This window comes from Acetobacter sp. KSO5 (assembly GCF_044094635.1).
GTDB classification, from domain to species: Bacteria; Pseudomonadota; Alphaproteobacteria; order Acetobacterales; family Acetobacteraceae; genus Acetobacter; species Acetobacter cerevisiae.
In genome coordinates, this window is sequence record NZ_CP172014.1 from 1,353,747 (window position 1) to 1,410,432 (window position 56,686).

Annotated in this window: 49 protein-coding genes (2 of these 49 only partly in view); 18 read left to right on the forward strand and 31 right to left on the reverse strand. The window is 59.5% G+C overall.

The genetic code is table 11. From position 1 onward, the window contains the following. On the forward strand, window positions 1-1,463 hold the 3' portion of the coding sequence (gene pheT, locus ACHQGU_RS06140; protein ID WP_395496181.1) for a phenylalanine--tRNA ligase subunit beta. 997 nt of this gene lie to the left of the window's left edge; only the last 1,463 of its 2,460 coding nucleotides appear in the window; its start codon lies off the left edge, out of view; the stop codon is at window positions 1,461-1,463. A 42-nt stretch (window positions 1,464-1,505) separates the two neighbouring features. Further along, the gene (pstS, locus tag ACHQGU_RS06145) at window positions 1,506-2,558 is read left to right on the forward strand and encodes a phosphate ABC transporter substrate-binding protein PstS (protein WP_395496182.1); all 1,053 of its coding nucleotides are present in this window, start codon (window positions 1,506-1,508) and stop codon (window positions 2,556-2,558) included. A gap of 125 nt (window positions 2,559-2,683) precedes the next feature. Here pstS and ACHQGU_RS06150 read toward each other — a convergent pair whose 3' ends face one another. From ACHQGU_RS06150 to fumC, 5 genes are all read right to left on the reverse strand, one after another. Next, window positions 2,684-5,317, reverse strand: a complete 2,634-nt coding sequence (locus ACHQGU_RS06150; protein WP_395496183.1) for a Hint domain-containing protein — start codon at window positions 5,315-5,317, stop codon at window positions 2,684-2,686. Window positions 5,318-5,576: 259 nt separating this feature from the next. Beyond that, a complete protein-coding gene (locus tag ACHQGU_RS06155) occupies window positions 5,577-7,310 on the reverse strand; it encodes an ABC transporter substrate-binding protein (protein WP_395496185.1) in 1,734 nt (577 codons plus the stop codon). A gap of 13 nt (window positions 7,311-7,323) precedes the next feature. After that, entirely contained in the window at window positions 7,324-7,485 is a 162-nt protein-coding gene (locus ACHQGU_RS06160) for a hypothetical protein (RefSeq protein ID WP_156470204.1), read from the reverse strand. Window positions 7,486-7,499: 14 nt separating this feature from the next. Beyond that, window positions 7,500-7,679 carry a hypothetical protein gene (locus ACHQGU_RS06165; RefSeq protein ID WP_156470205.1) on the reverse strand — a complete coding sequence of 60 codons (180 nt, stop codon included), beginning with the start codon at window positions 7,677-7,679 and terminating at the stop codon, window positions 7,500-7,502. A 45-nt stretch (window positions 7,680-7,724) separates the two neighbouring features. Then, on the reverse strand, window positions 7,725-9,173 hold the full coding sequence (fumC, locus tag ACHQGU_RS06170; RefSeq protein WP_395496187.1) for a class II fumarate hydratase: 1,449 nt from the start codon (window positions 9,171-9,173) through the stop codon (window positions 7,725-7,727). Window positions 9,174-9,473: 300 nt separating this feature from the next. Between fumC and ACHQGU_RS06175 the strand changes: the two genes are divergently transcribed. Further along, window positions 9,474-12,140 carry a cation:proton antiporter gene (locus ACHQGU_RS06175; RefSeq protein ID WP_395496188.1) on the forward strand — a complete coding sequence of 889 codons (2,667 nt, stop codon included), beginning with the start codon at window positions 9,474-9,476 and terminating at the stop codon, window positions 12,138-12,140. Between the two features lie 38 nt (window positions 12,141-12,178). Here the strand turns inward: ACHQGU_RS06175 and ACHQGU_RS06180 are convergent, their stop codons facing one another. Beyond that, window positions 12,179-13,600 carry a coniferyl aldehyde dehydrogenase gene (locus ACHQGU_RS06180; RefSeq protein WP_395496189.1) on the reverse strand — a complete coding sequence of 474 codons (1,422 nt, stop codon included), beginning with the start codon at window positions 13,598-13,600 and terminating at the stop codon, window positions 12,179-12,181. 99 nt (window positions 13,601-13,699) lie between these two features. Between ACHQGU_RS06180 and ACHQGU_RS06185 the strand changes: the two genes are divergently transcribed. Further along, entirely contained in the window at window positions 13,700-14,320 is a 621-nt protein-coding gene (locus ACHQGU_RS06185) for a TetR/AcrR family transcriptional regulator (RefSeq protein WP_395496190.1), read from the forward strand. Between the two features lie 200 nt (window positions 14,321-14,520). On the opposite strand, the gene ACHQGU_RS06190 is transcribed toward ACHQGU_RS06185, so the two are convergent. Next, complete coding sequence (locus tag ACHQGU_RS06190) at window positions 14,521-15,069, reverse strand: HdeD family acid-resistance protein (RefSeq protein ID WP_062251033.1); 549 nt, start codon at window positions 15,067-15,069, stop codon at window positions 14,521-14,523. A 358-nt stretch (window positions 15,070-15,427) separates the two neighbouring features. Here ACHQGU_RS06190 and rpsD point away from each other — a divergent pair, with 358 nt between their 5' ends. Next, window positions 15,428-16,045: a 30S ribosomal protein S4 gene (gene rpsD, locus ACHQGU_RS06195; RefSeq protein WP_043552390.1), complete on the forward strand. Its 618-nt coding sequence runs from the start codon at window positions 15,428-15,430 to the stop codon at window positions 16,043-16,045. 102 nt (window positions 16,046-16,147) lie between these two features. Beyond that, window positions 16,148-17,695: a peptide chain release factor 3 gene (locus ACHQGU_RS06200; protein ID WP_062272655.1), complete on the forward strand. Its 1,548-nt coding sequence runs from the start codon at window positions 16,148-16,150 to the stop codon at window positions 17,693-17,695. 6 nt (window positions 17,696-17,701) lie between these two features. Here the strand turns inward: ACHQGU_RS06200 and ACHQGU_RS06205 are convergent, their stop codons facing one another. The 6 genes from ACHQGU_RS06205 to ACHQGU_RS06230 form a co-directional block, all read right to left on the reverse strand. After that, window positions 17,702-18,907 carry an MFS transporter gene (locus ACHQGU_RS06205; protein WP_395496191.1) on the reverse strand — a complete coding sequence of 402 codons (1,206 nt, stop codon included), beginning with the start codon at window positions 18,905-18,907 and terminating at the stop codon, window positions 17,702-17,704. Further along, window positions 18,904-19,620 carry an NUDIX hydrolase gene (locus tag ACHQGU_RS06210; protein WP_395496192.1) on the reverse strand — a complete coding sequence of 239 codons (717 nt, stop codon included), beginning with the start codon at window positions 19,618-19,620 and terminating at the stop codon, window positions 18,904-18,906. Before ACHQGU_RS06210 ends, ACHQGU_RS06205 begins: the two co-directional genes overlap by 4 nt. A 115-nt stretch (window positions 19,621-19,735) precedes the next feature. Then, a complete protein-coding gene (locus tag ACHQGU_RS06215) occupies window positions 19,736-20,767 on the reverse strand; it encodes an isocitrate/isopropylmalate dehydrogenase family protein (RefSeq protein WP_061507048.1) in 1,032 nt (343 codons plus the stop codon). A gap of 94 nt (window positions 20,768-20,861) precedes the next feature. Continuing rightward, on the reverse strand, window positions 20,862-22,640 hold the full coding sequence (locus tag ACHQGU_RS06220; protein WP_395496193.1) for an aminopeptidase P family protein: 1,779 nt from the start codon (window positions 22,638-22,640) through the stop codon (window positions 20,862-20,864). A gap of 78 nt (window positions 22,641-22,718) precedes the next feature. After that, window positions 22,719-23,630, reverse strand: coding sequence for a 50S ribosomal protein L11 methyltransferase (locus ACHQGU_RS06225; protein ID WP_062140003.1), 912 nt, complete (start codon window positions 23,628-23,630; stop codon window positions 22,719-22,721). Continuing rightward, window positions 23,630-25,852: an ATP-dependent helicase gene (locus ACHQGU_RS06230; protein ID WP_395496196.1), complete on the reverse strand. Its 2,223-nt coding sequence runs from the start codon at window positions 25,850-25,852 to the stop codon at window positions 23,630-23,632. Before ACHQGU_RS06230 ends, ACHQGU_RS06225 begins: the two co-directional genes overlap by 1 nt. 153 nt (window positions 25,853-26,005) lie before the next feature. Between ACHQGU_RS06230 and ACHQGU_RS06235 the strand changes: the two genes are divergently transcribed. Then, entirely contained in the window at window positions 26,006-26,683 is a 678-nt protein-coding gene (locus ACHQGU_RS06235) for a JAB domain-containing protein (RefSeq protein ID WP_395496197.1), read from the forward strand. Further along, window positions 26,677-27,447 (forward strand): RadC family protein, encoded by a 771-nt coding sequence (locus ACHQGU_RS06240; RefSeq protein WP_395496199.1) that lies wholly within the window; start codon window positions 26,677-26,679, stop codon window positions 27,445-27,447. Before ACHQGU_RS06235 ends, ACHQGU_RS06240 begins: the two co-directional genes overlap by 7 nt. Window positions 27,448-27,451: 4 nt before the next feature. On the opposite strand, the gene ACHQGU_RS06245 is transcribed toward ACHQGU_RS06240, so the two are convergent. Genes ACHQGU_RS06245 through ACHQGU_RS06255 form a run of 3 tightly spaced genes read right to left on the reverse strand, consistent with a single transcriptional unit; the run spans window position 27,452 to window position 29,411 of the window. Next, entirely contained in the window at window positions 27,452-28,633 is a 1,182-nt protein-coding gene (locus ACHQGU_RS06245) for a 5-(carboxyamino)imidazole ribonucleotide synthase (RefSeq protein ID WP_395496201.1), read from the reverse strand. Beyond that, the gene (gene purE / locus ACHQGU_RS06250) at window positions 28,633-29,172 is read right to left on the reverse strand and encodes a 5-(carboxyamino)imidazole ribonucleotide mutase (RefSeq protein ID WP_082779469.1); all 540 of its coding nucleotides are present in this window, start codon (window positions 29,170-29,172) and stop codon (window positions 28,633-28,635) included. The genes ACHQGU_RS06245 and purE overlap by 1 nt, the downstream gene beginning before the upstream one ends. Before the next feature lie 32 nt (window positions 29,173-29,204). Beyond that, window positions 29,205-29,411, reverse strand: coding sequence for a DUF465 domain-containing protein (locus ACHQGU_RS06255; RefSeq protein ID WP_043552417.1), 207 nt, complete (start codon window positions 29,409-29,411; stop codon window positions 29,205-29,207). A 235-nt stretch (window positions 29,412-29,646) separates the two neighbouring features. Between ACHQGU_RS06255 and ACHQGU_RS06260 the strand changes: the two genes are divergently transcribed. Next, window positions 29,647-29,811: a YdcH family protein gene (locus ACHQGU_RS06260; RefSeq protein ID WP_082779900.1), complete on the forward strand. Its 165-nt coding sequence runs from the start codon at window positions 29,647-29,649 to the stop codon at window positions 29,809-29,811. 151 nt (window positions 29,812-29,962) lie between these two features. Here the strand turns inward: ACHQGU_RS06260 and ACHQGU_RS06265 are convergent, their stop codons facing one another. The 3 genes from ACHQGU_RS06265 to rpmE all read right to left on the reverse strand — a co-directional run bounded on the left by ACHQGU_RS06265 (window position 29,963) and on the right by rpmE (window position 31,713). Then, the gene (locus tag ACHQGU_RS06265; RefSeq protein WP_043552418.1) at window positions 29,963-30,556 is read right to left on the reverse strand and encodes a DUF1013 domain-containing protein; all 594 of its coding nucleotides are present in this window, start codon (window positions 30,554-30,556) and stop codon (window positions 29,963-29,965) included. Between the two features lie 210 nt (window positions 30,557-30,766). Beyond that, a complete protein-coding gene (locus tag ACHQGU_RS06270; protein ID WP_395496202.1) occupies window positions 30,767-31,282 on the reverse strand; it encodes an Hsp20 family protein in 516 nt (171 codons plus the stop codon). 200 nt (window positions 31,283-31,482) lie between these two features. Further along, entirely contained in the window at window positions 31,483-31,713 is a 231-nt protein-coding gene (gene rpmE, locus ACHQGU_RS06275) for a 50S ribosomal protein L31 (protein ID WP_043552419.1), read from the reverse strand. A gap of 273 nt (window positions 31,714-31,986) precedes the next feature. On the opposite strand from rpmE, the gene mscL reads away from it, so the two are divergent. Both mscL and ACHQGU_RS06285 read left to right on the forward strand, forming a co-directional pair. Then, window positions 31,987-32,445: a large conductance mechanosensitive channel protein MscL gene (mscL, locus tag ACHQGU_RS06280; protein ID WP_062140014.1), complete on the forward strand. Its 459-nt coding sequence runs from the start codon at window positions 31,987-31,989 to the stop codon at window positions 32,443-32,445. Window positions 32,446-32,526: 81 nt separating this feature from the next. Next, on the forward strand, window positions 32,527-32,892 hold the full coding sequence (locus tag ACHQGU_RS06285; RefSeq protein ID WP_395496203.1) for a hypothetical protein: 366 nt from the start codon (window positions 32,527-32,529) through the stop codon (window positions 32,890-32,892). A gap of 98 nt (window positions 32,893-32,990) precedes the next feature. Here ACHQGU_RS06285 and secF read toward each other — a convergent pair whose 3' ends face one another. Together secF and secD are read right to left on the reverse strand one after the other, a co-directional pair. After that, entirely contained in the window at window positions 32,991-33,935 is a 945-nt protein-coding gene (secF, locus tag ACHQGU_RS06290) for a protein translocase subunit SecF (RefSeq protein ID WP_062140018.1), read from the reverse strand. Between the two features lie 12 nt (window positions 33,936-33,947). Next, window positions 33,948-35,513: a protein translocase subunit SecD gene (secD, locus tag ACHQGU_RS06295; protein ID WP_395496392.1), complete on the reverse strand. Its 1,566-nt coding sequence runs from the start codon at window positions 35,511-35,513 to the stop codon at window positions 33,948-33,950. Between the two features lie 364 nt (window positions 35,514-35,877). On the opposite strand from secD, the gene ACHQGU_RS06300 reads away from it, so the two are divergent. The 3 genes from ACHQGU_RS06300 (at window position 35,878) to ACHQGU_RS06310 (ending at window position 40,100) form a co-directional block, all read left to right on the forward strand. Further along, window positions 35,878-36,858, forward strand: a complete 981-nt coding sequence (locus ACHQGU_RS06300; protein ID WP_062140022.1) for a Gfo/Idh/MocA family protein — start codon at window positions 35,878-35,880, stop codon at window positions 36,856-36,858. A 228-nt stretch (window positions 36,859-37,086) separates the two neighbouring features. Then, on the forward strand, window positions 37,087-39,024 hold the full coding sequence (locus ACHQGU_RS06305; protein ID WP_395496205.1) for a ribonucleoside-diphosphate reductase subunit alpha: 1,938 nt from the start codon (window positions 37,087-37,089) through the stop codon (window positions 39,022-39,024). A 59-nt stretch (window positions 39,025-39,083) separates the two neighbouring features. After that, window positions 39,084-40,100 (forward strand): ribonucleotide-diphosphate reductase subunit beta, encoded by a 1,017-nt coding sequence (locus tag ACHQGU_RS06310; protein WP_062140026.1) that lies wholly within the window; start codon window positions 39,084-39,086, stop codon window positions 40,098-40,100. 96 nt (window positions 40,101-40,196) lie between these two features. On the opposite strand, the gene ACHQGU_RS06315 is transcribed toward ACHQGU_RS06310, so the two are convergent. Continuing rightward, the gene (locus ACHQGU_RS06315) at window positions 40,197-40,982 is read right to left on the reverse strand and encodes a tRNA1(Val) (adenine(37)-N6)-methyltransferase (protein WP_062140028.1); all 786 of its coding nucleotides are present in this window, start codon (window positions 40,980-40,982) and stop codon (window positions 40,197-40,199) included. A gap of 117 nt (window positions 40,983-41,099) precedes the next feature. Between ACHQGU_RS06315 and ACHQGU_RS06320 the strand changes: the two genes are divergently transcribed. Continuing rightward, window positions 41,100-42,170 carry a polyprenyl synthetase family protein gene (locus ACHQGU_RS06320; protein ID WP_062272679.1) on the forward strand — a complete coding sequence of 357 codons (1,071 nt, stop codon included), beginning with the start codon at window positions 41,100-41,102 and terminating at the stop codon, window positions 42,168-42,170. A gap of 87 nt (window positions 42,171-42,257) precedes the next feature. Here ACHQGU_RS06320 and ACHQGU_RS06325 read toward each other — a convergent pair whose 3' ends face one another. The 3 genes from ACHQGU_RS06325 to ACHQGU_RS06335 all read right to left on the reverse strand — a co-directional run bounded on the left by ACHQGU_RS06325 (window position 42,258) and on the right by ACHQGU_RS06335 (window position 45,038). After that, entirely contained in the window at window positions 42,258-43,247 is a 990-nt protein-coding gene (locus tag ACHQGU_RS06325; protein ID WP_395496207.1) for an aldo/keto reductase, read from the reverse strand. A 189-nt stretch (window positions 43,248-43,436) separates the two neighbouring features. Continuing rightward, the gene (locus tag ACHQGU_RS06330; protein WP_395496209.1) at window positions 43,437-44,264 is read right to left on the reverse strand and encodes a glutamate racemase; all 828 of its coding nucleotides are present in this window, start codon (window positions 44,262-44,264) and stop codon (window positions 43,437-43,439) included. Between the two features lie 12 nt (window positions 44,265-44,276). After that, on the reverse strand, window positions 44,277-45,038 hold the full coding sequence (locus ACHQGU_RS06335) for an orotate phosphoribosyltransferase (RefSeq protein WP_025828154.1): 762 nt from the start codon (window positions 45,036-45,038) through the stop codon (window positions 44,277-44,279). A gap of 102 nt (window positions 45,039-45,140) precedes the next feature. Here ACHQGU_RS06335 and ACHQGU_RS06340 point away from each other — a divergent pair, with 102 nt between their 5' ends. Next, window positions 45,141-46,064: an ELM1/GtrOC1 family putative glycosyltransferase gene (locus tag ACHQGU_RS06340; protein ID WP_253553312.1), complete on the forward strand. Its 924-nt coding sequence runs from the start codon at window positions 45,141-45,143 to the stop codon at window positions 46,062-46,064. Window positions 46,065-46,205: 141 nt separating this feature from the next. After that, window positions 46,206-46,445, forward strand: a complete 240-nt coding sequence (locus tag ACHQGU_RS06345; RefSeq protein ID WP_082779472.1) for a hypothetical protein — start codon at window positions 46,206-46,208, stop codon at window positions 46,443-46,445. Window positions 46,446-46,906: 461 nt separating this feature from the next. Here the strand turns inward: ACHQGU_RS06345 and gltA are convergent, their stop codons facing one another. From gltA to ACHQGU_RS06365, 4 genes are all read right to left on the reverse strand, one after another. Next, on the reverse strand, window positions 46,907-48,217 hold the full coding sequence (gltA, locus tag ACHQGU_RS06350) for a citrate synthase (RefSeq protein WP_395496212.1): 1,311 nt from the start codon (window positions 48,215-48,217) through the stop codon (window positions 46,907-46,909). Between the two features lie 151 nt (window positions 48,218-48,368). Beyond that, window positions 48,369-48,896 (reverse strand): SixA phosphatase family protein, encoded by a 528-nt coding sequence (locus tag ACHQGU_RS06355; RefSeq protein WP_395496214.1) that lies wholly within the window; start codon window positions 48,894-48,896, stop codon window positions 48,369-48,371. Continuing rightward, window positions 48,893-49,210, reverse strand: a complete 318-nt coding sequence (locus tag ACHQGU_RS06360; protein WP_209436699.1) for a chorismate mutase — start codon at window positions 49,208-49,210, stop codon at window positions 48,893-48,895. The genes ACHQGU_RS06355 and ACHQGU_RS06360 overlap by 4 nt, the downstream gene beginning before the upstream one ends. 65 nt (window positions 49,211-49,275) lie before the next feature. Then, window positions 49,276-50,019, reverse strand: coding sequence for a metallophosphoesterase (locus ACHQGU_RS06365; protein ID WP_395496216.1), 744 nt, complete (start codon window positions 50,017-50,019; stop codon window positions 49,276-49,278). A 265-nt stretch (window positions 50,020-50,284) separates the two neighbouring features. On the opposite strand from ACHQGU_RS06365, the gene ACHQGU_RS06370 reads away from it, so the two are divergent. After that, window positions 50,285-51,802 carry an acetyl-CoA hydrolase/transferase family protein gene (locus ACHQGU_RS06370; RefSeq protein ID WP_062140057.1) on the forward strand — a complete coding sequence of 506 codons (1,518 nt, stop codon included), beginning with the start codon at window positions 50,285-50,287 and terminating at the stop codon, window positions 51,800-51,802. 24 nt (window positions 51,803-51,826) lie between these two features. On the opposite strand, the gene ACHQGU_RS06375 is transcribed toward ACHQGU_RS06370, so the two are convergent. Both ACHQGU_RS06375 and ACHQGU_RS06380 read right to left on the reverse strand, forming a co-directional pair. Beyond that, window positions 51,827-52,585, reverse strand: coding sequence for a hypothetical protein (locus tag ACHQGU_RS06375; protein ID WP_395496219.1), 759 nt, complete (start codon window positions 52,583-52,585; stop codon window positions 51,827-51,829). 13 nt (window positions 52,586-52,598) lie between these two features. Continuing rightward, a protein-coding gene (locus ACHQGU_RS06380) for an AAA family ATPase (protein ID WP_395496221.1) crosses the window boundary here: on the reverse strand, window positions 52,599-56,686 show its 3' portion. 439 nt of this gene lie beyond the right edge of the window; the window shows 4,088 of its 4,527 coding nt (coding positions 440-4,527); the start codon falls outside the window, past its right edge; it ends in the stop codon at window positions 52,599-52,601.

Genomic DNA, 56,686 nt, shown 5'->3' on the forward strand with positions numbered 1-56,686 from the left:
TCGTGGAATGTGCACTGTTTGACCCCGTGCATATTGCGCTGAGCTGCCGCCGTCTGGGTCTGTCTTCTGATTCCAGCTATCGCTTTGAGCGCGGTGTAGACCCGGCTCTGCCTGTGGCGGCTATGGAAGCCGCAACCCGCATGATTATTGAGCTGTGCGGCGGTGAGGCCAGTGAGGTTGTCTCTGCTGGTGAGCAGCCCAAATGGCAGCGGGACGCCACGCTGCGGTTTAATCGTGTGCGGGATCTGGGTGGGCTGGATGTGCCTGCCGAGGAAAGTGTCGCACTGCTCGAAAAGCTGGGCTTTGAGGTTCAGGAAAAGACCGAGACCCATGTGCGGGCCAGCGTCCCGTCCTGGCGCAATGACATTGCCCAGAAGCCGGTTCTGGCTCAGGGCCGTGATCTGCCGGCTGATCAGGCCGCTCGCGCGGCCGAAGGTGTGGAGCTGATTGAAGCCGAGAGCGATCTGGTGGAAGAAGTGCTGCGCCTGAAAGGGCTGGACGCTGTGCCGCCGGTGCCGCTGCCGTCTGTCAGCGTGGTGCCTGCTGTGGCCCTTACGCCGCGTCAGGTGCGGGCAGCGCGGGCGCGCCGGGTTCTGGCTGCGCGTGGACTGGTGGAAACGGTTGGGTTCTCCTTTGTCTCGCATGAGGATGCGCTGCGCTTTGGTGGCGCACCGGACACCCTGCGTCTGCTGAATCCCATCGCCTCTGATCTGGACCAGATGCGCCCCACGCCCATGGTCAACCTGGTTGCGGCCAGCCAGCGCAATGCCGCGCGGGGCTGGGCGGATATCGGCCTGTTTGAAATTGGGGCCGGGTTCTCGGAAGACGGGCAGCAGCAGATTGCCGCAGGCCTCCGCGCGGGCCATACGCCGCGCTATCCGGGGCAGGTCAGCACGGCTGTGTCTCTGTGGACCGCCAAGGCGGATGCGCTGGAACTGCTCACGCAGCTGGGTGTCTCTGTTGAAGGCCTGAGTGCGACGCCGGATGCGCCGTCCTGGTATCATCCGGGCCGGTCTGGCGTGCTGCGTCAGGGGCCGAAAATGGTGCTGGGCTACTTTGGTGAACTGCATCCGTCTCTGTTGCAGGCGGAAGGTATTGACGTGCCGGTGGTGGGTTTTGAAATCCTGCTGGATGCCGTGCCGGAGCCGAAGCGCCGCCGGAAGGCCGCGCCGAAACTCTCAGCCTTCCAGCCTGTGCGGCGTGACTTTGCCTTTGTGGTGGCGCGCGACGTGCCGGGTGAAAAACTGCTGAAAGCCGTGAAGGGTGCGGACCGCAACCTTGTGTCCGATGTCAGCCTGTTTGACCTGTATGAAGGCGAGCATGTGCCGGAAGGCCATCGTTCCATGGGGGTGGAAGTCACCTTGCAGCCCGTAGACAAAAGCCTGACGGATGCGGAACTGGAAGCTGTTTCCGAGCGTATTGTGGCAGCTGTCGCCAAAGCAACAGGGGCAACCCTGCGCTAAGCAGGGCAGCATGACAGAAACCGGAAGCGGAGAGCAGCAGGTATGACACACCGGACGACACTCCTGAAACATGGGGCAAAGCTGGCGCTGCTTTCTGCCACGGTGCTTCTGTGCGGCACGCAGAGCCTGCGGGCGGAAGAGATTACCGGGGCAGGGTCCAGCTTTGCGGCCCCGCTTTATCAGGCATGGTCTGCGGCTTCGTCAGGAAGCACCGGGGTACGGGTCAATTACCAGACCATCGGCTCCGGGGCCGGGCAGAACATGGTGCTGGCTGGTACGGTGGATTTCGGGGCTTCTGATGCGCCAATGGCACCGGAAAAGCTGGAGACCGGGCATCTCATGCAATTTCCCACAGGCATTGGCGGCATTGTGGTGATTGTGAATGTGCCCGGAGTGCCTGATGGGGCATTACGGCTGACAGGGCCTGTGCTGGCTGGTCTGTATGATGGCAGTATCAGCACGTGGAATGATCCGCGCATTGTGGCACTGAACCCGAACCTCAAGCTGCCTGATCTGCCGGTGGCCCCGCTGCACCGGGCGGATGGGTCTGGCACGACCTTTGTGTTTACGGATTACCTTGGCCGGGTGTCTCCCGAATGGAGCACGTCCGTCGGGCGTGGGACATCGGTTGACTGGCCAGTCGGGTCTGGCACACGTGGGAATGACGGCATTGCGTCCTACGTGGCCAATACGGAAGGCAGCATAGGCTACGTGGAATATGCGTATGCCGAGCGTAATCACCTGCCGATGGTGCAGTTGCAGAACAAGGCTGGCGGCTTTGTGACAGCCTCGGCAGAGAGTTTTGCTAAAGCGGCAGACTCTGCTGTGTGGGACGATAAGACCCTGACAGCACCCTTGTCTGACACTCAGGGCGAGGGGGCGTGGCCCATTGTGACCACAACCTATGTTCTGGTGCCGCAGCGTCTGGCCGGCACCGCGCATGGGCAGGCTGTCCAGACGTTCTTCCGCTGGGGGCTGACACATGGTGAGGAGGCCAGCCGCAAGCTGGATTACGTGCCTATCCCCGAGCGGGTGAAAACCATGGCGCTCGGGCGGCTGGATCAGCTTGTGCATCCGGGAACGCCTGCGGAATAGCATCCCGAGGCTTTTGACGGCTTAAGTGTCGAGAGATTAACATAGAAAAGGGCGGACACATCATGTGCCCGCCCTTTTTGTTGTATATCGGCTCGGCCTGGCAGGCTGGCGTCAGTGCGGTGTATTCAGGCGCAGGCTGTTGCCGGCGAAAGAGAGGCTGCCTCTTTGGCGTCCTCTGCCTTAGTGCCCAGCAGATAGGGGGCTGCGGCCAGAATTTCCACAGCGAGCAACCGGCTTGTGGAAGATGCTGCCGGAAGCAGCGGAAGCGTTGCGCACCCATTGGTCCAGCAGCCTGCTGCGTTCTCTGGTGCATGCCAGCCGGACAGAGTGCTGTCTGTCAGGTGTGAGGTCAGCCTGTACGGTGTGCCAGCCTGCACGCACGTCAGGCTGCCAACCAGCACACCGAGCGTCCGGCGGTCATCTACAAAGGGGCCGATGCTGTCAGAGGGACGGCTTGCGCGTGAGATCAGAGAAACCTCAGTCACGTTTGGTGGGAGAAGAAAAATGGAGCGGTCCTGTTCGGTGCGCAGAGGGCGGAGGTGTGTGCCGGTTGAAGTGAGCAGATGCAGGTTCGCATCCTGCGTGGTCTGACGCGGGAGCGTGGAGGCCAACAGACCAAGGGTCTGAGCGCGAGCCCTGAAGGTGTTAAACAGCGGTTCGACATCCTGCCGGGCAACGGTCAGGGTGGCGGCGCTATCCTGCGCCCATGTTTTGGGAGCAGAGGGGAAGCACGTCAGCGGGCCCGGCTGGGTGAATCTGCGGCGGTTGCCCGTATCCAGATAGCTTTCCGTCAGAGTTCCGTTTGCACGGATGACGGCATGCTGCGCTGTTTCAATATGGAAGCAGTCATACTGGCTGATTGTGGTGTCGTAGAGAATGGACGCACCATTCACCAGCATACGCACGGGCACAAAACAGCCATCAAAATAGAAGCAATGTTCGGGGGTTACGAGCAGATCTTCAAACGGCACATTATCGGCAAAGGCGTTTTTCAGAATGCGGACCGGGCAGCCCGCGTCATCCGGGGCCAGACCGGGTTGTACCGTGACAGGGCGCTTGCCGACCCAAATGATCTCCCGTAGTTCGGCATGGCCTTTGTCATAGGTCATGACCTCATCCCCAATGCGGAGATCTTCCACGCGTTTCAGAGCGCCTTCGGCTTCTATCAGCGCGCCGGGCAGGAAGCAGACGACGACTTCGAGCTGGACCGTGCCATTATCCGCTTTGCCCAGTGTGAGGTGGGAGAGGTCGGACGAACTGAAGGTCAGGGTGTAGCTGGTCTGGCCATCGGTTACTGTTGCGGTGTTGCCGAAAACACTGAGCGTGGCAGTCCCATCATCGGTGAGGGATGACAGGTCCAGCGTGTTACCGATTGTGAAGTTGGCAAGTGTGGCGGCAAACGTGGAGGGGGACTGAAGGGTCAGCTTGCCGGTGTTGTCACTGAAGGTGATGGTCTCTGTGGAGGGGGCGGCCCCGTCCAGCACCAGAGAGGCGCCGCTTGTAATGGTGACGTTCTGGTAGGACTGGTTGCCGGAAAGCGTCCACGCGCCGGCGACCGTCATGGTCTGGAAATTTTGTGCGCCGTCAAACGTGCCGGAACCGGAGAGATTGACCGTATTCATGCCGCCGCCGCCATCCACCGTGCCCGTGATGACCGAGCCGGTCTCGATGTTCAGCGTGTCATTCCCATCCCCAAGCAGAATGGCGTCTGTGGTGCCGGAAATGGTGCCGGAGTTGGTAATGGTGTCATCCTTATCGTCATTGATATGGATGCCGTAGCCGTCCAGCCCCTGAATGGTGCCATCATTGACCAGCGTTGTGGCGTAAGGGGCATAGCCCTGACTGCTGTTATCAATCAGGATCCCGTTCTGTGCACCGCTGATGGTTGCACCCGCATGGTTGGTAATGCTGCCACCGCCCAGCGCCAGACCTTCGCTGGTGTTTGGGTAGCCATCGCTCCCGTTGCCGCCAGCGCCGGTGCCCTGAATGGTGCCGTAATTGTCGATAATGGAGTAGCTGTCGATATCCACGCCATCACCATCACCCGTGCCGGACCCATCGTAAGCGCCGGTGATCGTGCCGTAATTGGTGACAGTGCCCGTGCCGTCCGAGCCAACGCCGGAGCCGTCTCGTCCGGTAATTTCGCCGCCAGCTTCATTCACCACCACAACATCTGTGCTGCTGGTAATGCCGTGCCGCGCAGCGGAAATGGTGCCGGAATTGTTAACGGTGCCGGAATGGTCCTGAAAATCGATGCCGTCATTCTTGGTGGCGCCGTTTGCGCCATCTGCGTAAATCTCACCGGCGTTGTTGATAACGGCGTTTTCACCGGGCCGTATGGCGTCCGCGTCTGTTGATTTGATCACGCCGGTTGCGGTGTTGGTGATGGTGATGCTGGAAGCAGTTGCCAGTGAGTCGAAGTCGATCGCCTGCCCATCGGTTGTGGAATCAATCGTGCCACTATTGGTCAGGGCAATGGTGGCGGAGGGCATATCCGCATCAATCCGCACGCCATCATCAGAGCCTTCGATGGTGCCGGTATTGTTGATGGTCAGGTTTGCCCCGGAGACGGTTGCTGCTGTGCCGCTGGCTGTCGCGTCAATCCCGCGTTTGCCGGTGGACTGAAGTGTGCCGCTGTTTTCAATATCGAGTGTTTCGACGGAATCCAGATCAACAGACACCGTGGTTTTGCTGGTGCTGAGGGTGTTTGTGTTGGAATAGGTCTGGTCAGAATTCAGGGTAACCGTGTTGCTGCTCACGTCAGGCGTCCTCACTGGCTGGAGAAGCGTCCTGTAGCAAGTCTGATTGTCCCGAATAGAGGCTCGGAAGGTGATGTGTTAATATTTAACAAAACTAACTTTAATCTTTAACAAAACCTTCACTGGCGCTGTGTGGGGTGGGGTTTTGTCCTCCTGCAAGATGCGTCTTGCGGGGGATATATGCAGTCATCCAGTACTCATCCCATTGTTGTCCCGACTTTCATCCACAGATTCTGTGGATAAAGCGGGCCGGGAAGGGTTATTGGAGCCAGACCTGTGAGAAAAAGAGCTTATTGACCTGAGTGTAAAAGAAATTCTTCAGGCGCGGCGAGGTGATGATGACATCATCTTTCTCAATCGCCGGGGCGATGGGGGCCTGTTCCATGACCAGATGGTCTACTTCCCGCCAGAGCTCATCCGTTTGGTGCTGGGTGAGGGAGACATCCGTTTTGGCACGGTCCATGAGCGCCTGAATGCGTTTGTCACAAAAGCCGGGGATGTTGATGGAACTGTCCGAATTGGGGTGGAAGTTCTCACAGCCCAGCAGGTCATCCAGAAAGTTGGAGGGGGACGGATAGTCCGCTGACCAGTCCTTCAGGGCAATCTGCACGTGATTGCCGGAGTTCTGCATGTAATTGAACGCCATGGAACTGCTGAGCGGGCGGAGCGTGGCCTGATAGCCAAGGTTTTGCAGCATGTCGCGCAGCCATGTGCCCATGGCGTAATCGATGCTCGTATTGGCTGTAACCAGCGTGACGTGCTGCCCGGCGGTCCCGCTTTCCCGCACCAGAGCACGGGCCTTTTCCAGATCCGGCGCAGACCATTGTGCGGCAGGCGCGGCGGGTGAGGCGCCGCGGGTGTAGAAGCACTGGTCCGACGCGACGGGGAAGGAGGAAGGCAACATCCCGCACAGAGGCCGGGCAATGCCGGGGCCGCCATACAGAATGACCATCGCCTTGCGGTTGAGTGCGTAATTAACGGCCTGCCGTGCCTTAAGCTGGTTGAAGGGCGGCAAATTGACGTTCATCGGGATGAAATACATGGCCGGATGGGGTGCGACATGGGTTTGCGCCGTAAAGCGGCTGCCCAGTTCCCCCAGCCTGTCCATGGGAACGGTGTCCGCCAGCCAGTCATACTGACCATTTTCAACAGCAGTCACGGCGGCTTCATCCGGAATGCCGAAGCTATATTCTATGCGGTCCGGGTAGCCCTCGGGCTGGGCTTGGGCATCCCACACCCGGAAATACGGGTTGCGGTCCAGATGCAGGAATTTGTTCGGGTCATAGGTGGTGATCCGATATGGCCCTGTGCTGGGGGCGGCTACGTTGCCAAGATCATGGTCCGGGGTTTCGGCTGGGAGAATGACGGCATGCGTGAAGGCCAGCTTTTGCAGAAATTCCGTATCGGGCCGGGCAAGGTGGAAGGTGACGGTGCGGTGTGCCGGGTCTTCCGTAATGCCGTCCTTGAGTGTGCAGGTTGCGGGGCTGCGCAGGCAGGCATCGGCTCCGGTAATAGCAGAATAGAAGGAGCCTGCCGTTGGAGAGCCAACCCGGAAAATGCGCCGGAAGGAGGCTGCAACATCTGCCGTGGTCAGGGGCTGACCGTTGGAAAAACGGATGTCCGGGCGGAGGGTGAAGACATAGGTCAGGCCGCCATCCTGCGGGGCAGGGAGCGTTTCGGCCAGATCGGGCACAACATCATTGCCTCGGGGGCCGGTTACTTTGCGGAAGGTCGTCAGACCGTCATACACGACGGCATAGAGATTGATGTATTTGCTGGTGTAATTGATCTGCGGGTCCAGCGTGCCGCCGGACGCTGCGGCGACCAGCCTGAGCGTGCCACCCCGATGGGCCGCCAGCGTTTCAGGCGTTTGGTCAACGGCTGTTTGGGCTATGGCCGTTACCATGCTGGCGGTTGTTGTCAGGCCAGCCAGCAGGACGGCGGAACAGGAACGGTGCACGCCCCGGTGCATGAGGGTGCGGAAGGCGCGCATTCCTGCTCCTCTTTTAAGGCTTGTCGGCCGGGGCTTCGTTAACCGCAGGCTGATCAGTCTGCCCCGGAGGCGGGTCCATAAGGTGAGAGAAGTTCCTGTAGAGGGAACTGACCAGAAAAATGCCCAGAATTAGCGTGGCGATGACAATGCCAAGCCGCACGAGTTTGCCTTGCATAAGCCTGCGGCTCCTTAGCGCTGTGTCGTGGGATTGGTGGGAGGGCGGTACCAGCTCGGCCCGCGTTCCCCATGATGCGTTCTGGGGTGGTAGTAGTGATGATCATGATCATCCGCGCAAGCGCCAAGCCCCAGCAAGCCCAGCAGGAACAGGCCGGGCATCATCAACCGTGCAGAAATAGGAAAACGTTTCATCAGGCAACCATACCGGGATTTGGAGTGGGACGAAAGGGATGTGTGTCAGGCCCCGGCCACGCCGTTGCCCACCATATCCAGCGGGTTAACCAGCCTGTCAAAGGCCTCGCCGTCCAGATAGCCTGACTGCACGGCAGCCTCCCGCAGGCTGAGGTTCTGCTCCATGGCCCGATGCGCAATGTCCGCCGCTTTATCATACCCGATAGCGGGGCTGAGAGCGGTGACGAGCATGACGGAGCCATTCACATACTGAGCAAGACGCGGCTCATTCAGTTCCGTTCCTTCCACGGAGAAAACTCTGAAGTTCCGGCAGCCATCCGCCAGAATACGGATGCTGTGCAGACAGTTGGCCAGAATGACCGGGCGCATCACGTTCAGGTCCAGCTGACCCTGGCTGGCGGCAAAACCCACGGTGGCATCATTGCCCAGAACCTGTGAGGCGATCATCACCATGGCTTCACACTGGGTCGGGTTAACCTTGCCGGGCATGATGGAAGAGCCGGGTTCATTTTCCGGCAGATGCAGTTCTCCCAGTCCGCAGCGCGGGCCGGAGGCCAGCAGGCGCATATCATTGGCAATTTTCAGGAGGGGGACCGCCAGCCCGCGTAAGCCCGCAGAGGCCCGGACCATGGCGTCCAGCCCACCCAGAGCCGCGAATTTGTTGGGAGCGGTGACAAACGGGCGGCCTGTCAGCTCGGCAATCTTGCTGGCAATGGCTTTGCTGAAGCCTGCGGGGGCGTTCAGCCCGGTGCCGACGGCGGTGCCACCCGCAGCAAGCTGGTACAGGCCCTCGCGTGCGGTGCGCAGGTTGCCCAGAGCATCTTCCAGCATACAGGCCCAGCCGGACCATTCCTGCCCGACGGTAAGTGGCACGGCGTCCTGCAGGTGGGTGCGGCCAATTTTGACAACATTCATCCACTGCTCGGCTTTGCTCTGGATGCTGTCGCTCAGGGCTTCCACAGCGGGGATCAGCCGGTCTTCTATTTCCAGCAGCGTGACGACATGCATGGCCGTGGGAAAGGAGTCATTGCTCGACTGACCCATGTTGACGTCATCATTCGGATGCACCGGCGTTTTGGAGCCGACTTCACCCCCCGCAAGCTGGATGGCCCGGTTGGCGATGACCTCATTCAGATTCATGTTCGTCTGGGTGCCGGAGCCTGTCTGCCAGACATAGAGGGGGAAATGTGCGTCCAGCTTACCGGCACAGATTTCATCCGCCACGCGGGCAATCAGATCAGCCTTCCATTGTGGCATCCGCCCGTCTGCCGCGTTGACTAGCGCCGCGGCTTTTTTCACCACCGCATAGGCATGGCAGAGGGGCAGGGGCATGTGGTCTTCCCCAATGGAAAAATGCACGAGACTACGCTGGGTCTGTGCCCCCCAGTATTTGTCTGCGGGCACTTTGATTTCGCCCATAGAGTCCCGCTCCATGCGGAACCCCGTTGCAGTCAGGCCTACTGGGCAGTCTGTGATTTTGGGTGATGAGTTCATGATACGCATCCCGATTGTTCATGCCGGCCTCATGCCGTGGTGCGGAGGTCTGGCGTCCTTTTTCCAATATGGGGTGTGGCATAGCTGCCGCATGTCAGAATAAAGTCACATTGCAGCGAGGCTCACCCCACGACAGAGCCCTTCTGCAAGGCAGGAAACGCACCGGGGGCGGTAGGTTTTCGCCAAAAGAGTGTGTTAAAAGACACTCACATTCTGGAACGTCTGCCTTTCTGGTGCCTTATCACCGTGTAACAGGAAGATCTGATTGCAGAATAATCTGGCTGGAGGAGCAAAGAGGGTATGGCGGTAACGGGTTTGGCTGCGGTACTGCTTGCCATTGCGCTTCTTCTTGTCATTGTCAGCACGGTGCAGCCTATTGCCCGCAGGCTGGAGCTGTCTGAAACCGTGCTGCTGGCTATTGTCGGCATTATTATTGGCAGTCTGGCGGACCTCGCCCTGCGCACCACGCATACGTCTGCGCTGAACGGCATTGCGGAAACGCTGCTCGATTTTCCCATCAACAGTGAAGCGTTCCTGCTGATCTTCCTGCCTGTGCTGGTTTTTCAGGGCGCGCTGGCCATTGATGTGCGGCGTCTGGCGCATGAGGCCGCGACGGTGCTGCTGCTGGCTGTGGTGGCTGTTGTGGTCTCTACAGGTGCGATCGGGCTGGCGCTGTATCCGTTTGCAGAAATGCCGCTGGTGGTCTGCCTGCTGCTGGGCTCCATTGTGGCGACGACCGACCCGTCCGCTGTGGCCGGGATTTTCCGCGATATCGGGGCCGCAACGCGGCTGACCCGTCTGGTGGAAGGTGAGGCGCTGCTGAATGACGCGGCGGCAATTTCCATCTTCTCCATTCTGCTGCCGTCCGTCACGCTGCACCATGCCATTCATCCCGGCGAGGCGGTGATCTCGTTCGTGATCTCCTTTGTTGGCGCACTGATTGTGGGTGTGGTGTTCGGGCAGTTGACCCTGATGATGATTACGGCCCTCGGTGGCTCGGCAGCGGCGGAAATTACGCTGACCGTGGCACTCCCTTATGTGGCCTATATTGTTTCTGACGAATTTCTGGGCGTATCCGGCGTGGTTGCCACGGCGGCTGCCGGGCTGACGCTGTCGGTCTACGGGCCATCCACGGTCCGACCGCAAACATGGCTTTTCCTCAACCAGCTCTGGCAACAGCTTGTGTTCTGGGCCGGGTCTCTGGTGTTCGTACTGGCCTCCATGCTGGTGCCGCATCTGCTGGTGGGCATGACCCGCTGGGACTGCGTGCTGATCCTGATTGCCAGCGTTGCAGGGCTGGCTGCGCGTGGGGCGGTGGTGTTTGGTCTGCTGCCTTTCCTCGCCATGACCAAGCTGGCGCCCCCTGTGCCGACACCATTCAAGGTCACCATGGTCTGGGGCGGTCTGCGCGGGGCCATTACGCTGGCGCTGGCGCTGGCTGTGACGGAGAACGAGCGCGTCTCCACGCCAGTGGCCCACTTTATCGGTATTCTCGCAACCGGATTCGTGCTGATTACGCTGCTGCTGAATGGCACGACGCTGCGGTCTCTGGTGCTGTTCCTCAAGCTCGACAAACTCTCACCCATTGATGAAGCCATGCGGCATCAGGTGCTGAGCATTGGTCTGGAAAATGTGAAGGACCGGGCTGAAAAGCTGGCGGACGGCCTTGGCTTTTCCACCGATGCGACCGGCACCGTCATTGAGCAGGTGGACCGCCGCGCGCATGAGGAGCAGGCTGCTAACTCCTTCGATACCGCGCTGGGGGATACACAGCGCGTGAATCTGGCACTGATCACCATTGCCAGTCAGGAACGGTCTGTTCTGCTGGATCTCTTCCGTATTCAGGGCCTGTCCCGCCGGGTGATGGAAACCTTGCTCCGGTCTTCCGAAGCCGCGATTGACGGCGCACGGCTGGAAGGGCGCCTGGGGTATGTGCGGGCGCTCCGTAAGCGGCTGAGCCCGTCTCTGCGCTTTAAGGCCGCGCAGTGGATTCATAAAAACCTGCGCATCGACCGGCCTCTGATGCTGTGCATGGCCGAGCGTTTTGAAATGCTGATGGTGGCGCATTTCGTCTCTATCTCGCTCACGCGCTTTATGAGTGAGCGGCTGGAGCCGACGCTGGGCAGCCGTATTGGTGAGGTTGTGGCGGAGGTACTGCAACGGCAGCGGAAGCTGCTGGATGAGGCGCTGGAAACCCTGCGTCTGCACTATCATGGTTATTCAGAAGCGCTGGAAAACCGGATTTTCCGGCAGATCGTCCTGCGGCTGGAAGGGGAGGAATATGACTCCCTGCTGGCGGAATCTCTGATTAGTGATGAGCTGAACCGTGAGCTGTTGAAAGAGCTGGAACGTCGCCGCCACCGGCTGGACAAGCCGCTGAGCTTTGATCTGCGCAGCGGGATTGAAAGCCGCCTGAAACATGCTGCCGTGTTCCGGGGGCTGCCCAATGCGGAACTGCATGATCTGGCAACCACCACGTCTCTGCGTTTTGTGGCCCCGCAGGAGCTGATCTGCCGCCGTGGGCGCAAGATCCGCAATATCTACTTCATCAGCGCGGGGCTGGCGGAATCGCATGTGGCGGAGCGGGATGTTCTCTACGGTGCAGGGGACCTGATTGGCGCGCTTTCCACCATTAATAACGAGCGGTGCCCGGCCAATATCCGTGCCGTGCAGTTTGGGCATTTCATGGTTATCAGTGCCTCTCGCTTCCGGCGGCTGGTCGAAGAATATCCGCTTGTGCTGGAAAATATTGAACGGCTGCGGCGCAAGCGTGAAGAGGGCGAACGAGCCATCAAGCTGGTGCCCGGGGCCGCTCCGGGCGAGCAGGGCAGTGAACGCCCCGGTGTGGCCGCCAAAGCGTTGCTGAGGCTGGATGGCAAAATGCCGCCGTCTGTGTCTGCGAAGCCTGCGGATGATGCGACGACGGGTGATGAGAAGTCAGAGCCGCCGCCTTCCTCCTCCAACTGAGGCAAAAGGCCAGAGCATTCAGGTGCTCTGGCCTTTTTTTAGTGCAGAATAAATTTTGTTATGATGTCCGTGAGCTTCCCAAACGGAGGCTTGAGGAGTGTTGCGGCGTTGAACCGCCCCTGCTTGTAAATCCCGCGTGGATGGGTGAGGGCGATGAAGCCTTCCTTGCCGTGGTAGGCTCCCATGCCACTGTCTCCCACCCCGCCAAAGGGCAGATCATCCTGAGCGTAGTGCAGCAATGTCCCGTTGAGCGTGACGTTGCCTGACACTGTGCGCTTCAGCAGTTTGTTCCGTTCAACGCGCTTGTCTCCAAAGTAATACAGGGCCAGCGGGCGGGGGCGGGCGTTGATGAAGGCAATCGCTTCATCAAGGTGGCGATAGGTCAGTACAGGCAGGACGGGGCCGAAAATTTCTTCCTGCATGACCGCCATGTCTGGCGTGACATTCAGCAGCAGAACCGGGGCAAGAAGATGTTCGGCAGGTGCATCCTGCCCCAGCCGAATGACCTGTGCTCCTTGTGCCTCAGCATCATGGACCAGACCGCTGAGCCGCTCGTAATGATGCGTATTGAGGATGGCTGTGTAATCGGGTGAGCCGGCATATCCGTTGGGGTGGAGTGTGTGTGCGGCCTCCTGATAGGCTTGTGCAAAACGCTCCTGATCCTGTTCGTGCAGCAGGACATAATCCGGGGCGATGCAGGTTTGGCCGGCGTTGGTCAGTTTGCCGTAGGCTACCCGCTCCGCCGCCTGCGTCATGGAAAAACCGGGTTCAATCACAACGGGAGACTTGCCGCCCAGTTCGAGCGTGACCGGTGTCAGGTTGCGGGCAGCGGCGACAGCCACCTTCTTTCCGACCGCTGTGCTGCCTGTAAACAGCAGATGGTCGAACGGCAGGGCTGAGAAGGCCGCCCCGACGTCCGCATCTCCCAGAACAACGGAAACCTGCTCCGGCGGAAACACAGCCTGAACAATTTTTGCGATGACGGCCGAGGTCGCGGGCGTGAGTTCCGAGGGTTTGAGCATGGCGCGGTTGCCTGCCGCAATGGCCGTGGCCAGCGGAACAAGAGCGAGGGAAACGGGGTAATTCCACGGGGCGATAATGCCCACGACGCCGACCGGCTGACGGATAACCCATGCGCGTCCAAACTGGAAATATGCAGAAACGTGGCGACGTTCCGGCTGCATCCAGTGGCCCACATGCCGGATGAGGTAGGTGATGGACTGCACCAAAGGGATCAGTTCCACAATGGCGCTTTCCCGCTCCGAGCGCTGGCCGAAATCTGTGTTCAGGGCGCGGGTGATTTCTGTGCGTCGCCTTAGAATTTCAGCTTTCAGGCGGCGGAGGGCAGCCCGACGCTGAGCCAGTTCGGGTGGGCCATCTCGCAGGAAGGCGGCGCGCTGTTGGTCGAGAACATGGTGCAATTCAGAAGAGTGTGTGGGGGCGGGAACAGTGTCGGACATTGCGTCCTCCATGTTTACAGGGAAAACTTTTCTGGGCAGGCTATGGAGGAAAACAAATCCGCGTCAATAAAGTTTCTCTTGTAAACATAGGCCTCACGAATGAGTGATACCAAACAGCGGCCCTATCATCATGGGGATCTGCATCGCGCTCTGATCGACACAGCTCTTGCCATGTTGGCTGCCGATCAGACCTGGGCTTTTACGCTGCGGGAAGTGGCACGGCGTACCGGCGTCAGTCACGCTGCGCCCTATAAGCACTTTCGGGATAAAGAGGCACTTTTGCGGGAGCTGGCTCGTATTGGCTTTGTCCGGCTTGGGCAGGCGATGGAGACAGCACTGTCTTCAGGTCTGCCTTCCTCTCGCGAGAAATTTGTCGCTGGTGCTCAGGCCTGTATTGCCTTTGCATGTCATAGCCCCGGCTTGTATCGGCTGATGTTTAGTGCTGATGCGGATAAGGCGGCGGACCCACGCTTACATGAGGCCGCTATGGCGACGTTCGGGGTTCTGTTGCGCCTTCTGCAAGAGGGGCAACAGGATGGCAGTTTCCGCGCTGTTCCCATCACGGCACAGGCGGCAGCCAGTTGGGCGCAGGTGCATGGTCTGGCTATGCTGGCGATGAACGGTCAGCTTCTTGAAGAAAAAGTCGGGCCAGATCCGGTCCGGGCCGCACTGGATGTGCTGCTGGATGGGCTGTCTCAGAGCCCCCGTAAGGAACACTGAAACCTTTATGCCCCCAATCTGGTGATCGGCTAGAGCCTGACATCCGACAGAAAAGCAGTTTAGGGCAGCGTTTGCCGGAATTGGGCAGGTGGTCGGGCAGATTTTGGGGCAGGTTTAAACGACCTCTGCACCTATCGCATAAAAAAGGCGCTCTGCATGAAAGCAAAGCGCCTTTTCTCGCCTTAAAGGACCGGTTGCTTTTACAGTCGGCTGATGGGCGGCCGAACGTCGCTCTGGCGCAGGGCCAGACCGAACTGGAGCCAGCCGATGCCGCTGGTAATCAGTTCAACCCCAACGAAAGTGCCAATCAGCCACAGGCCGGACCAGGGCAGGGTGAAATACAGGGACAGGCCGACCAAAAGGCTGATCAGCCCGCCAGCCAGCACAATGCCCCAGCCGGGCAGGCTGCGATACTGGATGGCCATAAGGCTGCGCATCACACCCACCACAATAAAGCAGGCGGCGGCAAACAGGGTGATCATCACGGAGCCGGTGGCGGGTTCTTCAATAATCATGCCGCCAGCCACGATATAAAGCAGGCCAAACAGCGCGGAGAACAGGACGCCGCCCCATTCCCGCACGGCAAAGGCATGGGCAACCTGAAAGGCGCCGGCAATAATCAGCAGAATGCCAATAAAAATTGTGCTGGCCAGCGTGACGGAAATCGCATCGACGCAGGCAATAAAGCCCAGCGCAATCAGCACCGCGCCCAGAGCGACAAACATCGCCCATTTTTTAGCGAACGGCATGGTGGTTTTTCCTTATTCTTTAGAGGTGTTTCTGAAAATCATGGAACAATCTAAGGCACGCACGGCGGAAATACTATCTGTAAAGGCACGCTTTCCCGGCTCTGAGCGGGGTTGCATGCTGTTATCTGGTATGAGCAGGCAGAAGGCGATGAGTTGACAGAAAGCCCCGCTTTCCGTAATGGCTGCTCCCATTGCCGGGAATGTGGACAGGACGGCCGATGCAGGTGGACAGATGCTCCCACCCGCCGGTGATACGGACTGCGCCCGCTCTGATCCACGGGGGACGGAGACTACCGGCACCATGATGAGACACAGATAACAGTGTGACTCACGCAGACAGAGAAGAGAAGAGCGCCCTATGAGCAAGCGCCTCGAGAGCAAATATAAGATTAACCGCCGTCTTGGCGTTAACCTGTGGGGCCGTGCGAAGTCCCCGGTTAACCGTCGTGAATACGGCCCGGGTCAGCATGGTCAGCGCCGTAAAGGCAAGCCGTCTGACTACTCTGTCCAGCTGATGGCAAAGCAGAAGCTGAAGGGTTACTACGGTAACATCAGCGAAAAGCAGTTCCGTCGCTACTATCAGGAAGCCGTGCGTCGTAAGGGCGATACGTCTGAAAACCTGATCAACCTGCTCGAGCGTCGTCTGGATGCGGTTATCTACCGCATGAAATTCGCCATCACGCCGTTCGCTGCGCGTCAGTTCATCAGCCATGGCCACATCACGGTCAACGGCCGCAAGGTGAACATCCCCTCCTATCTGGTGCGGGACGGGGACGTGATCGAAATCCGTGAAAAGTCCAAGCAGCTGGCTATCGTGCTGGATGCCACCCAGACGGGTGAACGCGACGTTCCGGAATACATGGACGTTGATCACCGTCAGATGAAGGGCACGTTCGTCCGTGGTCCGAAGTTCGCTGATGTGCCGTATCCGGTGCAGATGGAACCGAACCTGGTGGTCGAATACTACTCTCGTTAATCGGCGCTTCGGCCCGATTTGTGCTGCGCCGGGTGGAGGGTTTTTCTCTCCATCCGGCGTTTGCCGTTTTACCCCGTATCTTTTCCAGCCGGATTGTCTGTCATGTCTGAAACGCTTGCACCTGACCTCAGCACGGAAATTGCCCGCCGCCGTACGTTTGCGATCATCTCGCACCCGGATGCTGGTAAAACCACGCTGACGGAACGTATTCTGCGGGCAGGTGGCGCTATTCAGCTGGCTGGGAACGTGCGGGCCAAGGGTGAGCGGCGGCGCACCCGGTCTGACTGGATGTCCATTGAGCGTGACCGCGGGATTTCCGTCGTCAGCTCCGTGATGACCTTTGAATATGGCGGGTGCATTTTCAACCTGCTGGATACGCCGGGTCATGAAGACTTCTCGGAAGATACCTACCGTACGCTGACGGCGGTGGACTCTGCCGTGATGGTGATTGACGCCGCCAAAGGTATTGAGGACCGGACGCGCAAGCTGTTCGAAATCTGTCGCCTGCGTGATATTCCGATTGTCACCTTCATCAACAAGATGGACCGTGAAGCGCAGGACCCGTTTGCGCTGCTGGATGAAATTGCCTCCGCCCTTGCGCTGGATACGGCGCCTGCCACATGGCCGATTGGCCGCGCTGCCGGGTTTGTTGGGACTTATGACCTGCGCACTAAAGAAGTGCATACGCAGGAAACGCTGGCCCAGTCCGACCCGCGCATGATGCAGCTTTCAGAAGAGCTGGAGCTGGCGGAAGCAGCTCTGCCTGAGTTTGACCGCGAGTCCTTTGACGCCGGGCATCTGACGCCGGTTTTCTTCGGGAGCGCCATGAAGGAAATTGGCGTGACGGACCTTTTGAATGCGCTGGTCGCGTTTGGGCCGTCCCCGCGAGATCAGGTTGCGGAAAGCCGGACGGTCAAGGCCGATGAAGAAGGCATGACCGCGCTTGTCTTTAAAATTCAGGCCAATATGGACCCCAACCACCGGGACCGTATTGCCTTCGCCCGGATTTGTTCCGGCAAGCTGACGCGCGGCATGCGCCTGCGCCATAGCCGTACCGGCAAGAATTTTGCCGTGCATACCCCGCAGTTCTTTTTTGCGCGGGACCGGCAGCTGGCGGAAGAAGCCTTTGCGGGTGATGTGGTGGGGATTCCCAATCACGGCACGCTGCGCATTGGCGATACGCTGACGGAGAGTGAAGACCTGAAATTTACCGGTGTGCCGCACTTTGCCCCGGAAATTCTGCGTCGTGTCCGGCTGGATGACGCCATGAAGGCGAAGAAGCTGAAGCAGGCACTCACCCAGCTTGCGGAAGAAGGCGTGGTGCAGCTCTTCAAACCGCAGGATGGCGCACAGCCGATTGTGGGTGTGGTTGGCACACTTCAGCTCGACGTGCTTCAGGCGCGGTTGAGGGCGGAATATGGTGTGGCGATCGGGTTCGATAGCATCCCATTTTCTCTGGCCCGCTGGGTGACTGGCCCGCGCGAGAAAATTGAAGCCTTTGCCATGGCAAATCGGTCTTCCATGGCGGATGATCTGGATGATGATCCGGTGTTCCTGGCCACATCAGCCTTCATGATGCGTCGCACGCAGGAACAGAACCCGGATATCACCTTCCACGATATCAAGCAGATCGGGATTGAAATTAAATAATCCCGCCTAGCGCCGCTTTTCCGTCAGGCAGACGGCAAAAGCGAGCGCTGGCAAGGCGGCTCCCAGAGCAGAGGCCAGCGGCCAGCCGCCATAGGCGTACGCCCAGCTGCCGAGGGCTGAGCCAGCCGCACCGCCCATGAAGAAAATCGCCATATAAAGCCCGTTCAGGCGGGCGCGGTTTTCTGCGGGCAGCACAAACAAAGCGCGCTGCCCCAGCACCAGATTGGCGGTAACGCCGAAATCAATCACAATTCCCGCCAGTGCCAGCACACCGATAAAAATGGATTGCGGCATAACGGCACTTGTCAGAAAGGCGAGGGAAACCAGCGCCATGGCGGCAAGGGTTGCAGGCCATGTCCAGCCTCTGTCGGCAATGCGCCCGGCAATGGGCGCTGCAATTGCTCCGGCAACACCCACAAAAGCAAAAAGAGCAATCTGCCCCTGAGAAAACAGGAACGGGGGAGCGGCCAGAAGCAGGGGTGTTACCGTCCAGAACAGGCTAAATGCGCCAAACAGACAGGCGTGATAAAACGCCCGCCGTTGCAGAATTCTTGTGGTGAGCAGGAGGGTGCCCATAGAGCGGAGCAGGGCCCCATAAGGACTGCGGGTTGTGGGCCTGCGTTCCGGCAGAACGCGCTGGAGCAGGATGGACAGGGCCAGCATGATCCCGGCAGAGATCAGGAAAATGGTGTGCCAGGATGAAAATTCCGTCACAAAACTGGAGACGGGACGGGCCAGCATAATGCCCAGCATCAGGCCGCTCATGACATTGCCCACCACGCGCCCGCGTATGGCTTCCGGGGCCAGACTGGCGGCAAACGGCACCAGAATTTGCACCGCGACGGACAGAATGCCGACCAGCCCGATGGCTAGCAGGAAGGGCAGCGGGTGGTGTGAAAAGGGCAACGCTAACAGTGCGAGCATGACAAGCCGCGTCATCCACACAATCAGGCTGCGGTTTTCCAGCAAATCGGCCAGCGGGACAATCAGCAGCAGGCCGAGGCAGTAGCCAATCTGGGTGATAGTAACAATTAAGCCGGACTGGCTTTCCGGCATGGCAAGTGTTGCGCTGATAGGGCCGGCCAGAGGCTGCGCATAATAAAGGTTGGCGACAATCAGACCGCACGCAGCCGCAATGACTCGGATCAGGTTCGGGCTGGGGCCAGCCTGTTCTGTGCAGCCTTTGGGCGCAGGCAGAGGCTGAGTGGTCATGAACGGGCGGCTGCCAGTAGCGCGCGAGAGGTCGGGAGCAGGTCAGGGCGGCTTAGCCAGGTATCAATGTCCGCATGCGGGACAAGGGCGAGCTGGTCATATTCCTGATTGGCACCGTTTTTCCAGTGCGCCTCGACGGCGCTGAAAGACAACGGAGTGCGCATGGGAATGCCGATATCCAGAATGCGGGTGCCCGGATGGCGGGCGATAAGCTGGGGTGCGCCGATGGCCAGGTTTTCGGCTGTCAGCCCGAGCTCTTCCTCGGCTTCAGCCAGAAGCTGTTCATCCAGATGGACGGCTGTGCTGTTTCCGCGTCGTTCAATGCTGCCGGCTGGCGGACTTTGCCAGAAATTGCCCTGATATAATGAAGACGGATTGCGGCGACCCAGAACATAACCTTCCGGCGTTTCCAGCAGGCCGATGACGGCGAGCGGTTGCAGCCGCAGGTGCGTAAACAAAGCCGGGTTTTTCATTTGCGCGAGAACCGAACGATAGTCCGTCCAGTGGCCGGAAATTTCGGTGCGGGTCACGCGGTCTGCTGAGAAAACGCAGCCGTTAAAAAGAGCAGGAGTTTTGTGGCAGGCTTCTGCCCAGATGCGCGTAATTTCGGCCTCTGTTTCCGCCGTATGCCGGGGCACATGCGGGATGGCCGTAATGGTGCAGGAGGGGGAAAGCCGCAGGATGGGCCATTGACCGGGAAAGCTGGGTATCATGCGGGTGATGATACGCATGACAGAGAAACACGTGTCAAAAAACTGTCGTGAACACTTAAAAATGCTCAGAAAAAACAGGAGGCGGACAAAGCCGCACTCCCGTTTTTCAAGGTGATCAGACGAGCTGCTGTTTAAGAGCGGCTGTGAGATCTTTCGTCGTCGCGTTACCGCCCAGATCCTTCGTGCGGACGGGGCCTTCCGTAATGACCTTCTTGATCGCGTGGTCAATACGGTCTGCCAGATCCTGACGGCCCACATGCTGGAGCATCATGACGGCAGCCAGCAGCAGAGCCAGCGGGTTGGCAATGCCCTGTCCGGCAATGTCAGGCGCAGAGCCATGCACGGCTTCAAACACCGCAGCCTTTTCACCAATATTTGCGCCCGGAGCCATGCCCAGACCGCCAACAAGGCCCGCCGTCAGATCGGACAGGATGTCACCAAACAGGTTGGTGGTGACAATCACGTCGAACTGCCAGGGGTTGAGGACCAGCTGCATGGCGCAGGCATCCACAATCCGCTCGTTAAAGGCGATGCGGCCTTTATATTCCTCAGCAACCTTGCGGCCTTCTTCAAGGAACAGGCCGGTCAGCAGTTTGAGGATGTTGGCTTTGTGGACGAGGGTCACCGTCTTGCGGTTGTTTTTGAGCGCATACTCAAAAGCAAATTTCACAATGCGGCGGCACTCGACGCGGGAGTTGAAGCCGGTGCTCAGGGCAATGCCCTTCGGGTCGTCACCAACCGGAACGTAATGTTCCATGGCGGCGTAGTAGCCTTCAAGATTTTCACGGAACAGGACCAGATCAATCTTGTCGAACTTGCCACCGGGAACAATCGTCTTGGTCGGGCGCAGGTTGGCGAACAGCCCGAACTCCTGACGCAGTGTGACGTTGATGGATTTGAAGCCGCCCCCAACCGGCGTGGTCAGCGGGCCTTTCAGAGCAAGGCCGGTGCGGCGGATGCTCTCGATGGTCTGTTTGGGCAGCGGGTCATTGACCGCATCCACCCCGGCCATGCCGGCAAGCTGGCGGTCCCACACAAACGGGGCACCGACGGCGTCAAGAAGTTCGGTAACCGATTCAACAATCTCAGGGCCGATCCCATCACCGGCAATAAGAGTAGCGGGGATGGTTTTGCTGTCTGTCGTCATTCTGGAAGCTCCCTTCACTTCGCAGCTTTTCTGCTCTTCTTCGGTCCGGCAGGCGATTCCCAATTGCGTGACCAGTTGCGAAAAGCCCGTTCTCTCACGCCCTCTTGAGGGGGGCGCAAGCCGTTTTCAGCCAGTTTTTGGCCTCATCTGGCAGGTGAGGGCCAATCTGGGTCATGATTTGCGCATGGTAGGCATCCAGAATCTGGCAGTCTTCTTCCCCTAAAAGCGCTGTGTCGATCAGGCGGCGGTCAAACGGCGCGAGGGTCAGCGTCTCAAACGCGTAGCCGGGGCGGTTCTCCCCGGCTTTCTCACGCACCAGCACCAGTGTTTCCAGTCGGATGCCGTAGGCGCCCGGCTCGTAATAACCGGGTTCGTTGGAGAGAATCATGCCCTCCTGCAGCGCGATGGGGGAGGGATTTTTGGAAATCCGCGCCGGGCCTTCATGCACGGAGAGGAAGCTGCCCACGCCGTGGCCTGTGCCGTGGTCATAATCCAGACCGGCCTGCCACAGGTCATACCGCGCCAGTGCATCCAGCGCGTGGCCGGTGGTGCCTGCGGGGAAGCGGGCGCGGCCAAGGCGCAGATTGCCCCGCAGCACACGGGTAAAGGTTTCCATCAGGCGGGCAGGCGGGGCGTCCGGGCCGGTCCAGACTGTGCGGGTGACGTCCGTCGTGCCTTCCGGATACTGGCCGCCGCTATCAATCAGATAGACTTCATTCGCGTTCAGGGCGCGGTCACTCTCGGGCGTCACACGGTAATGGATGACGGCCCCGTTCGGCCCTGCGCCGGAAATGGCGGGAAAGGATTCGCCCCGGTAATCCGCGCTTTCTGCCCGGAAGGCATCCAGCTTGTTAGCGGCCTGAAGTTCCGTAGTGCCGCGGGCCTCTTCCGTATCCAGCCAGTGCAGGAAGCGGCACAGAGCGACGCCGTCTTTCAGATGCGCCTTGCGGGTACCTGCCTGTTCCGTCGCATTTTTTCGGGCTTTGGGCAGCACGCACGGGTCCGGGCTTTCCTGCACGGTAGCTCCGTGGCGCGTCAGTGTTTCTGCAAACCAGACGGCATTGCTGGCGGGGTCAACGCCCACGGTCTGGCCGCTGAGGGTGGCCAGAACGCTTTCCAGAGCCTCAGGCTCATGCACGCGCACATCTGCGCCCAGCCACTCCCGCACGTTTGCCGGGAGCTTGCTGGCCTGTAGGAACAGATCCACCGAGGCATCGGCGTGCAGCACCGCGAAGGCCAGAACAACCGGGGTGCAGGGGATGTCCGTGCCGCGGATATTCAGCAGCCATGCGATAGATGCCGAATCGCTCAGCACGGCAGCGGCCTGTCCGGCGTCTGCCAGAGCCTTGCCAAGACGGGTACGTTTGTCGTGAGAGGACTCGCCTGCATAAACCAGTGGATGGATGGTGGCGGGGGCTGCCGGGAAGGCCGGGCGATCCGTCCACAGCACATCTGTCAGATTGCCGTTGGTGGAAACCAGTGTGATGCCGGAAAGTGTTGTGAAGGGCCGCAGTTCCGCGCTGCTCATAATGCGGGCGTCATACCCGATGCGGGCATTTTTTGGGGCTTTTTGCGCCAGCCATGCGGGGGGTGGGGTCTGGTAGATATGCTGGCGTTCCCAGCAGGAGCCATCCACCTGCTGGTCCATCTGGGTGATGTAGCGGCCATCCGAGAACACGGCGGCGGAGTCTGCCAGCACCAGCGCCATGCCAGCGCTGCCGCTAAAGCCTGTCAGCCATTCCAGACGTTCCGCGCAGGCGGGCGTGTATTCCCCGAGAAATTCGTCGCTGTGAGGGATAATCAGCCCATCAAGCTCATTCTGTTTCAGGAGGGTGCGCAGAGCGGCGAGGCGGGAGGCGGAAGCGGACGGCATGACAGACCTCAAAATGATGTCTCAAAAGAATGGACGAAATAAAAAAGCCTGCATGGGAGGGCCATGCAGGCGCGTTTTTCAGGCCTTGGGACCGTAAGGGCGACGCAGGACCAGCGTGGCCCAGTCACCCTCTGTAAAGGTGTGTTCCAGCACCAGCCCGAGCCTGCGATGCGCAGCCAGCACCATGCGGATCTGGGTGCGGAGCAGGCCTGCCAGAATGACCGTGCCGCCGGGGGCCAGATTATGGGCCAGATCCTTGGCCATCAGGCACAGCGGGCGGGCGAGAATATTGGCAAACACCAGATCATACGGGGCGTTATGGCGGATTTCCGGGGTTTTCCAGCCATTGCCCAGACGGCAGGTGAGCGCGCGGCCCAGCCCGTTGCGTTCCGCATTCTGTGCCGCGACACGGACGGACCAGGGCTCGATATCAACGGCCAGAACCTTTTTGTGCAGCAGGGCCGCCGCTGCCATGGCCAGAATGCCGGAGCCGCAGCCGAGATCCAGAATTTTGCGGGGCTTGCGGTAGGCAATGCGCTCCAGTGCCCGCAGGCAGCCACGGGTGGAACCATGCTCGCCAGAGCCAAAGGCCACACCGGCATCCAGCGTCAGGGCAATACGCGTCGGGTGCTTTACGTCTGGCAGATGGGTGCCACGGATGACAAAACGCTGCCCGACATCCTGCTCAGGGAAGGATTCATAGGTGCGGGCCAGCCAGCCTTCGGCCTCTGTGGCGTCGCGTTCCAGCGGGGCGTCCACACCACTGGTCAGTTGGGCCAGCATGAGGGCGACTGTCAGTTCATCTTCCCGATGTCCGGCGTCTTTCACGCCTTCCACGCGCCAGAGCGTGCCTTCCGGGTTGGCTTCAAAAATACCAACCGTGGTGCAGACACTGCCGATGGCGTTTTCATATGCTTCGACAGCAGGTTCCGGAACGGTGACCGCAACCGTTTCCAGAGCGGTGGCGTGACGACGGGGAGCAACGGCCATTAAAGTTTCTCTAAAAAGGAGGAGAGGAGATGTTTGATGCCGACGCCTTCAAACGCGACATCAACATGGTGGTGATCGGCTGAGACAATAATGCCTTCCCCAAAGCGCGGGTGGCGAACATGCTCGCCCAGCTGGAAGGTGGGCGTATTCCCCGCCAGCGGGTCGCGCCGTCTGCGGGCGATGAGCGGTGCGCCACCTGCAAAAACGGAGTCTGTGGCGCGCAGGCCGCGAAGGTTGGCGTCACGTTCACCATGCCGGATAACATGCTCATCCGGCAGTTCATCCAGAAAGCGGCTGGGCATGGAATCCTGCCAGTTGGCGTAAATCCGCCGCCGGGCTGCGTGGAAGATCATGGCGTGCTTACGGGCGCGGGTAATGCCCACATAGGCAAGGCGGCGTTCTTCCTCCAGCCCGGAATTCCCGCCTTCATCCAGCGTGCGCTGAGAGGGGAAGACGCCTTCTTCCCAGCCCGGCAGGAAGACGACATCAAACTCCAGCCCTTTGGCCCCGTGCAGGGTCATGAGGGAGATGCGGGCTTCTCCGGCATTTTCGTCATGCTCCATGACGAGTGCCACATGTTCCAGAAACTCGCCGAGCGTGCCGAAGTCAGCCAGGGCGCGGACCAGTTCCTTCAGGTTTTCCAGCCGCCCGGGGGCTTCGGGCGAGTTATCGGCCTGCCACATGGCCAGATAGCCGCTTTCTTCCAGCAGATGCTCCACGGCAACCACATGGCCTTCACGCGCCAGAATGTCGCGCGTGGTGTCCAGTGCAGTCATCAGGGCACGGACCTGATCGCCCACTTTCCCTTTCAGAATTTTTTCGGCCAGCAGGATCTGGGTGGCGGCGGTCAGCGGGACCTGATGGCTGCGGGCTGCGGCGTGCAGCTTTTGCACCCCGGCAGGCCCCATGCCGCGTTTGGGGGTGTTGAGAATGCGCTCAAACGCCAGATCATCCGAGGGCTGGTTGAGCACGCGCATATAGGCCAGCGCATCGCGGATTTCGGCACGTTCATAGAACCGCACGCCGCCGACAATCCGGTAGGGCACGCCGCTTTGCACCAGCTTTTCTTCAAACGCGCGGGTCTGGAACCCGGCGCGGACGAGTATGGCCATTTCTCCCAGAGAATGCCCCTCACTCTGCATTTTCTCGACCATGCCGCAGACATCACGGGCTTCATGGTCGGAATCGCCAACGCCGACCACCAGCACTTTCTCGCCGTCAGAATCTTCGCGGCCAGAGCGCAGGGTTTTGCCCAGTCGTTCGTCATTGTGGGCAATCAGACCGGCAGCAGCCCCCAGAATATGGCGGGTGGAGCGGTAGTTGCGTTCCAGCCGGACAATCTGTGCGCCGGGGAAATCCTTTTCAAACCGCAGAATGTTGCCCACCTGCGCGCCGCGCCAGGAATAGATCGACTGATCATCATCCCCCACGCAGCAGATATTGGACGGTTCACCGGGACGAAGCGCCAGCAGACGCAGCCAGAGATACTGGACTGTATTGGTGTCCTGATACTCATCCACCAGAATGTAGCGGAACAGGCGGTGATACTGCGCCAGCACATCCGGCCGGGTGCGCAGGATTTCCGTGACATGGAGCATCAGGTCTCCAAAATCACAGGCGTTCAGCTGGATCAGCCGTTCCTGATAGGCTTTGTAGATGGCGCGGCAATGGCCGTCCGCAAAGTCATTATCTTCCGAATCTGTCACGCGTTCCGGCGTCAGCCCACGATCTTTCCAGCGCTGGATAACGCCCAGAATGCCGGGGGCGGGCCAGCGTTTGGTATCAATCTGCCAGGGCACAATAATTTGCTTGAGCAGGCGCAGCTGGTCGTCCGTATCCAGAATGGTGAAGCTGCTGGTCAGCCCCACATAGTCGGCATGGCGACGCAGCATGCGGGCACACAGGGCATGAAAGGTGCCCAGCCATAACCCTTCCGCCGGGCTGCCAAGCAGGAGAGAGACGCGCTCCCGCATCTCCTTGGCGGCCTTGTTGGTGAAGGTGACAGCCAGAATCTGCCAGGGCTTGGCACGGTCTGTCAGCAGAATATGGGCAAAGCGGGTGGTCAGCACCCGTGTTTTGCCAGTGCCGGCTCCTGCCAGAACCAGCAGAGGGCCGTCCGTGGTTTCAATCGCGGCGCGTTGTTCGGGGTTCAGACGCGCGAGATAGGACTCGCCTTGGTCCGAGGATGATGAAAAAAGCGCGGAGGAAGGGTTTTCGGACATATTCACTTTACCCTTATATCGTCTTGAAAGCCTGAGGCCAATCGGAGCAGTGGCATGGTGTCCTCCGAAAATGGAGAAAAACAGAGCAGTTTTGGACGAAGGGAGGGGAGTGCCCCTTTTTCTTCCACAGGCCCGGCAGGGCACCGGCAGCGCATGCGCGCGCGGGTTTTAAGCGCGGGGGCTGCGTCTCTGGCGGATTATGAGCTGTTGGAAATGCTGCTTTTTCCGGGTGTACCCCGGCGGGACACCAAGCCGCTGGCCAAGGCGTTGATCAACCAGTTCGGATCTTTGGCGGATGTGCTGGAAGCTGCGCCCGAAGCCCTGAAAGAAGCGGGAGCAACGCGTGGGAACGTGACGTTGCTGGGACTGGTGCCGCTGGCGGCGGACCGGCTGGGTGCGCCGGAGGAGCCCGTGCGCGTTGACCTTGGGAGTTGGGGCAAGCTGCTGGCGTATTGCGCAACGCATCTGGTGACGGCTGTGGCGGGGGCGCTCCATGTTTTGTTTCTGGATAGCCGCAATCAATTGCTGGCGGATGAAGTTGTGGAGACGCAGGAAAGGGCGACGCCGGGAGAAGAAGGCGTTCCCATTCCTGTGCCGCAGGTGGTCTCCGCCGTTATGCAGAGGGCACTGGCGCTGCACGCCTGTTCTCTGATTACGGTCAGGCTGGCGGCAGACGATGTGCAGCCGGACCGCCAGCTTTTGCATGATGGGCCACTGGTGCAGGCGCTTTTGCAGGCCGCCCCTTTGCTGGCGGTGACCATGCATGACCATGTGGTGCTGAAAGGGCGCCGCTGGCGCAGTTTTCGGCATCTGGAGCAGCAGGCATGGTGACGCGACTGCCAAAAGGCAAAGGCAGGCGCTCTAAATCGGAACTGGCGGATATTGCAGGGTTCAAGCTTCAGGCCGACGCGGTGCAAACCGGGCCGCCTCTGCCAGATTTGCCATTTTTGTCAGAATTGGCCGAAGCGAGGACTTTAGTTAAGGTTCCTGATGACCATAAGGTTCTGACTCAGCTGATTACGCTTATTACGCCCCGGCATCCTGCGCCGGACATGTGGGCGACGTCTCTGCTGAATCAGTTCGGGTCTCTGGCGGCTCTCCTGTCCGCTCCCGATCAGGTCATGCAGGGGATTGCCGGCCAGACCCCGGCGTTCCGGGTAACGTTGCGGCTGGTTCAGGAGGCGGCTGTGCGGTTGCATAAAGCGCGGTTGAAACGTGTGGGGGTTCTGGCGGACAGGGCGCAGCTCAAAGCCTATCTTAGCGCCATGCTGGCGCATGAGCGGGTAGAGCAGGTGCGGGTGCTCTTTCTGGATAAGGGGCATCGTCTGCTTGCCGATGAGATGCTGGGGCGGGGCACTGTGGACCACACGCCTATTTACCCCAGAGAAGTAATGCGGCGGGCGTTGGAGCTTCAGGCCAGTATTCTGGTGGTGGTGCATAACCATCCCAGTGGAGACCCGTCTCCTTCGCAGGATGATATCTTCATGACCCAGCGGATTGCGCAGGCGGCCACGTTGCTGGGTATCACGGTCTGGGACCATGTGATTGTGGGCAGTGGCCGCCTGTTAAGCCTGAAAGAAGAAGGGGTTTTTTAGGCCTTTAGGCGTCGTCGTTCCCGGCGTCCGGCTTTTCCGCCAGCGGGCCAAGGGCGTCCTGAATGCCCAGTGCGCCGGGCAGGCTGCCATAGGGGAACAGGATGTTTACGTGGCCCATCTTGCGGCCCACGCGCGCTTCGGCTTTGCCATAAAGATGCGGGATATGTCCCGGCGTGGCGAGAATGTCAGGCCACAACGCCATATCATCCGGCCCGACGAGATTTTTCATCACAGCATCAGAATGGCGCAGCGTGGGAGGTAAAGGCAGGCCCGCGACGGCGCGGATATGCATATCGAACTGGTCCGCCGGGCAGGCGTCCATGGTCCAGTGGCCGGAATTATGCGGGCGTGGCGCAATTTCATTCACCAGCAGATTGCCGGTGCTGTCGATAAACATTTCCACGCCCAGAATACCGATAAGATCCAGCTTTTCTGCAATGGCGACCGCCAGAGCCTGAGCGCGCTGTGCGGTTTCTTCCGGCACGGGGGCGGGGGCTAGTGTGAGGTCCAGAATACCATCCCGATGGTAATTGAGGCCGGGCGCAAAGCAGCGTGTTGTGCCGTCTGTGCCACGCACGACCATCACGCTGATTTCACAGGCAAAATCCACCATACCTTCCGCGACCAGCGGATGCGGGGCGAGGGAGGCAAAGGCGTCTTCCAGCTGGGAGGCCTCATAAACGCGGGCCTGCCCCTTGCCGTCATACCCGTTGCGCGTGGTTTTCAGGATGAAGGGGAAACCGAGCTTTTCCGCCGCAGCGTGTAGAGAAGGGTGATCGGTAACGGCCATCCAGGGGGCGAGGGGAATCTCAGCCTCTGAGAGAAAAGTCTTTTCTGCCAGCCTGTCCTGACTGATGCGCAGGATCGCGCCGGAGGGGCGCACAGGGCAGTGCTGAGCCAGACAATCCAGCGCGTCGGCACTGATATTTTCAAACTCAAAGGTGACGACATCCACGGCGCGGGCAAAGTCTTCCAGCGCCTTATGGTCATCATATGCGCCAAGCGTGACCTGATGGGCGACCTGTGCCGCTGGGCCATTGGCGTCCTGCGTGAGGATATGCGCGCGAAAGCCGAGCTTAGCAGCCGCGACAGCGGACATGCGGCCGAGCTGGCCGCCGCCCACAATGCCGATGACAGAATTGGGAGCGAGTGCAGGCGAAGAAGACCGGGAAGAAGAAGCTGACATTATTCGTTTTCAGAAATCGGAGCGTTAGCGACGGAGGCTGTTTGCAGGGCGCGCCATGCGTCCAGCTTTGCGGCGAGTTCCGGGTCTTGCAGGGCCAGAATGGAGGTTGCCAGAAGGGCGGCATTTTTGGCCCCGGAGGCTCCAATAGCGAGTGTGCCGACGGGCACGCCACCGGGCATCTGAACGATGGAGAGCAGGCTGTCCATGCCTTTCAGGGCACGGGATTCTACCGGCACCCCCAGCACGGGCAGGCGGGTCCATGCCGCACACATGCCGGGCAGATGGGCCGCCCCGCCAGCACCGGCAATAATCACCGACAGGCCACGGTCTGCGGCAGTTTTGGCATAGTCTGCCAGCCGGTCTGGCGTGCGGTGGGCCGAGACAATCAGCGTTTCATGGGCAATGCCCATGTCTGTCAGAATGGCATCTGCATGGCGCATGGTCTCCCAGTCCGACTGGCTACCCATGATAATGCCAACCTTAGGAGCAAGGTCGGCGTTCTGAGATGGGGCGGTGGGCAGGGGGGCAGTTTCGCTCACGATAAGGCACGATCCGGTTGGTGGGGAAATGGTCACGCAATATCGTCGGGGATCAGTTCGCTTTCAAGCCGTGTTATCCGGTCCCGGAGCAGTAATTTGCGTTTTTTCAGCCTTTGGAGCTGCAACTGGTCGGTCAGGATCGTCCCATCGGTCAGGCGACTGATGATGGTATCAAGATCACGATGTTCACTGCGGAGTTCATGGAGCTGGCCGAGGAGTGAATCGCGGTCTTTCAGCATTTTAGTCCCTCTCCTGCATGGCATGAGGACTCTGTGTGAACGGGATTTTTCAGAGTCTGCCAGAGTTTTCAGCGCCTAGTTTTGCGCAAGCATGCAGCGGAGACCAGCAGCAAAAGAAGAAAAAGTAGATATGCATTTTACGCATACCTAAAATGCCTGAAATGTGAAAAAAACATGAAAAAACACGCAAAGACTGCGTTACCGTGAGGTGTCATCAACCGAATGGAGGCAGTCAATGTCCTACCAGTCCAGGATTGAGAGTCTTAAATCCCGCCACTCACGGATCGATAAACAGATCTCATCAGAAGGCGGCCGACCCAGACCGGATGAGCGTGTTTTGATGTGTCTCAAATTGCAGAAGCTGCGGCTCAAGGAAGAAATTGAGCGCCTGTCTGCGTGATGACAGCCCTTGGTCCCTCTGTATCCCGGCGATTGTGCGGGCAGATTGGACTAAAGCGTTTCTCTTAAGCAGAGAAATTATCTGAAAACTGCCAGAAACTGGCTGGAAAAGGCACTGGCGGGCGTAAAGCCCAGCCAGTGCCGCGGAGAAATTACTCTCCGCTCCCTTCGTGATCCACCATATCCATCGGCGGCGGCTGCGGAATTTCGTGCCCTTCGCGCTCAAGGCGCGTGGTGGCGGCATTCACAGCAGCATTCAGGTCCATCTGGCTGCACAGGCCAATGGTCACCGGGTCACGCGGTTTGATGTTGGGCGTGTTCCAGTGCTGCTTGTCACGCACTTTGGCAATGGTGTCCTTGGTGGTGCCCAGCAGTTTGACAATCTGCAGATCATTCAGCTGCGGGAAGTTACGCAGCAGGAAGGCAATACCATCCGGACGGTCATGGCGTTTGGCCACAGGCGTATAGCGTGCACCCTTGGAGCGGCGTTTGACCGGGTTGTTGGTAGCCAGAATTTTCAGCCGTGCATCAGGGTTTGCTTCGCAACGGTGAATTTCTTCCAGTTTGAGCTGGTGGTTGGCAACGGGGTCATACCCGACAATTCCCTGAGCAACCTCACCATCGGCAATAGCCTGCACTTCCAGCGGGTGCATGCCGCAGAACTCAGCAATCTGAGTAAAGCTCAGGGCGGTTTTTTCAATCAGCCACACTGCGGTGGCCTTGGGCATCAGCGGTAAGGTCGTCATTGCTTCCATCCTGTCGTCGGGCGGCGCTTGCGCAGGCACCGGAGAAACTGACGGTCCGGAAACCAATCCGAAGGCCCGCGGGCCTGCCGGCGCGCATCTGTGGCGACGATATGGGGGGAGCGTCCCTCACAGGTCAAGCGACAAATGCGCTCTGACAAAAAAGGAGGAACCTGAGTTCCTCCTTTTCCACACTCTTTGAGTGGTGTGCGCTTATGCTGCGGCGGCAGTGGGTTGAGGGTTTGCCTGTGCCTGCGGGGTGGTCTGGGCTGGCAGAGGGGTCTCGGTTTTCGTCACCAGTTCGGTCTGCTTGCCTGATTGCACGGGAATACGGCGCGGCTTGAGGGCTTCAGGCACAATCTGGCGCACAGAAATACGCAGCAGGCCGTTATTCATATCGGCACCGGTGACCTCCACATGGTCCGCCAGTGCAAAGCGGCGCTCAAAAGCCCGGCGGGCAATGCCGCGATGCAGAATCTCGCCTTCATTCTGCGGGTCACTCACACGACCGGAGACAATAAGTGTGTTGTCCTGCACAACCAGTTCAATGTCGTCCGGGCCAAAGCCGGCGACGGCCATAGTCAGGGCGTAGCTGTCATTCCCGGTCTTGGCGATGTCATACGGGGGGTAGCTCGGGGTGGCAGCACTACGGGATGCGGTGTCCATCACCTGTGCCAGACGGTCAAAGCCGATGGCGGTGCGGAAAAGCGGTGCAAAATCGTAACTCATGGTCAAAAAACCTCCTCGTTCAGCAAGGTCTTGCCGTGCAACAGCCCCCAGTGTCTGGCGGGCTTGCTACGGCAGGTAACAATCAGAGAAGAACCCCGTCTTCGGGCATTCTTCTCGGAGCTAAACGTGGAAAACCCCGCCTCCTGATTCAAGAGGCGGGGTTCCCGATTTTTTAACTGATCTGATAAAGAGAAGGCTGATCAGGCCTTGGAGCGCGTGCCGATACCAGCAAAGCGCTTGTTGAACTTCGCAACCTGGCCCCCGGTGTCCATCATGCGCTGCACGCCGGTCCATGCCGGGTGAGACTTCGTGTCCACGTCCAGACGGAGCGTGTCACCAGCTTTGCCTGCGCAGGAGCGGGTTTTGTATTCGGTGCCATCGGTCATGATGACGGTGATTTCGTGGTAGTCAGGGTGAATGCCGGATTTCATGTGTTGCGTCTTTCTGTTCAAAAGGCTGTCCCGATACCGACCGGGCTATGCGTGCGAGTGCGTATAGCCGTCTGTGCAGGTGGGATCAATAACTCATGCGGCCTTCCTGATTGGTTTTTACCGGGTAGGGGGCGGAAAAATGTGTCGGTGTTGCCGTAAAAGCCACGTCCAGAGAGGAAAGTCGGCGAATCGGGGTGGTTTAGACTTGTTAAAAAGGGTTCATACTGGATACAGACAGCAGGATATTCTGCCTTCAAAAGGATAAAGTGGCTTATGGCTGACATTAAATCTCATGTGCACACCCCGGGTTGGGTGGGCGAATTCCGCGCCTTTATTATGCGTGGCAATGTTATCGATCTGGCCGTTGGTGTCATCATCGGTGCGGCGTTCACCGCCATTGTGAACAGCCTGGTGAAAGACATTTTCAACCCGGTGCTGGGTCTGGTGATTGGTGGGATTGATTTCTCCAACCTCTTCATCACGCTGAAAGGCCCGCATCTGGCAACGCTGGCGGACGCACAGAAAGCGGGCGCGGTTACGCTGAATGTCGGCCTGTTCCTGAATGCTGTCATTCAGTTCCTGATCATGGCTCTGGTCATCTTCTGGTTTGTTAAAGTGCTGAGCCGCCTGCACGGGCAGGAAGCCGCTAAACCGGCTGCACCCCCGGCACCGACCAAAACGGAAGTTCTGCTTGAGCAGATCCGTGACGAACTGGCAGCCCGCAAGGTCTGAGGCTCATTCGTCTGATCTGAGGCGTCCTGCGGGGCGCTGAGGAGATTTACCGGAAAGACAGATATGGAGTAGGTTCGTCGCATGACGCGCTCCGTATCTGGATTTCCGGTTTTTTTTCGCCTGATGGCTGGCTTTGCAGGCCTTACGGTGCTGGCAGGCTGCCAGTCTTCCGCTGGCCGGGTGGCGATAACCCCCACACCTCGCACATTGATTTATAGCTACGTGATTGCCAGTGGCATGGCCCGTGGGCAGGTGATGTCCGGCCTCGTCTCACCAGAACGCCTTGTGCAGATTGTGAATGCAGACCGGACTGCGCTGGCTGCCATTCTCAATGCAGAATACAGCCCATCTGGCGCGGGTATCAAAAATGCCGGGCGGGCGATGGAGAATTTTCTGGCAGTGATTGAGCCGTCTGATCCCACGCCATCCTCTGTGGTGCGGCGTTAAGGGCGCGGATTTTTAAAGAATACGGGCAGGGGCGGATGCTTGGCGCCCCTTATAAAAAAAGCGTTCCGACCGAAAGGTGCGGAACGCTTTTTGCGTTTTCAGGCGCTTTTGCGCGGGGCGGGAGGCTTGGCGTCCCGCTTCAGGCGACCCTCGCCCATAAAGAGCAGGAGCGGGGCGGCGATGAAGATGGAAGAGGACGTGCCCACCACAATCCCGAACAGCATGGTCCAGGCAAAGCCGGACAGCGTCGTGCCCCCAAACAGAGCCAGCGGCAGAGACGCCAGAAAGACGGTGGAGGAGGTACCGAGTGTGCGGTTCAGGGTCTCATTGATGGAGAGATCAATCAGTTCCCGTAGCGGCATGGTGCGGTATTTGCGGAGATTTTCACGCACACGGTCATACACCACCACCTTATCGTTGGTGGAGTAGCCCAGAATGGTGAGAATGGCAGCGACCATCACCAGATCGAACTCAAAGCCGGTGATGACCAGAAAGCCCATGGTCTTGGTCAGATCCAGCACCAGCGTGATGACGGCACTGAGGGCGAACTCCCATTCAAACCGGAACCAGATATAGCCCAGAATCATCGCAAGGCTGAGACCGAGGGCCAGCATGCCGTTGCGGAACAGTTCTGAGGACACAGACGCGCCGACAGCGTCAGCCCGCAGGACGGTCGTCCCCGGCTGGGCTTCAGCAACCGCGTGGCGCACGGTGTCTACAATGGCGTTGGTCTGCTGCTCATCGCCTGCATCCAGACGGATCAGCACATCATCCGGTGCGCCGAATGCCTGAATGGAGGCATGGGTGACATTATGCGCGGCCAGAGCATTGCGCAGCTTGGCAAAGTCAGCCGGGCCAGAGGTTTTGGCCTCCACCACAATGCCGCCCCGGAAATCCAGCCCCAGTGTCAGGCCCGGATGCATGAACAGCACGATGGAGAGCAGAGACAGCGCAGCCGAGACAATCAGGCCCGCATAGCGCCCGCGCATGAAGTTGATGTGGGTATCCTTGCGCACAAAACGCAGGAGAGGACGTCCAAACATAAGCGCCTCGTCTCAGACCGGCAGGCTGGTCGGGCGCGTGAGCGCATACCAGCGGACCATAAGCAGTCGGGAAAGCAGGAGGGTCGTGAACAGGGTGGTCACGATACCGATGGTGATGGTCAGCGCGAAGCCACGCACAGGGCCTGTGCCAAACACAAACAGCATGACGTGGGCCAGCAGGGCCGTGGCGTTACTATCCACAATGGTGGAGGTGGCGCGTTCAAACCCGGCCTGCATGGCCGCGAGAGGCGTGCGGCCCCGGGCGACTTCTTCCCGGATGCGTTCATTGATCAGAATGTTGGCATCCACCGCCATCCCGAGCGTCAGCAACATCCCGGCCATGCCCGGCAGGGTCAGGGTGGCTTCAAACAGGGAGAGAATGGCGACCATCAGCACAAGGTTGGCCAGCAGGGCGACGTTCGCATACCAGCCAAAGCGGCCGTAAAACAGCGCCATGAACAGGATAACGAACACGAAGCCCGCTGCCAGACTGAGCATGCCGGCCCGGATGGAATCGGCACCAAGAGACGGGCCGATGGTGCGCTGTTCCATAACGCTCAGCGGGGCCGGAAGGGCGCCTGCGCGGAGCATCAGGGCGAGGTCGGTGGCTTTCTGAGCATCAAAGCCGCCGGTAATCTGGCCGCTGCCGCCCGTAATGGGGGAGCGGATGACCGGGGCTTCAATCACCTTGTTATCCAGCACAATGGCAAAGCGACGGCCGACATTGGCCTGCGTGACCGTGGAGAAGGCATGCGTGCCGACAGAATCGAACGTGAAGGTCACCGCCCATTCGCCGCTCTGGGAATCAATCACAGCGCCAGCGTTGGTCAGGTCCGTGCCGTCCACGTCCACGTGGTCATAAACCGGCAGCGGCGGGCCTTCACCTTCAGTGGACATCGGCAGCAGGCTTACGCCGGGAGGCGCTGCCGTTGCGTGCATGGGGTTGGGGTCCACCAGACGGAACGTCATTTTTGCGGTGGTGCCCAGCAGCGCCTTGATGCGTTCCGGGTCACTCACGCCGGGCAGTTCGACCACAATGCGGTCATCGCCCTGACGGGTGATTTCGGGGTCAACCGCGCCGGTGGCGTCAATACGGCGGCGAACAATCTCGATGGACTGCGTCACAGCTTCCCGCGCACGGGCTTTCAGTGCTTCCGGAGAGAGGGTGAGGACAATGCTGCCATTATCCTGCTTCTTTACGCTGAATTCGTTGGGGACGACGCGCGGCAGCTTGTTGAGGGCTGCGAGGTCAGCTTCCGTTTCCGATGCATCACGCGGCATGAAGGTCACCGTGCTGGCGTCCGCATTGGTGCTGATGTTGCGGTAGCCGAGCTGGGACTTCAGCAGCGTCTCACGCGTGCTGTCCGCCAGGGTTTGCAGCCTGTCATGCGTCAGGCTTTTGAGGTCCACCTGCATGAGCAGATAGGACCCGCCGCGCAGATCCAGCCCCAGATGAATCTGGCGCCAGGGCATGGAAGGGAAGGGATTGCGCAGACCATTGGGCAGGCAGAGCAGCAGCCCTAAAAGGCACACACCCAGTACCGAGGCCAACTTGAGGCGGCTGTAATACATTCTCACCTGATCAATCGATTTTTGTCGCCCGGAACATGCCGCTCCCTTGCGTGCGATGCAACACTCCACAGACATTTGCAGACCTGTGTGGCGGGATTCGGCGGGCGGCAGTGGCGGGGTTGCATCACATTTCCGCGGCACACCCGGCTTTGAAGTAGGGCAGAAGAGCCAGAAATCGCTGACTGTCTTCGAAACGACCGGATTCGTTCGGGGGTGAAAAATTTATGGTTTTTTTACGGACTGCCGGACATCCGGGGCTTTTGGGGGCGGTGTGCTTTTTGCAGGACGCACGTGATTTTGGGATTTTGGTCGGAGGCTGCTACCGCTGACGGCAACGCCATGAGGCACAGGGTTGGGAAGGTCAGGAAAGATGGACAAAACGCTGCGGGTTGGGGTGATTGGGGCCGGGCATTTTGGACGGTACCATACCCTGAAGGTCAAAGAGGTGCCCCGCGAGACGCTTGTCGGTCTGTTTGACCCGGATGCAAAGCGGGCGGCCGTGGTTGCGAAGGAAGCCGGTTGCCCGGTCATGGGGTCAGTCGAAGAGCTGCTGGCCGCGTGTGATGCCGTGGTGGTGGCGGCTCCTGCGGAATATCATTTTGATCTGGCGACAGAGGCCTTGCGGGCCGGCAAGCATGTTCTGGTGGAAAAGCCCGTGGCGGCGACGCTGGAGCAGGCGGATTTCCTCATCACGCTCGCCGAGCAGAGCGGGCTGGTGTGTCAGGTCGGGCATCTGCTGCGCTATTCCGCCGAGCATGAGGCCATTACCAAACGAATCACCCGGCCTCTCTATATTGAGGCGACGCGCATTGCGCCGTTCAAGCCGCGTGGCACGGATGTGTCCGTTATTCTGGATCTGATGATTCATGATCTGGATCTGGTTCTGGCGATTGTGGACAGCCCCATTGAGCAGGTGGATGCGCTGGGGGCGGCGGTCAGTTCGGAATACGAAGACATCGCCAATGCCCGTGTGCGCTTTGAAAACGGCTGTGTGGCGACCATTACCGCCAGCCGTATTTCCCTCAAGACAGAGCGGCGGATGCGGCTGTTTTCTGAGGAAGGCTATCTGTCTGCCGACTTTGGCAAGCGTGAGTTGACCATGATTGGCCGGGAGAAAGGCCTGCCGCTGCCCGGCACGGGCGGATTCCGTCGGGAAGCGATTTCATGGAAAGATCATGATTCGCTGTTTGCGGAGCATGAGGCTTTTGTGGCCTCTTGTCTTGACGGCGCGCCCGTTAAGGTGGATGCCCGGGCCGGACGACGCGCTCTGGCTGCAGCGCTGGCTGTGGCAGATGGCATTACAGAGTCACGACGCCGGATGGAGATGTCGGGGCTGATCAACGCGGGCTAAAAAAACTTTGGCCGGCTGAAATAATTTATGATCAGCCAGAAACTGCCATCTTTTCAAACACAAGCCTTTTTTGGGTCTGTGAGCGTAAAAAAATCACTAGATATAGGGGCGCATATGTCGCATGAACGCGACATATGGTGAGGCACGAGAGCACGGGGCATGACTCCTGTGTGTCTTAGCGCCTCTCAAGCCAGATCACGCAAATGCAAAAAACCGGAGCACGCCACCATGAGTCTGATCGACGTTCAGGAAAATGAAAGCCGTCGTTCCATGTCCGGCTCCGGGGAAGAAGCAGACCTGTTTGAACCCGGTAAGCTGGAAGACATGGTGCAGCTGCCCGGCCACCATCAGGTGCGCGTGGATCGCTCTCGCGATGCGCTGCTGACGCCGTTTGGCAAGGCGACGCTGGATAACCGCTATCTGCTGCCGGATGAGGGCTATCAGGATCTCTTTGGGCGCGTTGCGTCCTATTACGGGGCCGATGCCGGGCACGCACAGCGTATCTATGACTATATGAGCCAGCATTGGTTCATGCCTGCAACGCCGGTTCTGTCCAATGGCGGCACCACCCGTGGCTTGCCGATTTCCTGCTTCCTGAACGAAGCCAGTGACAGCCTCGACGGTATCGTCGGCCTGTGGAACGAGAATGTCTGGCTGGCCAGCAAGGGCGGCGGCATTGGGTCCTATTGGGGCAACCTGCGCTCCATTGGTGAAAATGTTGGCCGCAACGGCAAGACATCCGGTGTGATCCCGTTTATCCGCGTGATGGACAGCCTGACGCTGGCTATTAGTCAGGGCTCTCTGCGTCGCGGGTCTGCTGCCGTGTATCTGCCGGTCTGGCACCCTGAAATTGAAGAATTTGTAGAAATCCGCCGCCCGACCGGGGGTGACCCCAACCGGAAGGCGCTGAACCTGCACCATGGCGTGCTGGTGTCTGACGCCTTTATGCGGGCTGTGGAAGCGGATGAAGAATGGGGTCTGCTTTCCCCGCGCGATAACTCCGTGATCCGTAAGGTCTCGGCCCGCGCGCTGTGGATTCGTATCCTGACGGCCCGCATGGAGCAGGGCGAGCCGTACATCGTCTATTCCGACCATGTGAACAACGCCCGGCCTGAGCACCACAAGCTGGCGGGTCTTGAGGTCAAGACCTCTAACCTGTGCTCGGAAATTACGCTGCCGACCGGGATTGATCATCACGGCAAACAGCGGACGGCTGTGTGCTGCCTGTCCTCCCTGAACCTTGAGACATGGGACCAGTGGAATGAAAATCCGCAGTTCATTGAAGACGTCATGCTGTTCCTGGATAACGTGCTGCAGGACTTTATTGACCGCGCGCCCCCGGAAATGAAGAAGGCGGCCTATGCGGCCTCGCGTGAGCGGTCCGTCGGGCTCGGCGTTATGGGCTTCCATTCCTTCCTGCAGGCCAAGAATGTGCCGTTTGAAGGCGTTGTGGCCAAAGTCTGGAACCGTAAGGTGTTCAAGCACATTCGTGAGCAGGCTGACGCGGCTTCCCGCAAGCTGGCGGACCTGCGCGGGGCCTGCCCGGATGCGGCGGAGTATGGCATTCAGGAACGCTTCTCCAACAAGATGGCCATTGCACCGACGGCCTCCATCTCCATCATTGCTGGCAATGCCAGCCCGGGGATTGAGCCGATTGCGGCAAACGTCTTCCTGCAGAAAACGCTCTCCGGTTCCTTTACGGTGCGCAACCGCCACCTGCAGAAACTGTTGAAAGAGAAGGGGAAGGATACGGAGGAAATCTGGTCCTTCATCACCCTGAACAAAGGCAGCGTGCAGGAGCTGGACTTCCTGAGCCAGCAGGAAAAGGATGTCTTCAAGACCGCCTTTGAACTGGATCAGCGCTGGATTGTGGAACATGCGGCAGACCGCCAGCCGTATGTGTGTCAGGCGCAGTCAGTAAACCTGTTCCTGCCCGCCAACGTGCATAAGCGTGACCTGCACCAGATCCACCACATGGCCTGGAAGAAGGGCCTGAAGTCTCTGTATTACTGCCGGTCCCTGTCTATCCAGCGGGCGGACACGGTGAGTAACGTGCTGACCAAGGAAGGCGTTCTGGCTGCCGAAGCCGCCCAGCGCGCAGGTGTCGCACCCGAAGCCCCGACGTCTAACGGGAGCAATTATGATGAATGTCTGGCCTGCCAGTAAATCTTCATAACCTCTCGTAACCAGATGATTTTAAAACTTTCCGTTGTAAGGATAGTCTCATGAGCGAAAAACCTGCCGGAACGGGCGAACAGGAACAGCATTTCGACCTGCTGACCGCGAACCCCGTCTACAAGCCCTTTCGCTATCCGTGGGCTTATGATGCCTGGCTGACGCAGCAGCGCGTGCATTGGCTGCCGGAAGAAGTGCCGCTGGCTGATGACGTGAAAGACTGGCACCGCGTGCTGAATGACAGCGAGCGGAACCTTGTGACGCAGATTTTCCGGTTCTTCACCCAGTCTGACGTTGAGGTGAACAACTGCTACATGAAGCATTACAGCCGGGTGTTCAAACCGACTGAAGTGCTGATGATGCTCTCGGCGTTCTCCAACATTGAGACCATCCATATCGCGGCCTACAGCTATCTGCTTGATACGCTGGGGATGCCGGAGACGGAATATTCTGCATTCCTTAAGTATAAGGAAATGAAGGATAAATACGATTACATGCAGGCGTTCTCTGTGGACAGCAAGCATGAAATCGCCAAGACGCTGGCAGCGTTCGGGGCCTTTACCGAAGGGCTTCAGCTGTTTGCTTCCTTCGCCATTCTGCTGAACTTCCCCCGCTTCAACAAGCTGAAGGGGATGGGGCAGATTGTCTCCTGGTCCGTGCGGGATGAAACGCTGCACTGCCTGTCCGTGATCCGCCTGTTCCGTGAGTTTATCCATGAAAACCCGGAAATCTGGACGGATGCATTTCAGCAGGAACTGCGCGAAATCTGTGCGACCATTGTTGAGCATGAAGAGGCCTTTATTGACCTCGCGTTTGAAATGGGTGCGGTCGAGGGGCTGAATGCGGAGCAGGTGAAAACCTACATCCACTTCATTGCCGATCGTCGCCTGATCCAGCTTGGTCTGGACCCGCTCTACAACACGACGACCAACCCGCTGCCCTGGCTGGATGACATGCTGAACGCGGTGGAACACACCAACTTCTTTGAAAACCGGGCTACGGAATATAGCCGTGCCTCTACCACGGGGACGTGGGAAGAAGCCTTTGAGGCGTCTGTTTTCGAATAAGTCGATCGGGTTCTGAAAATCGGGTTCGGAATTTTTGTCTGGCGTAGTCCCCTAAAGGCTACGCCAGACCTGTTTGGAAGCCTTAGAGAGAGCCGTTCAGGTTGCGTTGCGCCCTCGGCGTGGCTCCAGAGGGACGCGTGCCTCTTGCAGACCGGGCAGGGCTGCTCCGTCTTCCAGCACAGCACGTGCCTGCGCTGTGAAGCTGCCATCCTCTTCATGCAAAATCATACCCGGCAGCAGGCGGGCGGGGCTGCGCACGCCGTAACGGGCTTGCAGCAGGAGAATGCGCGCCTCTCGTCCGGCCTTGGGCCAGAAGGGGTAGGTGGTAACGCCGCCAAAGCCGCTTTCCGTCAGTTGGGCAATGGCGGCGGCCATCAGGCTCACGGGTAGTGCCAGCGTCAGGCTGCCTTTATGCCGGAGCAGGCGAGCGCTGCCGCGTATCCAGAGTTTCAGGGTGTCCGGCTGGGCTCTGCGGGCGAGGTCGCGCCGTTCAATGACGGAGGCCGTGCCGTCCGGGTCATGCCAGGGCGGATTCGCAAAACAATGATCGAACAGTCCGTCCGGCAGCATCTCCGGAAAGCGGGCATTGAGAATAGTGAGTCCCTCTCGCGCATTCGCGCTGAGGTTCTGGCGGGCGAGGGTGGCTGTCTCCGCGTTCTGCTCCACGCCGGTGCCTGTCAGCCCTGCTATGCGCTGGCTCAGGCAAAGAAGGCCAGCGCCCGCGCCACAGCCGATTTCCGCCACGCGCTGCGGGGCGCGGGCAGGAACGGCAGCAGCCATAAGCACTGGTTCCAGGCCGGTTCTGTAACCAATGCGGAACTGGGAGTAGGCAATCCGGCCCCCCAGTAAGGTGTCATGAGAAAGGTCTGAAGGATGGGCCATAAACGGGTCTTAACTAAAAGTGTCTGGCAGTCTTGAGGCGGTTGGAGCTTGACCGTTTTTCTGGTGCCCCGCATATGGTTGGGCGTCAACTCATCCCATGGCTGGGGGATATAGCGTTTGGGTGTTGCAGTTAGTCTGCCAGAATCTGGTAGGGCCACAAGCCAGGATGGATCTAGTGTTTCTGTGAGTAAGCCAGGAGAAGCGGGCTTAAAAGCCCTGGCCGATTACCTCGCGCAGGATATGCGCGCCTGTAATCAGGTTATTGTTGCGCGAATGCAAAGCCCGGTTGCGCTTATCCCGCAACTCGCCGCGCATCTTGTTGCCGCTGGGGGCAAGCGCCTGCGTCCGTTGCTGACGCTGGCTGCGGCCCGGCTCTGCGGGTACGATAATCAGGACGGCAAGCTGCGGCATGTCGAAATTGCGGCCTGCGTCGAGTTCATTCATACCGCCACGCTGCTGCATGATGATGTGGTGGACGAAAGCCAGCTCCGCCGTGGACTCGCCAGCGCCAATGCCATTTTTGGCAATAAGGCGTCCGTGCTGGTGGGGGATTTCCTGTTCGCCCGGGCGTTCCAAATTCTCACAGCCGATGCCTCGCTGGATGTGATGGCGATTCTCTCTGCGGCCTCTGCCACGCTGGCGGAAGGCGAGGTCATGCAGATGACCACGCAGAATGATCTCTCCACCTCAGTCGATCAGTATTTGCAGGTGATCTATGGCAAAACCGCGGCACTGTTTGCTGCCGCGTGTGAAGCCGGGGCCGTGATTGGCGAGGCCACACCGGAACAGCGCGAGGCTCTGCGGGTCTATGGCGCTAATCTGGGCATGGCCTTCCAGCTGGTGGACGATGCATTGGATTACGCCGCGGATCAGGCCGTGCTGGGCAAGGAAGTGGGTGATGATTTCCGTGAAGGAAAAGTCACCCTGCCGGTTCTGGCAGCCTATGAAGCGGGTAGCGAGGAAGACCGGGTTTTCTGGCGTCGCGTGATTGAAGACTCCGAGCAGAAGCCGGAAGATCTGGACGCAGCGTTGGCGCTGATTGCCCGGACCGACGCCATTGGCGCAACACTGCGCAAAGCGGAAGAATATGCAGCTAAGGCCCGTGAGGCACTGGCGCAGTTCCCGGAATGTGAAATTCATTCTCTGCTGATTGAAACCGCCAGCTATTCAGCGAGCCGGGAACGCTAAACCGCGTTTTGACAGCAGCTGTATGAAATTGGAAAGGGTGGCCGGATGGGCCACCCTTTTTTATGGACTGAGTGAGGGTCAGGGTCCCTATTTTTCGCTATCAAGGACGGCCATTTGTTTTGAGTTGTAGCGCTCTCCAGCAGCGGCATCTCTGGGAACGGCCTGTTCAATCAGAGCTAAATCTTCGGGTGTCAGGTTGAAATCAAGCGCACCAACAGCTTCAGAAAGCCTGTCACGCCTGCGAGCGCCCACAAGCGGTATGATGTCATCACCCTGAGCTGCGACCCATGCAATGGCGAGCTGGGCTACTGTTGTCCCTTTGCGGTGTGCAATGTCTCGCAACGCTTCGACAAGGGCGAGATTTCTCTCGACATTTCCTTCCTGAAAGCGGGGGCTATGGACACGGAAATCTCCCGGCCCCGTGGCACCCTGCCAATGTCCGCTAATCAAACCGCGTGCAAGCACACCGTATGCGGTAATACCGATGCCAAGCTCTCGGCAGACTGGAAGAATTGCGTCCTCAATGCCACGCGAGATGAGTGAATATTCAATTTGAAGATCGCTGATCGGGTGGACGGAAGCAGCGCGTCGAATGGTTTCCGGGCCGACTTCTGAGAGGCCGATATGCCGGACATACCCAGCCTGAACCATGTCTGCGATGGCACCGATTGTCTCTTCAATAGGGACAGCCGGGTCTAGTCTGGCTGGCCGGTAGATATCGATATGGTCAAGTCCCAGCCGTTGCAGAGTGTAGGCCAGGAAGTTCTTTACGGCTGCGGGGCGTGCGTCGTACGAGCCCCAGTTGCCAGCCGGATCCCTCATCGCACCAAACTTGACGCTGACAAGAAAGCGGTCGCGCGGGATCTCTTTGAGGGCTTCACCAATCAGCATTTCATTATGGCCCATGCCATAGAAATCACCAGTATCGAGAAGCGTGATGCCGGCTTCGAGCGCTGCGTGGATGGTGGCGATACTCTCATGGCGGTCTGTCGGCCCATACATGCCGGACATGCTCATGCAGCCAAGGCCAAGTTCCGAGACATACGGGCCGTTCACACCCAGTTTTCGCAAATGCATAATCGGAAAAATTCCTCTGTTTAAAGGCGCGTCATACAGGAGTGGTTCATTTCTGTGGGCGCTGAGTCTGTAATGGGGGGCATGCCGCAAGTTTCAAGCACTGGTGGTCGATTCTGTGTGGTAGTGCGTTATTGCCGTGACTTGTAGCTGTCGGGACGGGCAGCGTCGGGAGGAAGGTGTTCCCCGTGCTCAGAGAGCCTTCCACAAAGCAATATTATCAAAGCTGTAAGCGGGCAGGGCTTTGATGAGGGCTGCGCTGTCTGGTGGTTCGGCCGTGAACCATGCGCAGGAGGCTTCCGGCAGGGGCGCGCAGTCAGGTAAGGGCCCGAGAATGGTTGCCGTGTGACGGGCGACTGCCTCTGCCGGGTCCAGCCATGTAATGCCCGGGGGTGAAACGGCCCGGAGTTGGTCCAGCACGAAGGTATAGTGTGTGCAGCCCAGACCGACCGTATCAAGCTCAGCAGAGCAGTCACGGGTGAACAGACCGTTGATTTCGGCTCTGATATCGTCATCCGGCACAGCGTAGCCCCGGAAAACCCGCTCCGCGCAGGCGGCAAGCCCCGGTGCGGCATGGGCGATCAGCGTGCAGTCGGGTGCATAAAGCGCCTGAAGCTTGCTCAGGTAAGGGCGCTTGGTGGTGGCGCGAGTAGCCAGCAGGCCGATGACGTGGGTTTTTGTTGTGCGGGCGGCCCAACGGATGGGGGGCACGCAGCCGATAAACGGCACATCCGGGCAGGCGATGCGCAGCGCATCCAGCGCCAGTGTGCTGGCGGTGTTGCAGGCCACAACAACAGCTTGCGGGCGCAGGCGTTGAATGGCGTCAGAGAGCAGGGAGACGATGCGGTTCGTCAGGAAGGCATCATCCTGCTCGCCGTACGGAAAAACCGCCGTATCTGCCAGATAGCTGACGGAGACGGCGGGGCATAGTGTGCGAATCGCCCTGACAATCCCCAGCCCCCCAATTCCGGAATCAAATGCCAGAATATGCCGGGGGCTGGAAAAAGCAGGGGTGGTCATGGAACGCTAAACTCAGGCAGGCTTGTCTTTGTTCGCCTTGAAGGCTGCGGCTTCTTCCAGACTGCCGACGCCACCGTGGCGAGCAGACCATGCAGCCGGGTTTTCAAGAAAGCGCCGCACTTCTGCCGCAGCTTCTTCCGAGAAGTAAGGACGCGTTGAACAGGCTTCCAGCACATCCCACCATGTGCACAGGGCGTGCAGGGAGATGTTCATGTTCGTCAGAGACTGATGAGCCCCCGGGAAAACCCCGTAATAGAAGATGACAAAAGCATGATTGATCAGCGCACCGGCATTCCGCAGCGCATTGGCAAAAGCAACCTTGGAGGCGCCATCCGTGGTGAGATCTTCCACCAGCAGGGTGCGCATGTTTTCCGGCACATCACCTTCAATCTGGGCGTTGCGGCCAAAGCCTTTAGGCTTTTTGCGGACATAGGCCATCGGCAGCATCATGCGGTCAGCCATCCATGCCGCAAAGGGAATGCCTGCGGTTTCCCCGCCCACAACGGCGTCGATGCTTTCATACCCCACATGACGGCCGATTTTTTCCACACCCAGTTCCATGATCTTGGCGCGGGCGCGGGGGAAGAAGATGATGCGGCGGCAGTCGATATAAACCGGGGACTTCCAGCCGGAGGTCAGCGTGTAAGGTTCTTCCGGGCGAAAGTTGATGGCTTTGATTTCCAGCAGCAGACGTGCCGTGCACAGGGCCGCATCGCGATCCCAGTCGCTGGTCTCGCCAGAATGAGGGGCGACCAGGTTTGCGGGTGACGTCATGAAGCGCTTCCTTGATTATGGCGGTTGGAATTTGCTTTGGCATAGCCCCCGGCGCTGTGAAAATCTATGCTTCATCTCAGTCTTGCGTGCCGGAATGAGAAAATGACCTTCTCTGTAACAAAGTTGGCGCCTGTCTGGGTGGTAGAGACCACCGTTGGGTCCGAGCCGGGACCGGCCTATGTGCTGGCCTCCCGCCTTGGCTGCCTGTTCCGGCGGGTGCGGATGGAAATGCTCGCACTCGATTCGTTTCTGGAAGGACGGCGAGAGCCGGGGCTGATCCTCACGTCCGGCTGGCGCTCGGGCTATGCGGCCCTCAAAGCCGCGCGTCGGGCCGGGTGCCCCGTGGTGTGGTGCGTGCGGCATGAGGGCCGGTCTGCGCCCATGCTGCGCTCCATGCCGTTTGATCTGGTGGTTGCGCCATCTCCTGCTGCCCCAACGGCCAAATTCTGCCCCACGCTCGGGCCAATGACGATTGTCTCACCCGCTCTGCTGGCCCGTGCAGGTAAGGCCTGGCAGGAGCGGCTGGAGCATCTGCCGCATCCGCGCATGACGGTTCTTGTGGGGGCACAGGCCTACCGCACGCAGGAAGAGGCTTTGTTGCATGGCAAAAAGCTGGCCGGGCTGGTTAACCGACAAGGGGGCTCTGTGCTGCTGGTAGTGCGGGATGACAGCAAACCGGACCTGACGGACGCTTTTATCACCGGGCTGTCCGACACCTTCCTGCTCGTCTGGCGGCAGGGAGAGCCGGATGAAGATCCGCTTCTGGGGTTTATGGCCTGCTCCGATTGTGTGGTGGTGGGCGGCGGCGATGTGGCCATGCTGGCGGAAGTCTGTGTGGCGGATAAGCCGGTTTTCCTGATGGAGCGTGAGCAGGATTTGCGCGGTGTGCGTGGGCGTGTGGCGCGCCGTTTGATAGAAGACGGGCATGTGCGTGTTTTGACCGATAGTCTTTCACCCTGGCCCCGGCAGGTGCTGGATGAAGCAGGCCGTGTGGCGGCTATTTTAAGAAGTCGATGGGCCTTATAGCAGCGCGAAGGCTGTATTATGAGGCATGTAAAAACTTGTGATCAGAATAAGGGCTCTGGAGGCGCATTGTGCCTTGCATATTCGATAGAATTGGCGTCTAATCTGCGTTGTTGAGAGTGATTATTAATTAAGGATAGTGCTGTGGCTGTTGAACTAAGTCGGATCGCGCGTAAATGCGAGCGAGCTGTCGTCACGGCGTATCAGGAGTTACGCGAAGTCGGCACAGAGGATGTGACCGCTTTCCATGCCTGCACAACTCTGTATCGCATTCATCATCCTGAATCGTCTTTGAACGAAGCTCGCCGTCTGGTTTCTGAATGGATTGATCATCACGTGGTGCGTGAGTCTAAATCCCCGACAAAAGGGTGTGACTGCGATTAATTCACTCAGCCGATAAGGCAGAGTGTTGCGTGTTTAGGAGAGGTCAGATCGGGTTGCCCGGTCTGGCTTTTTTTATTGACGCATGCCTAAAGGGCTTCAGACTGTTTTTGAAGAATTCTCTTTAGATTTTTGTTTTTAAATAAAAAATTGAGAAATGACAGGGGGCTAATGCTGAGGGACGTCTCCATTTGGTGGAGAGGTGCGCTCAAGCTTTGGCTGCTGGTGCTGTCTGGAAAAATGCGCGTGGGAAGCCGTTTGAGCCTGTCGGCGTGCATCTCACTCAGGCATGCTATGGGGCCGCCATGCTTTTCATCTGGGGGTTCCCGAAGTCTGAGAAACAACTGGCACGTAGTGCGCTCGGATTGGTCTTAGGGACTTTAAAGGCATTTTGCGCCTGAATGCTTTCGCATTACAGGCGCAAAATTCATCGGTCGTTTTAAACGGTGGGGCTCGGAAGAGCCTTAGCGTTTGTCGAGGGCGACAAAGTCTCTCTGGGGTGAGCCGGTATAGAGCTGGCGGGGGCGGCAGATGCGCTGGCCCGGCTCTTCGATCATTTCCTTCCACTGGCTGACCCAGCCGGTGGTACGAGCCACGGCAAACAGCACGGTGAACATGCTGGTGGGAATGCCCATGGCTTTCAGGATAATGCCCGAATAGAAATCGACATTCGGATAGAGTTTCCGCTGGACGAAATAGTCGTCATTGATGGCAATTTTCTCAAGCTCGATCGCCAGATCCAGCAGCGGGTCATCCTTAATGCCGAGTTCACCCAGCACTTCGTGACAGGTCTGCTGCATGATCTTCGCACGCGGATCGAAGTTCTTGTAAACGCGGTGGCCAAAGCCCATCAGCTTCACGCCGCTGGATTTGTCTTTCACCTTGGCGATGAAGTCGGGGATGTTTTCCTTGCTGCCAATGCTGGCCAGCATTTTCAGAACAGCCTCGTTCGCGCCGCCATGTGCGGGCCCCCACAGGGCTGCGATGCCTGCGGAAATACAGGCAAACGGGTTAGCGCCGGTGGAGCCGGCCATCCGCACGGTGGAGGTGGAAGCATTCTGCTCATGGTCTGCATGCAGGATCAGGATCCGGTTCATGGCACGGGCCAGAACGGGGTTGATCTTGTAGGGTTCGGACACGCGCGCGAACATCATGGAGAGGAAATTCTCCGCGTAGTTCAGATCATTACGCGGATAGATGAAGGCTTCGCCTTGCGTGTATTTATAAGCCCATGCCGCGATGGTCGGGATTTTGGCGATCAGCCGCATGGCCGCGAGGTCACGGTTGGACTTGATCGCAATATCACTGGCGTCCGGGTAGAACGCGGAGAGCGCGCCAACCGTGCCACACAGGATGGCCATGGGGTGGGCATCGCGCCGGAAACCGTTGAAGAAATTCCGGATCTGCTCATGCAGCAGAGTGTGGTTGGTCAGGGTTTTGGAGAATTTCTGGAAGTCGCCTTCGTTCGGCAGTTCACCATTCAGAAGCAGGTAGATGACTTCTTCATAGGACGCATTTTCCGCAAGCTGGGCAATGGGATAGCCGCGATGCAGGAGAACGCCCTTGTCCCCGTCGATAAACGTGATTTTGCTGGAACAGGATGCTGTTTCGCCATAGGCGGGATCGTAGGTGAAAACGCCCATCTCGGCCGGGAGCTTGCGGATATCGACAACATCCGGTCCGATTGTGCCGGAAAGGACCGGGAGTTCAGCCGTCCGCCCACCGAGTGACAGGGTTGCGTTAGACCGCTGACCTTCATTCTGCGATGCGCTCATGATCTTTCCTTCTGCATTGTAGAGCCGCTGCCAGACTGGCGGCCTGCTGTCTGATTCTTGTCCCCGATCCAGAAAGAAACAGGAAGCAGGTGGGCGATAAACCGCGCGTTATCAAAAAGGATCATGCTCAGAAAACTGCGCTTTCTGCGCCTTAGGGTCGCGCGAATGTGTCCAAAGTCAGGCTTTTCTCATCGCACTGATCCCAGAGCGACGCGTCGTCTGCAATTTCAGAGCCCCACATATGGAAGACGGCCAGTGAGGCTGTTGCGAATCCCTGATCCAGCACGTCCGCCTGATCATCCAGCCAGCGGGCGAGGGCGGAAATGCCGGGGCTATGCCCAATCAGCAGCACAGTGCGGGCTTCAGCCGGCGCTTGCCGGATGCGCTCCAGCAGAGCGGACGGTGGGGCTTCATAAATATCGGGGCAGAACTGGGTGGGCAGTGCGGGCGGCGGCTGGAAAGGCTCCAGCCCGGCCAGAGTCTCTCGCGTGCGGCGGGCGGGGCTGCACAGAATAAGGTCTGGAGCCAGAGCGTGGGCCCGGAGCCATGCGCCACATCGGCTGGCGGCAAGCCGTCCTTCGGCTGTCAGCGGGCGGGCCAGATCGGCCTGTTCGCTAAAATCGCCCCCGGGAGGGCTGGCAGCTTCCGCATGCCGCAGCAGAAGGAGGCGGCGCGTCACTTTGTAGTCGATTCGGAAGACTGTTTTGCAATCGCCTCGTGATGGCGAATGACTTCATGGATAATGAAGTTCAGAAACTTCTCGGCAAAATCGGGGTCCAGATGGGCCTCTTCCGCCAGCGTGCGCAGGCGGGTGATCTGGCGGGATTCTCTGGCCGGGTCGGCTGGCGGCATCCCATAGCGGGCTTTGAGCGCGCCGACGGCTTTGGTGCAGCGGAAGCGTTCTGCCAGCATGGCAACAAGGGCGGCGTCGATATTGTCGATGCTGCGACGGAGGTCCAGCAGGGCATCAGTCGGGGTGGGCTGGTCGGTCACGGTTTGCACGGTTCTTCGTTTCTGTTTCTATTTCGTAATATACAAGACTGGTTCGCGCAAGACTATTACACTGCGGAGTCAGAATCTTCCATAAAGTTAGCTGGTACATCCAGCCAGGCGAGGTGGCCGCCTTTTCCGGCACCGGTATCCGTAAAGATAGCCTGCCCCCCGGCACGGCCGGGGATAGTCAGCGGGCAGCCATTGGTGGAGCGCTGGTCATGCCCGCAATACACGGTGTAGCCGGTGGGGATGTGGTTGACCCAGTTCAGGCAGCGTTCGGGAAAGCCGTCTTTCTGCACTCTGCTGGTAGTTTCCCCAAACAAGGCGCGGGAGAGCAGAAAGGTCACGCGGCCTAATGCGGGGGGAGGCGGTTCCATCAGCATCCGCACATCAAAGGCCCCGTGCACAAACAGCATCCGGCCCAGAACCAGCCAGGCCGGGGCTGTCTCCAGCATATCCAGCGCGAACTCCAGCACATCCGCGTTTTCTGGCTGGTGGAGTTGCGCCATTGTGGCTTCCAGCGGCGGGTCGGGCCGCAGTTTTTTACCCAGCAGGGCGCGCCCCAGCTTGCGATCATGGTTGCCTATCAGAAACAGGCCGCGTCCTTCGCGCATCACATCATGCATCAGGCGCAGTACGCCGGCACTGTCCGGCCCGTAATCTACAAGGTCGCCCAGCTGGATAATAAAGCGGTCCGTGGCAACGGCGTGGCGGAAGGCCTGTAAATCTCCATGCACGTCTCCCACAATGCGGAGTCCTTTCCGCATTGCCGCTTTCACGTTTTCGTCAAGGAAGAGGCTCGTGTGCATCTGCTGTTATCCATCTTTCTCCTTCCCATGTAGGCGCCACAGGCGGACGCAGGGAAGGGAGGAGAAAGAATTTTTTGTGAGCCAGCGTTTTGTGCACAAGCATGTGACGCGCCATGCCTGAAATTTTCTGCCTACGTTACGCGCATCATCCGGCCCCACAGGTGTGCCGGTGGGAAGGAGTGGAGCAATGGGATATAGAGCGCTTCGTGCCCGTTTGGTCCGCTTCGTGTCGGAACAGGAATAATAAAGAACAGGAAGGCCTCTCATGAAAGAGCGCATTCGTAACGTCGCCCTGCGCAGCAAAGTCTGTTCGGCAGAAACAGCCGCTGAACTTATCCGCCCTGGTGCCGTGGTTGGTGCCAGTGGTTTTACCGGGGCGGGCTACCCGAAGGCTGTGCCGGAAGCTCTGGCTGGCATCATGGAGCAGGCGCACGCACGGGGTGAAGACTACCGCATCAGCCTGATTACCGGGGCATCCACGGGCCCGCAGCTGGATGGTGTGCTGGCAAAAGCCAACGGTGTGGCGTTCCGCTCACCCTTCAATACCGATGCGAACATGCGCAACCGGATCAACGAGGGTGAGACGGAATATTTCGATAACCATCTTGGTCAGGTTGCCGGACGTGCGGTGCAGGGCAATTACGGCAAATTTGATATTGCCCTGATTGAAGCTGTCGCCATTACGGAAGATGGCGGCATTGTTCCGACCTCATCCGTCGGGAACTCCCAGACCTTTCTGGATATTGCCGAGAAGGTGATTATCGAGGTCAATGACTGGCAGAACCCGGGTCTGGAAGGCATCCACGATATCTGGGACGGGAATGTCAGCGGGATCCCGCCGCGCGACATCATTCCGCTCCGCACGGCAGATGGCCGCATTGGTGGGCCAGCGCTGCGCGTAAACCCGGACAAGATTGTTGCGGTGGTTAAGGCGCATGACAGAGACCGCAACGCTCCTTTTGCCGCTCCCGATGAAAATGCCCGGGCAATTGCAGGGCATCTGCTCGATTTCTTCAGCCATGAAGTCAAACAGAATCGTCTGCCGCCGTCTTTGCTGCCTTTGCAGTCTGGCGTGGGCAACGTGGCGAATGCCGTGCTGGAAGGGCTGAATGAAGGTCCGTTTGAAAATCTGGTTGGCTATAGTGAAGTGATTCAGGACGGCATGCTGGCCATGCTGGATTCTGGCCGGATGCGGGTGGCCTCTGCCACATCGTTCTCTCTCAGCCCGGATGCGGCGGAAGAGATCAACAACCGCATGGACTTCTTCCGCACCAAGATCATTCTGCGCCAGCAGGATGTGAGCAACAGTCCCGGTGTCATCCGTCGGCTGGGCTGTATTGCCATGAACGGCATGATTGAAGCCGACATCTATGGCAACGTGAACTCCACCCGCGTGATGGGGTCCAAGATGATGAACGGGATTGGCGGTTCCGGCGATTTTGCCCGCAGTTCCTACCTGTCCATCTTCCTGTCCCCCTCCACAGCCAAGGGCGGCAAGATTTCCGCCATTGTGCCGATGGCAGCGCATGTGGACCACATCATGCAGGACACCCAGATTTTTGTGACGGAACGCGGTCTGGCGGATCTGCGCGGGCTTTCACCCGTGCAGCGGGCGCAGCAGATTATTACGCACTGCGCGCACCCGGATTATCAGCCGATGTTGCAGGATTATTTTGACCGGGCGCGCAAAGAGTCGTTCGGCAAACATACGCCGCATCTGCTGAATGAAGCGTTGTCCTGGCATCAGCGTTTTGTAGAAACGGGAAGCATGTTACCGGCCTGAAAAGGCCGGGAGACGGTAGCCTGATTAGCTGTCCCGGGCGAGCGTCTGGGACAGCTGCGTGGACTGCGGCGTGACGACAATATCTACCGGGCGCTCGGCCAGAAATTCTTCAGCCGAGAAGGTTGTCGTGATCGGGTTTTCTGTAATCACGGCTTCTGCGTCCCGATGCACCAGCGTGAAAAGGTCTGGTGCTGCGGTGGGTGAGAGATACGCCGCGTAAGGATGATGCCCTGCCATACGGTGGGCTGCATAAGCCTCCCGTGTGGAATGCACGGGAATGGCCACCAGCATGGACGGGTCTGCCTGCAGGGCGACTTGCGTGGTTTCCTTGCTGGACGGCACCAGCACTACACGGTCGCGCATTCTGGCTTTGCGCACCAGCATGGCAACATCAGCCGGATTGGTGTCATTCAGATCCAGCATTAGCAGTGTATGCGCACGGCGGGATGAGGCCAGAACCTCGTTCAGCGGGTTCGAGCCGGGCACAACCACCACCCGTCCATCTTCCTGAGAGGCCAGTTCCAGCCGCAGCATGCCGGGGCTGTCCTGATGCGGCAGGCCTGCGGAGGCTGACGTCATGCTCAGGCCGGTGCCGGGGGTGCAGATAATCAGACCATGATGGATGCGGGCAAGAAGCCCGTAGGCTTTTGAGTGATGCAAAACCACGCCGGCACAGGCCAGCATGCACACGCCAACAGCGACAATGCCTTTGCCAAGGCAGCGTTTGAGGGGACTCCCTGTGGATTTGCAGGGTTTGTCTGATGTCGTATCAGGATGCGGCATCTGTCTTTTATCCCTAGTCCTGTTGCCCAGCCATAGCGGCGGCGCGAGCAAGGTCAACTGACAGAACACGGCTGACGCCGCGCTCCTGCATGGTTACGCCAAAAAGATGGTCCATATGTGCCATTGTCAGCTGATGGTGAGTAACAACCAGAAAACGGGTTCCTGCTTCTGTAACCATGTCCCCTAACAGGGAACTGAAACGTCCAACGTTGGCATCATCAAGCGGTGCGTCAACCTCGTCGAGCACACAAACGGGGGCCGGATTACAGCGAAACACTGCAAAAATCAATGAAAGAGCGGTTAAAGCCTGTTCACCTCCCGAAAGCAGCGAGAGGGTCGCCAGCTTTTTGCCCGGTGGCTGAGCATAGATTTCCAGCCCGGCTTCCAGCGGGTCATCACTGCCCACAAGGCCCAGATGGGCCCGGCCACCGCCAAACATGCGGGAGAAGAGGGACTGGAAATGCTGGTCCACCTGCGTGAACACCGCCATCAGGCGTTCCCGCCCTTCCTTATTCAGGGAGCCAATGGAGCCGCGCAGGCGGGCAATGGCGGCCTCCAGGTCGGCGATTTCTGCCGCCAGAGTATTGGCCTGGCCGGAGGCTTCCTCGGCTTCAATTTCCGCCCGCAGGTTGACGGGACCCATTTCTTCGCGTTCCCGCGTCAGGCGGGAGATCTTGCGGCGGAGGGCGCTTTCTGCGGCTTCTGTCAGGTCCCCGGTGGGTGGGCGCGGCGGGGCCGGGGTTTCTACCAGAAGCTGGTCCAGAATGGCCTGTGCCTGCTCACTGCGGGCTTCGGCTTTCAGCAGGTTTTCCCGCGCGGCGGTAAGCTGTGCTTCCGTTTTGCGACGCTGCTCATTGGCATTGGCCAGAGCGGCTTCGGCCTCGGCGCGGGCTTTGTCGGCTTTTGCGTAGGTTGTTTCTGCCTCGGTCAAAGCCTGAAGCGTGTTCTTTTTCAGCCGTTCGGCTTCTGCCGGGAGTTCCGAGACGGTCTGATGCTCCGTGCGGGCAGCTTCCAGTCTGGTCTGAGCGTGGGTCAGGTCCGTCCGGGCGGCTTCTGCGCGGGCTGTCCAGTCCTGCACGGCAGCGTTCAGAGAGGCCTGTTTGCTGGCTAGCGTGGCTTTTTCTGCCTGCAGGGCAGCCCGGAGTTCGCGCACCTGCTCCAGTTCTGTTGTTAAGGCGCTGCGCTGTTCTCGCAGGCTGGCCAGATCATCTTCCCCGGTTTCCGGTAGAGCCGCAGAGGCTTCTTCCAGCGCGGTAGTGGCATAGGTTTTGCGGCCTTCGGCTTCAGTCTGTTCTGCCTGAAGTGTTTCCAGCCGCGGGGAGAGGGCCGCCAGACGGGAGCGGAGTTCGAGCGAGAGTTCCTGCAGTTTCTGGTGTTGCTGCGCAGCCGTTTGTGCGGCGCTTTCCGCACTGACGGCAGCCTGTTCTGCCGTGCGGCAGGCGGCCTCAGCTTCTGTCTGCCGGGTTTGGGCGGCTTGCAGAGCCTCTTCAATCTGCTTGTCCGCCTGTCCGGCAGCCAGACGGCTTTCCAGATCCGTGAGGGCGCTTTCTTCCGCGGCGACTTCCTGCCGCAGACGGTCGCGTTCTGGCAGGAGGGTTTCCAGTCGGGCGCTGGCGGTGGCCTGCTGGTTTTCTGCGCGGGTGAGGGCATCCTGCGCGGAGCGGAGCTGCTGTTCCGCCATTTTCAGAGTTGTGCGCGCCTGTTGTTCCGCCTGCTGGGCGGCGGTGTCTTTCTGGCGTGCCTGATCCAGAGCTGTTTTGAGCGTTTCCGTTTGCGGCAGGGCATCCCGCGCCGCTGTGGCGGCCGTCAGGGCGGCGTCTGCATCCTTTCGGGCCGCAACGGCGCGTTCCTGCTGCGGGCGCAGGCCATCCAGCCGGGCGCGAGAGGCGGCATGGCGGCGCTCAAGGTCCGCCTCTTGCGTGCGGGCCTGCTGCAGGGCCTGTTCCAGTTTGGCGCGCTGGGTCCGCTGGTCTGCCGCCTGCTGTTCCATTTCCCGTAGAGCGGTGGTGGCTGCGGTGACGGCCTGTTCCGCTTCCGGGGCATCTTCCTGAAGCGTTGCAATGCGCTGTTCTGTTTCTTTCAGAATCCGGCGCTGGCCGAGGCGGCGGGTTGCGGCGTCCGGTTCCCCCGCACGAGTGTAAAACCCATCCCAGCGCCAGAGGTCGCCCCTGCGGGAGACGAAGCTTTGTCCCGGCTTGAGTGCGGCCTGCAAGGGGCGACCATCCACACCGTCCGGCAGCAAGCCGATGCAGGCCAGCACACGGTCCAGCGCTTCCGGGGCCTTGATGTGTGCCTTGAGGGGCACCGCGCTGCCGGGCAGAGCAGGCAGATCACCAGATGCGGGGAGAGCGTGCCAACCACGTGCGGCGTTCTCTGCCACCGGGGCATCCAGCCCTTCCGAGAGAGCAGCGGCCAGAGCCGCCTCATATCCTTCCGGGATTTCCATGCGGGCGGAGACGGGTTCATCCGAGCCTGTGGCATCCGTGCCCAGTGCCTGCGCCAGACCTTCCGCCTGAGCCTGCAACCGGGTGAGTTCCGTGCGCAGGGTGTTCTGGCGGGTCAGGGCGTCGTTATGGCGGGTTTTGAGATCTGTCAGGGCCGTTTCAGCCTGACTGAGCGCATCCGTGACGGTACGGAGCTTGTCTTCCTGCGTGGCACGGGCGGTCTGGGCTGCTTTAAGCGTGTCGTCGGGAAGGGCATCCGCCTGCGCCTGTTGTAGCCCTTTTGTGAGCGTTTCTTCTTCCTGACGGGCGCGATGCAGGGCGGTCTGAGCGGCAGAGCACGCAGCTTCTACGGTCTTGCGGTGGCTTTCATGTTCCTGAAAATTGCGGCTGGCCTGTGTGAGGGCGGCTGATGTCTCGCGCCGGGTGGCCTCGGCCTCTTCCAGCGTGCGCGCTGCGGTCTGGTGGGTGGTGGTGGCCTGCGCGGCCTTGTCTCTCAGAGCCTGAAGAGCCGTATCTTCCAGCAAGGCGCCTTGCGTATCGGCGTGGCGTTTTTCCAGCTGCGCCAGATCGGCCCGCAGGGTGTTGAGTTTGGCCCGACTGCGTTCCAGCGCCTTGCGGGTTTCGGCCTGCGTCTGGCGGGCGTTTTCTGCGTCGTTCCGGGCGATGGAGAGGGCCACGCTGGATTCGGAACGTGCACGGTCAGCCTCTTCAAAAGCGGTGCGGGCGGCAGCCTGAGCAGCACGGGCGTCCTGCACGGCTTTGACGGCGGCTTCCATGCTGTCATCAGACGGCAGGCGCTCCTGCAGGGCGCTTAGTTCGGCCTGCAGAGTGGACACGGCGTCCGACGCACGCGCCAGCGAGGTTGTGGCGGCCTCCAGGTCTTCCGTCGCACGCTGTTTGCGGGCACGGGCGGCGGCCAGTGTTTCGGTCTGCTGGGCGAGGGTGCGTTCGCTTTCTGCCAGCGCGTCTGTTAGCTCTGTCTGCCGGGTTTCTGCGTCTGCCGTCCGCTGCGGGAGCGAGGCTTCGGCCTCTTCGGCCTCGGCTTTTTCCGCATTCAGGCGCTTCAGCGTGCTGGTGGCATCCTCCACGCGGGTCTGGGCGGCGGTGGTGTCGGCCTCATGCTGATGGAGGCGGTCTGTGGCACTTTTAGCCTGTGCGGCGGCGCGTTCTTCTTCCCGCGTTACACCTTCCGCCGTTACGCGGCAGCGTTCCAGCACGGTCCGGGCTTCATCCGCACGGGCACGGATGGCGGGGAGTTTCTGGTTGGCTTCAAACTCTGCAACAACCGCGCTTTCTGCGGCCTCTTCATGCTCTGTCAGAGCATGGCGGGCACGGGCGGCAGTCTCGATAGCGCGTTCAACCGCCTGCCGGGCGCGGGCATGCAGCACGGCCAGCAATTCGGTTTCGGTCTCGCGCAGGGCGGAGGAGAGTTCCCGGTAGCGACTGGCCTCACGGGACTGTTCGGCCAGACCACCCAGCCGGGCTTCCAACTGCTGGCGAAGGTCTTCCGCGCGGGTCAGATTGTTTTCGGTCGCGCGGAGCTTGAGTTCCGCCTCGTGCCTGCGGGCATGCAGGCCGGTGATGCCTGCGGCTTCTTCCAGAATGGAACGGCGCTCTTCCGGTCGTGCGCCCACCAGCATGGCGACGCGACCCTGAC

What these genes read in the sequence shown, in the direction of transcription:
- pstS (WP_395496182.1), top strand. Translation starts at nt 1,506, where the DNA reads ATGACACACCGGACGACACTCCTGAAACATGGGGCAAAGCTGGCGCTG.
- ACHQGU_RS06155 (WP_395496185.1), bottom strand. Translation starts at nt 7,310, where the DNA reads ATGCGCGCCTTCCGCACCCTCATGCACCGGGGCGTGCACCGTTCCTGT.
- ACHQGU_RS06160 (WP_156470204.1), bottom strand. Translation starts at nt 7,485, where the DNA reads ATGCAAGGCAAACTCGTGCGGCTTGGCATTGTCATCGCCACGCTAATT.
- ACHQGU_RS06165 (WP_156470205.1), bottom strand. Translation starts at nt 7,679, where the DNA reads ATGAAACGTTTTCCTATTTCTGCACGGTTGATGATGCCCGGCCTGTTC.
- fumC (WP_395496187.1), bottom strand. Translation starts at nt 9,173, where the DNA reads ATGAACTCATCACCCAAAATCACAGACTGCCCAGTAGGCCTGACTGCA.
- ACHQGU_RS06175 (WP_395496188.1), top strand. Translation starts at nt 9,474, where the DNA reads ATGGCGGTAACGGGTTTGGCTGCGGTACTGCTTGCCATTGCGCTTCTT.
- ACHQGU_RS06180 (WP_395496189.1), bottom strand. Translation starts at nt 13,600, where the DNA reads ATGTCCGACACTGTTCCCGCCCCCACACACTCTTCTGAATTGCACCAT.
- ACHQGU_RS06185 (WP_395496190.1), top strand. Translation starts at nt 13,700, where the DNA reads ATGAGTGATACCAAACAGCGGCCCTATCATCATGGGGATCTGCATCGC.
- ACHQGU_RS06190 (WP_062251033.1), bottom strand. Translation starts at nt 15,069, where the DNA reads ATGCCGTTCGCTAAAAAATGGGCGATGTTTGTCGCTCTGGGCGCGGTG.
- rpsD (WP_043552390.1), top strand. Translation starts at nt 15,428, where the DNA reads ATGAGCAAGCGCCTCGAGAGCAAATATAAGATTAACCGCCGTCTTGGC.
- ACHQGU_RS06200 (WP_062272655.1), top strand. Translation starts at nt 16,148, where the DNA reads ATGTCTGAAACGCTTGCACCTGACCTCAGCACGGAAATTGCCCGCCGC.
- ACHQGU_RS06205 (WP_395496191.1), bottom strand. Translation starts at nt 18,907, where the DNA reads ATGACCACTCAGCCTCTGCCTGCGCCCAAAGGCTGCACAGAACAGGCT.
- ACHQGU_RS06210 (WP_395496192.1), bottom strand. Translation starts at nt 19,620, where the DNA reads ATGATACCCAGCTTTCCCGGTCAATGGCCCATCCTGCGGCTTTCCCCC.
- ACHQGU_RS06215 (WP_061507048.1), bottom strand. Translation starts at nt 20,767, where the DNA reads ATGACGACAGACAGCAAAACCATCCCCGCTACTCTTATTGCCGGTGAT.
- ACHQGU_RS06220 (WP_395496193.1), bottom strand. Translation starts at nt 22,640, where the DNA reads ATGCCGTCCGCTTCCGCCTCCCGCCTCGCCGCTCTGCGCACCCTCCTG.
- ACHQGU_RS06225 (WP_062140003.1), bottom strand. Translation starts at nt 23,630, where the DNA reads ATGGCCGTTGCTCCCCGTCGTCACGCCACCGCTCTGGAAACGGTTGCG.
- ACHQGU_RS06230 (WP_395496196.1), bottom strand. Translation starts at nt 25,852, where the DNA reads ATGTCCGAAAACCCTTCCTCCGCGCTTTTTTCATCATCCTCGGACCAA.
- ACHQGU_RS06235 (WP_395496197.1), top strand. Translation starts at nt 26,006, where the DNA reads ATGCGCGCGCGGGTTTTAAGCGCGGGGGCTGCGTCTCTGGCGGATTAT.
- ACHQGU_RS06240 (WP_395496199.1), top strand. Translation starts at nt 26,677, where the DNA reads ATGGTGACGCGACTGCCAAAAGGCAAAGGCAGGCGCTCTAAATCGGAA.
- ACHQGU_RS06245 (WP_395496201.1), bottom strand. Translation starts at nt 28,633, where the DNA reads ATGTCAGCTTCTTCTTCCCGGTCTTCTTCGCCTGCACTCGCTCCCAAT.
- ACHQGU_RS06255 (WP_043552417.1), bottom strand. Translation starts at nt 29,411, where the DNA reads ATGCTGAAAGACCGCGATTCACTCCTCGGCCAGCTCCATGAACTCCGC.
- ACHQGU_RS06260 (WP_082779900.1), top strand. Translation starts at nt 29,647, where the DNA reads ATGTCCTACCAGTCCAGGATTGAGAGTCTTAAATCCCGCCACTCACGG.
- ACHQGU_RS06265 (WP_043552418.1), bottom strand. Translation starts at nt 30,556, where the DNA reads ATGACGACCTTACCGCTGATGCCCAAGGCCACCGCAGTGTGGCTGATT.
- ACHQGU_RS06270 (WP_395496202.1), bottom strand. Translation starts at nt 31,282, where the DNA reads ATGAGTTACGATTTTGCACCGCTTTTCCGCACCGCCATCGGCTTTGAC.
- rpmE (WP_043552419.1), bottom strand. Translation starts at nt 31,713, where the DNA reads ATGAAATCCGGCATTCACCCTGACTACCACGAAATCACCGTCATCATG.
- mscL (WP_062140014.1), top strand. Translation starts at nt 31,987, where the DNA reads ATGGCTGACATTAAATCTCATGTGCACACCCCGGGTTGGGTGGGCGAA.
- ACHQGU_RS06285 (WP_395496203.1), top strand. Translation starts at nt 32,527, where the DNA reads ATGACGCGCTCCGTATCTGGATTTCCGGTTTTTTTTCGCCTGATGGCT.
- secF (WP_062140018.1), bottom strand. Translation starts at nt 33,935, where the DNA reads ATGTTTGGACGTCCTCTCCTGCGTTTTGTGCGCAAGGATACCCACATC.
- ACHQGU_RS06300 (WP_062140022.1), top strand. Translation starts at nt 35,878, where the DNA reads ATGGACAAAACGCTGCGGGTTGGGGTGATTGGGGCCGGGCATTTTGGA.
- ACHQGU_RS06305 (WP_395496205.1), top strand. Translation starts at nt 37,087, where the DNA reads ATGAGTCTGATCGACGTTCAGGAAAATGAAAGCCGTCGTTCCATGTCC.
- ACHQGU_RS06310 (WP_062140026.1), top strand. Translation starts at nt 39,084, where the DNA reads ATGAGCGAAAAACCTGCCGGAACGGGCGAACAGGAACAGCATTTCGAC.
- ACHQGU_RS06315 (WP_062140028.1), bottom strand. Translation starts at nt 40,982, where the DNA reads ATGGCCCATCCTTCAGACCTTTCTCATGACACCTTACTGGGGGGCCGG.
- ACHQGU_RS06325 (WP_395496207.1), bottom strand. Translation starts at nt 43,247, where the DNA reads ATGCATTTGCGAAAACTGGGTGTGAACGGCCCGTATGTCTCGGAACTT.
- ACHQGU_RS06330 (WP_395496209.1), bottom strand. Translation starts at nt 44,264, where the DNA reads ATGACCACCCCTGCTTTTTCCAGCCCCCGGCATATTCTGGCATTTGAT.
- ACHQGU_RS06335 (WP_025828154.1), bottom strand. Translation starts at nt 45,038, where the DNA reads ATGACGTCACCCGCAAACCTGGTCGCCCCTCATTCTGGCGAGACCAGC.
- ACHQGU_RS06340 (WP_253553312.1), top strand. Translation starts at nt 45,141, where the DNA reads ATGACCTTCTCTGTAACAAAGTTGGCGCCTGTCTGGGTGGTAGAGACC.
- gltA (WP_395496212.1), bottom strand. Translation starts at nt 48,217, where the DNA reads ATGAGCGCATCGCAGAATGAAGGTCAGCGGTCTAACGCAACCCTGTCA.
- ACHQGU_RS06365 (WP_395496216.1), bottom strand. Translation starts at nt 50,019, where the DNA reads ATGCACACGAGCCTCTTCCTTGACGAAAACGTGAAAGCGGCAATGCGG.
- ACHQGU_RS06370 (WP_062140057.1), top strand. Translation starts at nt 50,285, where the DNA reads ATGAAAGAGCGCATTCGTAACGTCGCCCTGCGCAGCAAAGTCTGTTCG.
- ACHQGU_RS06375 (WP_395496219.1), bottom strand. Translation starts at nt 52,585, where the DNA reads ATGCCGCATCCTGATACGACATCAGACAAACCCTGCAAATCCACAGGG.